51 protein-coding genes and 1 pseudogene (1 of these 52 only partly in view) are annotated in these 57157 nt (G+C 69.9%); 38 read left to right on the forward strand and 14 right to left on the reverse strand.

Translation table 11 applies throughout. The features are described from left to right. Positions 1-139: 139 nt before the first annotated feature. Positions 140-718 (forward strand): hypothetical protein, encoded by a 579-nt coding sequence (locus tag AQJ46_RS25520; RefSeq protein ID WP_057614328.1) that lies wholly within the window; start codon positions 140-142, stop codon positions 716-718. 57 nt (positions 719-775) lie between these two features. Here AQJ46_RS25520 and AQJ46_RS25525 read toward each other — a convergent pair whose 3' ends face one another. After that, the gene (locus AQJ46_RS25525) at positions 776-1081 is read right to left on the reverse strand and encodes a ferredoxin (protein WP_057614327.1); all 306 of its coding nucleotides are present in this window, start codon (positions 1079-1081) and stop codon (positions 776-778) included. A gap of 244 nt (positions 1082-1325) precedes the next feature. Here AQJ46_RS25525 and arc point away from each other — a divergent pair, with 244 nt between their 5' ends. The 6 genes from arc to prcA all read left to right on the forward strand — a co-directional run bounded on the left by arc (position 1326) and on the right by prcA (position 7491). Further along, positions 1326-3092, forward strand: a complete 1767-nt coding sequence (arc, locus tag AQJ46_RS25530; RefSeq protein WP_057614326.1) for a proteasome ATPase — start codon at positions 1326-1328, stop codon at positions 3090-3092. 245 nt (positions 3093-3337) lie between these two features. After that, positions 3338-4849: a depupylase/deamidase Dop gene (gene dop / locus AQJ46_RS25535; protein ID WP_349239197.1), complete on the forward strand. Its 1512-nt coding sequence runs from the start codon at positions 3338-3340 to the stop codon at positions 4847-4849. A gap of 155 nt (positions 4850-5004) precedes the next feature. Next, positions 5005-5223: a ubiquitin-like protein Pup gene (locus tag AQJ46_RS25540; protein WP_007380863.1), complete on the forward strand. Its 219-nt coding sequence runs from the start codon at positions 5005-5007 to the stop codon at positions 5221-5223. 49 nt (positions 5224-5272) lie between these two features. Continuing rightward, positions 5273-5878 (forward strand): endonuclease VII domain-containing protein, encoded by a 606-nt coding sequence (locus tag AQJ46_RS52440; protein WP_079072426.1) that lies wholly within the window; start codon positions 5273-5275, stop codon positions 5876-5878. Further along, on the forward strand, positions 5830-6675 hold the full coding sequence (gene prcB, locus AQJ46_RS25545) for a proteasome subunit beta (protein WP_059207841.1): 846 nt from the start codon (positions 5830-5832) through the stop codon (positions 6673-6675). The genes AQJ46_RS52440 and prcB overlap by 49 nt, the downstream gene beginning before the upstream one ends. Before the next feature lie 60 nt (positions 6676-6735). After that, a complete protein-coding gene (prcA, locus tag AQJ46_RS25550; RefSeq protein WP_059207842.1) occupies positions 6736-7491 on the forward strand; it encodes a proteasome subunit alpha in 756 nt (251 codons plus the stop codon). Between the two features lie 73 nt (positions 7492-7564). Here the strand turns inward: prcA and AQJ46_RS25555 are convergent, their stop codons facing one another. Continuing rightward, complete coding sequence (locus AQJ46_RS25555; protein WP_059207843.1) at positions 7565-8581, reverse strand: LacI family DNA-binding transcriptional regulator; 1017 nt, start codon at positions 8579-8581, stop codon at positions 7565-7567. An 88-nt stretch (positions 8582-8669) separates the two neighbouring features. Here AQJ46_RS25555 and AQJ46_RS25560 point away from each other — a divergent pair, with 88 nt between their 5' ends. The 12 genes and pseudogenes from AQJ46_RS25560 to AQJ46_RS25615 all read left to right on the forward strand — a co-directional run bounded on the left by AQJ46_RS25560 (position 8670) and on the right by AQJ46_RS25615 (position 20958). Beyond that, positions 8670-9929, forward strand: a complete 1260-nt coding sequence (locus AQJ46_RS25560) for an MFS transporter (protein WP_059207844.1) — start codon at positions 8670-8672, stop codon at positions 9927-9929. A gap of 9 nt (positions 9930-9938) precedes the next feature. Then, positions 9939-11300 carry a Pup--protein ligase gene (gene pafA / locus AQJ46_RS25565; RefSeq protein ID WP_059207845.1) on the forward strand — a complete coding sequence of 454 codons (1362 nt, stop codon included), beginning with the start codon at positions 9939-9941 and terminating at the stop codon, positions 11298-11300. Positions 11301-11427: 127 nt separating this feature from the next. Beyond that, entirely contained in the window at positions 11428-12432 is a 1005-nt protein-coding gene (locus tag AQJ46_RS25570) for an FKBP-type peptidyl-prolyl cis-trans isomerase (RefSeq protein ID WP_059207846.1), read from the forward strand. A gap of 88 nt (positions 12433-12520) precedes the next feature. Next, positions 12521-12892 (forward strand): FKBP-type peptidyl-prolyl cis-trans isomerase, encoded by a 372-nt coding sequence (locus AQJ46_RS25575; protein WP_020117713.1) that lies wholly within the window; start codon positions 12521-12523, stop codon positions 12890-12892. 176 nt (positions 12893-13068) lie between these two features. After that, positions 13069-14022, forward strand: coding sequence for a helix-turn-helix transcriptional regulator (locus tag AQJ46_RS25580; RefSeq protein WP_057614318.1), 954 nt, complete (start codon positions 13069-13071; stop codon positions 14020-14022). A gap of 18 nt (positions 14023-14040) precedes the next feature. Then, positions 14041-15078, forward strand: coding sequence for a helix-turn-helix transcriptional regulator (locus AQJ46_RS25585; protein ID WP_057614317.1), 1038 nt, complete (start codon positions 14041-14043; stop codon positions 15076-15078). Next, positions 15075-15365 carry a hypothetical protein gene (locus AQJ46_RS25590; RefSeq protein ID WP_176742418.1) on the forward strand — a complete coding sequence of 97 codons (291 nt, stop codon included), beginning with the start codon at positions 15075-15077 and terminating at the stop codon, positions 15363-15365. The genes AQJ46_RS25585 and AQJ46_RS25590 overlap by 4 nt, the downstream gene beginning before the upstream one ends. A 10-nt stretch (positions 15366-15375) precedes the next feature. After that, on the forward strand, positions 15376-15570 hold the full coding sequence (locus tag AQJ46_RS25595) for a hypothetical protein (protein WP_057614316.1): 195 nt from the start codon (positions 15376-15378) through the stop codon (positions 15568-15570). A 258-nt stretch (positions 15571-15828) separates the two neighbouring features. Further along, positions 15829-16116: a Sec-independent protein translocase subunit TatA gene (gene tatA, locus AQJ46_RS25600; protein ID WP_057614315.1), complete on the forward strand. Its 288-nt coding sequence runs from the start codon at positions 15829-15831 to the stop codon at positions 16114-16116. 48 nt (positions 16117-16164) lie between these two features. Further along, on the forward strand, positions 16165-17115 hold the full coding sequence (gene tatC, locus AQJ46_RS25605) for a twin-arginine translocase subunit TatC (RefSeq protein ID WP_167368226.1): 951 nt from the start codon (positions 16165-16167) through the stop codon (positions 17113-17115). Between the two features lie 30 nt (positions 17116-17145). Further along, positions 17146-18035 (forward strand): annotated as a pseudogene (locus tag AQJ46_RS25610) (diacylglycerol kinase). A 58-nt stretch (positions 18036-18093) separates the two neighbouring features. Then, positions 18094-20958 (forward strand): DEAD/DEAH box helicase, encoded by a 2865-nt coding sequence (locus AQJ46_RS25615; protein ID WP_059207848.1) that lies wholly within the window; start codon positions 18094-18096, stop codon positions 20956-20958. A 13-nt stretch (positions 20959-20971) separates the two neighbouring features. On the opposite strand, the gene atzF is transcribed toward AQJ46_RS25615, so the two are convergent. From atzF to AQJ46_RS25635, 4 genes are all read right to left on the reverse strand, one after another. Further along, complete coding sequence (gene atzF, locus AQJ46_RS25620) at positions 20972-22618, reverse strand: allophanate hydrolase (RefSeq protein ID WP_059207849.1); 1647 nt, start codon at positions 22616-22618, stop codon at positions 20972-20974. A 61-nt stretch (positions 22619-22679) separates the two neighbouring features. After that, positions 22680-26216: a 5-oxoprolinase/urea amidolyase family protein gene (locus AQJ46_RS25625; RefSeq protein WP_059207850.1), complete on the reverse strand. Its 3537-nt coding sequence runs from the start codon at positions 26214-26216 to the stop codon at positions 22680-22682. Beyond that, entirely contained in the window at positions 26213-26851 is a 639-nt protein-coding gene (locus AQJ46_RS25630) for an urea amidolyase associated protein UAAP2 (RefSeq protein ID WP_059207851.1), read from the reverse strand. The genes AQJ46_RS25625 and AQJ46_RS25630 overlap by 4 nt, the downstream gene beginning before the upstream one ends. Then, complete coding sequence (locus AQJ46_RS25635; protein ID WP_059207852.1) at positions 26848-27672, reverse strand: urea amidolyase associated protein UAAP1; 825 nt, start codon at positions 27670-27672, stop codon at positions 26848-26850. Before AQJ46_RS25635 ends, AQJ46_RS25630 begins: the two co-directional genes overlap by 4 nt. Before the next feature lie 398 nt (positions 27673-28070). Between AQJ46_RS25635 and AQJ46_RS25640 the strand changes: the two genes are divergently transcribed. From AQJ46_RS25640 to AQJ46_RS25665, 6 genes are all read left to right on the forward strand, one after another. After that, positions 28071-28712, forward strand: coding sequence for a TetR/AcrR family transcriptional regulator (locus AQJ46_RS25640; RefSeq protein ID WP_057614307.1), 642 nt, complete (start codon positions 28071-28073; stop codon positions 28710-28712). A gap of 273 nt (positions 28713-28985) precedes the next feature. Beyond that, on the forward strand, positions 28986-30575 hold the full coding sequence (locus AQJ46_RS25645; protein WP_208616985.1) for an ATP-binding protein: 1590 nt from the start codon (positions 28986-28988) through the stop codon (positions 30573-30575). After that, positions 30572-30979 carry a roadblock/LC7 domain-containing protein gene (locus tag AQJ46_RS25650; RefSeq protein ID WP_057614305.1) on the forward strand — a complete coding sequence of 136 codons (408 nt, stop codon included), beginning with the start codon at positions 30572-30574 and terminating at the stop codon, positions 30977-30979. Before AQJ46_RS25645 ends, AQJ46_RS25650 begins: the two co-directional genes overlap by 4 nt. Further along, a complete protein-coding gene (locus AQJ46_RS25655) occupies positions 30976-31398 on the forward strand; it encodes a DUF742 domain-containing protein (protein WP_057614304.1) in 423 nt (140 codons plus the stop codon). The genes AQJ46_RS25650 and AQJ46_RS25655 overlap by 4 nt, the downstream gene beginning before the upstream one ends. Beyond that, the gene (locus tag AQJ46_RS25660; RefSeq protein ID WP_059207854.1) at positions 31379-31999 is read left to right on the forward strand and encodes a GTP-binding protein; all 621 of its coding nucleotides are present in this window, start codon (positions 31379-31381) and stop codon (positions 31997-31999) included. The genes AQJ46_RS25655 and AQJ46_RS25660 overlap by 20 nt, the downstream gene beginning before the upstream one ends. 170 nt (positions 32000-32169) lie before the next feature. After that, positions 32170-33615 carry a cytochrome P450 gene (locus AQJ46_RS25665; RefSeq protein WP_404828485.1) on the forward strand — a complete coding sequence of 482 codons (1446 nt, stop codon included), beginning with the start codon at positions 32170-32172 and terminating at the stop codon, positions 33613-33615. Between the two features lie 17 nt (positions 33616-33632). Here AQJ46_RS25665 and AQJ46_RS25670 read toward each other — a convergent pair whose 3' ends face one another. Together AQJ46_RS25670 and AQJ46_RS25675 are read right to left on the reverse strand one after the other, a co-directional pair. Next, a complete protein-coding gene (locus AQJ46_RS25670; RefSeq protein WP_079072434.1) occupies positions 33633-34577 on the reverse strand; it encodes an RluA family pseudouridine synthase in 945 nt (314 codons plus the stop codon). Between the two features lie 117 nt (positions 34578-34694). After that, positions 34695-35720 carry a terpene synthase family protein gene (locus AQJ46_RS25675; protein WP_159064048.1) on the reverse strand — a complete coding sequence of 342 codons (1026 nt, stop codon included), beginning with the start codon at positions 35718-35720 and terminating at the stop codon, positions 34695-34697. Between the two features lie 1300 nt (positions 35721-37020). On the opposite strand from AQJ46_RS25675, the gene AQJ46_RS25680 reads away from it, so the two are divergent. After that, positions 37021-37602: a GNAT family N-acetyltransferase gene (locus tag AQJ46_RS25680; protein WP_059207858.1), complete on the forward strand. Its 582-nt coding sequence runs from the start codon at positions 37021-37023 to the stop codon at positions 37600-37602. 51 nt (positions 37603-37653) lie between these two features. Here AQJ46_RS25680 and AQJ46_RS25685 read toward each other — a convergent pair whose 3' ends face one another. Beyond that, positions 37654-39180, reverse strand: coding sequence for an amino acid permease (locus tag AQJ46_RS25685; RefSeq protein ID WP_057614298.1), 1527 nt, complete (start codon positions 39178-39180; stop codon positions 37654-37656). Between the two features lie 257 nt (positions 39181-39437). Here AQJ46_RS25685 and AQJ46_RS25690 point away from each other — a divergent pair, with 257 nt between their 5' ends. From AQJ46_RS25690 to AQJ46_RS25700, 3 genes are all read left to right on the forward strand, one after another. After that, complete coding sequence (locus AQJ46_RS25690) at positions 39438-40028, forward strand: PadR family transcriptional regulator (RefSeq protein ID WP_059207859.1); 591 nt, start codon at positions 39438-39440, stop codon at positions 40026-40028. Positions 40029-40214: 186 nt separating this feature from the next. Then, positions 40215-41204 carry an ATP-binding cassette domain-containing protein gene (locus AQJ46_RS25695; protein ID WP_059207860.1) on the forward strand — a complete coding sequence of 330 codons (990 nt, stop codon included), beginning with the start codon at positions 40215-40217 and terminating at the stop codon, positions 41202-41204. After that, the gene (locus tag AQJ46_RS25700) at positions 41201-41977 is read left to right on the forward strand and encodes an ABC transporter permease (protein ID WP_059207861.1); all 777 of its coding nucleotides are present in this window, start codon (positions 41201-41203) and stop codon (positions 41975-41977) included. Before AQJ46_RS25695 ends, AQJ46_RS25700 begins: the two co-directional genes overlap by 4 nt. A 116-nt stretch (positions 41978-42093) precedes the next feature. Here the strand turns inward: AQJ46_RS25700 and AQJ46_RS25705 are convergent, their stop codons facing one another. Together AQJ46_RS25705 and AQJ46_RS25710 are read right to left on the reverse strand one after the other, a co-directional pair. Continuing rightward, positions 42094-42939 (reverse strand): siderophore-interacting protein, encoded by an 846-nt coding sequence (locus tag AQJ46_RS25705; RefSeq protein ID WP_059207862.1) that lies wholly within the window; start codon positions 42937-42939, stop codon positions 42094-42096. A 93-nt stretch (positions 42940-43032) separates the two neighbouring features. Further along, a complete protein-coding gene (locus AQJ46_RS25710) occupies positions 43033-43962 on the reverse strand; it encodes a 5'-3' exonuclease (RefSeq protein WP_225887403.1) in 930 nt (309 codons plus the stop codon). 193 nt (positions 43963-44155) lie between these two features. On the opposite strand from AQJ46_RS25710, the gene AQJ46_RS25715 reads away from it, so the two are divergent. From AQJ46_RS25715 to AQJ46_RS25730, 4 genes are all read left to right on the forward strand, one after another. After that, the gene (locus AQJ46_RS25715; RefSeq protein ID WP_057614293.1) at positions 44156-45205 is read left to right on the forward strand and encodes a quaternary amine ABC transporter ATP-binding protein; all 1050 of its coding nucleotides are present in this window, start codon (positions 44156-44158) and stop codon (positions 45203-45205) included. Next, entirely contained in the window at positions 45198-47804 is a 2607-nt protein-coding gene (locus AQJ46_RS25720) for an ABC transporter permease/substrate binding protein (RefSeq protein WP_059207863.1), read from the forward strand. The genes AQJ46_RS25715 and AQJ46_RS25720 overlap by 8 nt, the downstream gene beginning before the upstream one ends. 294 nt (positions 47805-48098) lie before the next feature. After that, a complete protein-coding gene (locus AQJ46_RS25725; protein WP_059207864.1) occupies positions 48099-48668 on the forward strand; it encodes a helix-turn-helix domain-containing protein in 570 nt (189 codons plus the stop codon). After that, positions 48665-49381 carry a helical backbone metal receptor gene (locus AQJ46_RS25730; RefSeq protein ID WP_059207865.1) on the forward strand — a complete coding sequence of 239 codons (717 nt, stop codon included), beginning with the start codon at positions 48665-48667 and terminating at the stop codon, positions 49379-49381. Before AQJ46_RS25725 ends, AQJ46_RS25730 begins: the two co-directional genes overlap by 4 nt. Here AQJ46_RS25730 and AQJ46_RS25735 read toward each other — a convergent pair. Continuing rightward, on the reverse strand, positions 49293-50417 hold the full coding sequence (locus AQJ46_RS25735) for a TDT family transporter (RefSeq protein ID WP_059207866.1): 1125 nt from the start codon (positions 50415-50417) through the stop codon (positions 49293-49295). The two genes, AQJ46_RS25730 and AQJ46_RS25735, sit on opposite strands and share 89 nt — an antisense overlap. A 70-nt stretch (positions 50418-50487) precedes the next feature. Here AQJ46_RS25735 and AQJ46_RS25740 point away from each other — a divergent pair, with 70 nt between their 5' ends. Together AQJ46_RS25740 and AQJ46_RS25745 are read left to right on the forward strand one after the other, a co-directional pair. Beyond that, positions 50488-51414: a LysR family transcriptional regulator gene (locus AQJ46_RS25740; protein WP_059207867.1), complete on the forward strand. Its 927-nt coding sequence runs from the start codon at positions 50488-50490 to the stop codon at positions 51412-51414. Between the two features lie 66 nt (positions 51415-51480). Further along, positions 51481-52443 carry an aminoglycoside phosphotransferase family protein gene (locus tag AQJ46_RS25745; protein ID WP_059207868.1) on the forward strand — a complete coding sequence of 321 codons (963 nt, stop codon included), beginning with the start codon at positions 51481-51483 and terminating at the stop codon, positions 52441-52443. Here the strand turns inward: AQJ46_RS25745 and AQJ46_RS25750 are convergent. Together AQJ46_RS25750 and AQJ46_RS25755 are read right to left on the reverse strand one after the other, a co-directional pair. Then, positions 52430-53119: a gamma-glutamyl-gamma-aminobutyrate hydrolase family protein gene (locus tag AQJ46_RS25750; protein ID WP_059207869.1), complete on the reverse strand. Its 690-nt coding sequence runs from the start codon at positions 53117-53119 to the stop codon at positions 52430-52432. The two genes, AQJ46_RS25745 and AQJ46_RS25750, sit on opposite strands and share 14 nt — an antisense overlap. 67 nt (positions 53120-53186) lie before the next feature. Continuing rightward, positions 53187-53924 (reverse strand): FadR/GntR family transcriptional regulator, encoded by a 738-nt coding sequence (locus AQJ46_RS25755; protein ID WP_057614285.1) that lies wholly within the window; start codon positions 53922-53924, stop codon positions 53187-53189. Positions 53925-54019: 95 nt separating this feature from the next. Here AQJ46_RS25755 and AQJ46_RS25760 point away from each other — a divergent pair, with 95 nt between their 5' ends. The 3 genes in view from AQJ46_RS25760 to AQJ46_RS25770 are tightly spaced (at most 11 nt apart) and all read left to right on the forward strand, a layout consistent with a single transcriptional unit that may run on beyond the window. Continuing rightward, positions 54020-55378, forward strand: coding sequence for a glutamine synthetase family protein (locus tag AQJ46_RS25760; RefSeq protein ID WP_059207870.1), 1359 nt, complete (start codon positions 54020-54022; stop codon positions 55376-55378). An 11-nt stretch (positions 55379-55389) separates the two neighbouring features. Then, positions 55390-56772 carry an aldehyde dehydrogenase family protein gene (locus AQJ46_RS25765; RefSeq protein ID WP_059207871.1) on the forward strand — a complete coding sequence of 461 codons (1383 nt, stop codon included), beginning with the start codon at positions 55390-55392 and terminating at the stop codon, positions 56770-56772. Further along, positions 56769-57157, forward strand: the beginning of a protein-coding gene (locus AQJ46_RS25770; RefSeq protein WP_059207872.1) for a 3-oxoacyl-ACP reductase. Its footprint extends 394 nt past the window's final position; 389 of the gene's 783 nt are visible here — the first part of the coding sequence; the start codon lies at positions 56769-56771; its stop codon lies beyond the right edge, outside the window. Before AQJ46_RS25765 ends, AQJ46_RS25770 begins: the two co-directional genes overlap by 4 nt.

The following is a 57157-nucleotide window of genomic DNA, read 5'->3' on the forward strand; positions in this document are numbered from 1 at the left end:
TCCGTGTTGAGGGAGCGACGGAAACCGCCGTACGACAACCCGGACAAGTACCCACCCCGCCGTTTCCCCCTCCTGTGACGTGTGGCACCATGCTGGCCACCCCACCCCCACCGGCACGCCCTCACAGGAGACGCTCCTAGTGCAGCAATCCGCCGTCCCGGAACTGGCACACACGCACACCCGCCCGATCCACTGGGTCGCCACCGCCACCGCCGTGGCGGGCGTCGTGGCCTTCTCCTCGGTCCTGCAGCCCAACGCCGCGACGGCGGCCCAGGCGGCCGGCCCCAAGGCCAGAAGCGCCCCCGTGGTCACGACCGCGCCCGATCCCGCGGACGTCCACTTCCCGATCGAATGCGGACCCGTCAAGGCGAAGATCCAGAAACAGGTCTCCGGAGACCTCGACGGCGACGGACGGCCGGAAACAGTCGTCGTGGTGCACTGCGACGCCCCCATGGGCACCCCGCCCGACGCCGTCTACGTCATCACACGCGCGAAGGGCACCGGTGAACCCCGTGTCGTCGCCACCCTGCTGAGCCCGAAGACCCGCAACACCGTCACCGACTTCACGGTGAGCGACGGCACCGTCCTCGCGACCCTGCTCGGCTACTCCACCTCCGACGTACCCAGTTGCTGCCCGGACGTGACGGACAAGGCGAAGTGGCAGTGGAAGGACGGCGCGTTCGTCCGCTCGACCCCCGCGGGCACGCACACCGTCTGACCGAAGCGATCACATCTGTGAGAAATCAGACAGTGGTCACACGCGGCGGCCTTCCGGTCACTCTGCGTCCGGTCCGTAGATCTCGACCCTGTCCGAAACTCGACGTACATGGATGCAGTCACCAGGACACTCCTTCGCGGAGTCGACCACATCGTTGAGAAGCGGCAGCGGTACGGGCGTTGTGGCGCCCCTGTCCTGCAGGAGCTCGTCGTCCGAGCCCTTCACATAGGCCAGACCGTCGATGTCCAGCTCGAACACCTCGGGCGCGTACTGGGCACAGATGCCGTCACCGGTACAGAGATCCTGGTCGATCCAGACCTCCAGAGTCTCGCCGTCGGCCCTGACCTCCTGCTGCACTCTCATCTCTCCTGCCGTTTATGCGTCGAGCCGAACGGGAATCCGGCCAGCTCTGACGGGTGTTGAACACTTCGACCCTACCTTCGGCAGCTTTCCAATCATGTTCGGTGGGTATTCCCCTGGCGTGAGGGAGAGCGCAAGGGTGAAGATCGGACACACCTCGACAGTCTTTGTGATCTAGGGGTTTCAATCGACACCCACCCAGGTAGGGTCTGGAAGCGTCCAGCTCCCCTTGGAGGAGGTGAGGACCGTGGCAGCCCACGACGACGACATGAACCGCGGCATCCGCCCGGGACGAGGGTCCGACGACCCGTCCGGGCAGATTGCCTACCTTGAGCAGGAGATCGCCGTCCTGCGACGCAAGCTCGCCGACTCTCCGCGACACACGAGGATTCTCGAAGAGCGGATCGTCGAGCTGCAGACCAACCTGGCCGGCGTGTCCGCCCAGAACGAGCGACTCGCCAACACGCTCCGTGAGGCCCGCGACCAGATCGTGGCCCTCAAGGAGGAGGTCGACCGGCTCGCACAGCCCCCGGCAGGCTTCGGAGTCTTCCTCGAAGCGAACGAGGACGGCACCGCCGACATCTTCACCGGCGGCCGCAAACTGCGGGTGAACGTCAGCCCCAGCGTCGAACTCGAAGAGCTCCGGCGCGGCCAGGAAGTGATGCTCAACGAAGCTCTCAACGTGGTCGAGGCCATGGAGTACGAGAGCGTCGGCGACATCGTCACCCTCAAGGAGATCCTCGAGGACGGCGAGCGCGCCCTGGTGCAGGGGCACACGGACGAGGAGCGGGTGGTGCGGCTCGCCGAACCGCTGCTCGACGTGACCATCCGCCCCGGAGACGCCCTGCTCCTCGAACCACGCTCCGGCTACGTCTACGAGGTCGTGCCCAAGAGCGAGGTCGAGGAACTCGTCCTCGAAGAAGTCCCCGACATCGGCTACGAGCAGATCGGCGGACTCGGCGGCCAGATCGAGGCCATCCGAGACGCCGTCGAGCTGCCGTACCTCTACCCGGACCTGTTCAAGGAGCACGAACTGCGCCCGCCCAAGGGCGTCCTGCTCTACGGACCCCCCGGATGCGGCAAGACGCTCATCGCCAAGGCCGTCGCCAACTCGCTGGCCAAGAAGGTCGCCGAGGTCACCGGCCAGGCCACCGGCAAGAGCTTCTTCCTCAACATCAAGGGCCCCGAGCTCCTCAACAAGTACGTCGGCGAGACCGAGCGGCAGATCCGCCTCGTCTTCCAGCGTGCGAGGGAGAAGGCCAGCGAGGGCACACCCGTCATCGTCTTCTTCGACGAGATGGAATCCCTCTTCCGCACCCGCGGCTCCGGTGTCAGCTCGGACGTGGAGAACACCATCGTCCCCCAGCTGCTCGCCGAGATCGACGGCGTGGAAGGCCTGCAGAACGTGGTCGTGATCGGCGCCTCCAACCGTGAGGACATGATCGACCCCGCCATCCTGCGCCCCGGCCGCCTGGACGTGAAGATCAAGATCGAGCGTCCCGACGCCGAGGCCGCCAAGGACATCTTCGCCAAGTACCTCACCGAGCGCCTCCCGCTGCACTCCGACGACGTCGGCGAGCACGGCGGCAGCAAGGCCACCACCGTCCAGAGCATGATCCAGACGGCTGTGGAACACATGTACGCGGAATCCGAGGAGAACCGCTTCCTGGAGGTCACCTACGCCAACGGCGACAAGGAAGTCCTCTACTTCAAGGACTTCAACTCCGGCGCCATGATCGAGAACATCGTGGGCCGCGCCAAGAAGATGGCGATCAAGGACTTCCTCGATCACAACGCCAAGGGTCTCCGCGTCTCCCACCTCCTCCAGGCCTGCGTGGACGAGTTCAAGGAGAACGAGGACCTGCCCAACACCACCAACCCCGACGACTGGGCACGCATCTCCGGCAAGAAGGGCGAGCGGATCGTCTACATCCGTACGCTCATCACCGGAAAGCAGGGCGCCGACACCGGGCGCTCCATCGACACGGTGGCGAACACCGGGCAGTACCTGTAAAGACAGGGCGGCTGCGGGTGCCCTCACCGGGGTACCCGCAGCCGACTGTTTTTCAGGCAACTAACCGGACCAAAGGCGAGCAAGGCAATGACGCAAATGATCTCCCCACCAGCGCAGAGCCGTTCTAGGCTCTTCGGTACCGCCGAGTCGCGCAGTGCGGGGACGGGCACCGCACACGCACCGGAGCGCCAGCGGTACTTGAGCGGCGCCCCCGACCGAGGGCGCCGCCGGGCAAGGAGGGCCGCATGACCGTACGGCGAGTAATGGGCATCGAGACGGAGTACGGGATCTCCGTCCCCGGCCACCCCAACGCCAATGCCATGCTCACCTCGTCCCAGATCGTCAACGCCTACGCGGCGGCGATGCACCGGGCCCGCCGGGCCCGCTGGGACTTCGAGGAGGAGAATCCGCTGCGGGACGCACGGGGCTTCGACCTCGCCCGCGAGGCCGCCGACTCCAGCCAGCTCACCGACGAGGACATCGGCCTGGCCAACGTCATCCTCACCAACGGCGCACGGCTCTACGTCGACCACGCACACCCCGAATACAGCAGCCCCGAGGTCACCAACCCACGCGACGCCGTCCTGTGGGACAAGGCCGGCGAACGCATCATGGCCGAGGCCGCAGAACGGGCCGCCCAGCTCCCCGGCGCCCAGCCCATCCACCTCTACAAGAACAACACCGACAACAAGGGCGCCTCCTACGGCACGCACGAGAACTACCTGATGAAGCGGGAAACCCCCTTCTCGGACATCGTGCGCCACCTCACGCCCTTCTTCGTCTCCCGCCAGGTCTTCGCAGGCGCCGGCCGCGTCGGCATCGGCCAGGACGGACACGAACACGGCTTCCAGCTCAGCCAGCGCGCCGACTACTTCGAGGTCGAGGTCGGCCTGGAGACCACCCTCAAGCGCCCGATCATCAACACCCGCGACGAGCCCCACGCCGACGCCGAGAAGTACCGCCGCCTCCACGTGATCATCGGCGACGCGAACCTCTCGGAGATCTCGACCTATCTGAAGCTCGGCACCACGGCCCTCGTCCTGTCGATGATCGAGGACGGCTTCATCGCGGTCGACCTCGCGGTCGACCAGCCGGTACGGACCCTGCACCAGGTGTCGCACGACCCCACCCTCCAGCGCCTGGTCACCCTCCGCAGCGGCCGCACACTCACCGCGGTCCAGCTCCAGATGGAGTACTACGAGCTCTCCCGCAAGTACGTCGAAGAGCGCTACGGCGTCGACGCGGACGACCAGACCAAGGACATCCTGGCCCGCTGGGAGGACACCCTCAACCGCCTCGAGAACAACCCCATGAGCCTCGCCGGCGAGCTCGACTGGGTCGCCAAGCGCGAACTCATGGAGGGCTACCGGCGCCGCGACGACCTCGACTGGGACGCCGCGAAGCTGCACCTCCTGGACCTCCAGTACGCCGACGTGCGCGCCGACAAGGGCCTCTACAACCGCCTCGCGGCCCGCGGCCGCATCAAGCGGCTGCTGGACGAGAACGAGGTCGAGCGAGCCCGCACCAAGCCCCCGGAGGACACCCGCGCGTACTTCCGCGGCCGCTGCCTGGAGCAGTACGCCGACGACGTCGCCGCGGCCTCCTGGGACTCGGTGATCTTCGACCTCCCGGGCCGGGACTCGCTCCAACGGGTCCCAACCCTCGAACCGCTTCGCGGAACGCGAAATCACGTCAAGGAGCTCCTGGACCGCTGTCGCACGGCAGAAGACCTGGTCAAGGTGCTGTCGGGCGGCTGAGCGGGTCCTCGGGCCGGGCAGTCCGACAGGGTGGAAAGCCCGGCCAGAGGGAATCATCGAGATGGCCCCCGTACGTTGTAAGAACTGCGGGGCCGATGTCAGACCCTGCTTGTAGGGTCTGATCAAGAACGTCGAACCGAGCGGGGTGAGGGGTTATGGCGACCAAGGACACCGGCGGCGGACAGCAGAAGGCCACGCGCAACACCGAGGAGGTCGAGGAGCAGACTGCGGAGACGCAGGGTTCCGAGGACCTCAAGGAGCGCCAGGAGAAGCTCAGCGACGACGTGGACTCCGTCCTGGACGAGATCGACGACGTACTCGAGGAAAATGCCGAGGATTTCGTGCGCTCCTTCGTGCAAAAAGGTGGAGAGTAGGGGCTGATAGGTCACTTTGCCTTCGAAGTGAAGGTTGCGGGGGAATTAAGTGGCTGAAGAGCTCGACGCCAAAGAATGCAGGAAGTGCGGGCGGGATCTACCTCTTGTGGCCTTTGCGCGTGACAAGAATCGGCGTGACGGCCTCCAGGTGCACTGCCGGGAGTGCGTGGCGGAGTGCAGCGCCGCGCACTACCGGCGGCGCCGGGAGGTCATGGGTGAGCCGGTCCGGGAGCATGTTGACGTCCCGGACGGGCACAAGCTCTGCCGCACGTGCGGAGAGATCAGGCCGTGGAGCGAATGGCATCGCAACGCGACGGCCTCGGACGGGTTGTCGACGCGCTGCAAGGCGTGCCGCGCCGCTCAGGGTCGGCGAGATCATTTGAAGCGTCAGTACGGTCTCACCGAAGCCGAGCGTGACAAGTTGATCGCCTCTCAAGGGGGCGTCTGCTGCATATGTTTGGCGGCTGTGCCCGAGCATGTGGATCACTGCCACAAGACGGGTAGGGTCCGAGGCGTACTGTGCTTCAGCTGCAATGCCGCACTGGGGCAGTTCAAGGATCGGCCCGATGCCATAAGGCGGGCTGCTGCTTATGTGGAAGGAATCGCGTGGAAGCCAACACTCGTAGCACCGGGCGTCTACCAGCTGCCTTCCTGACGCCTGGGTCGTCGTCCTTCATGGACTTCCTGTCCGAGCACCAGCCGGAGATGCTGCCGGGCAACCGGCAGCTGCCGCCCATGCAGGGTGTGATCGAGGCGCCGCACGGCACCACGATCGTGGCGGTCACCTTCCCCGGTGGTGTGGTGCTCGCCGGTGACCGTCGCGCCACGATGGGCAATGTCATCGCTCAGCGGGACATCGAGAAGGTGTTCCCCGCGGATGAGTACTCGGCCGTCGGGATCGCCGGCACCGCCGGTCTCGCGGTCGAGATGGTGAAGCTGTTCCAGTTGGAGCTGGAGCACTTCGAGAAGGTCGAGGGCGCCCAGCTGTCGCTGGAGGGCAAGGCGAACCGGCTGTCCACCATGATCCGTTCCAACCTCGGCATGGCGATGCAGGGGCTGGCCGTGGTGCCGCTGTTCGCGGGGTACGACGTGGACCGCGGCAGGGGGCGGATCTTCTCCTACGACGTCACCGGCGGCCGTTCCGAGGAGCACCACTTCGCCGCCACCGGTTCCGGCTCGATCTTCGCGCGCGGCGCCATGAAGAAGTTCTTCCACGACGGTCTGAGTGAGGCCGAGGCCACGATGCTCGTGGTGCAGGCCCTGTACGACGCGGCCGACGACGACTCGGCGACCGGTGGTCCCGATGTCGCCCGCCGGATCTACCCGATCGTCACCGTGATCACCGAGGACGGCTTCCGCCGGCTCACCGACGACGAGTCCTCCGAGATCGCCCGTTCGATTCTCGAGCGGCGGCTGGAGCAGCCCGACGGCCCGCGGGCCGCGTTGCTCTAGGCGCCACCCGTCTTGTTCAAGGTGATCGCAGTGACTTCCACAGAAAGGGACGGATAACCGGTGTCGACGCCGTTCTATGTCTCCCCCCAGCAGGCGATGGCCGACCGGGCCGAGTACGCCCGCAAGGGCATCGCCCGTGGTCGCAGCCTGGTCGTGCTGCAGTATGCCGACGGCATCGTGTTCGTCGGCGAGAATCCGTCCCGCGCGCTGCACAAGTTCAGCGAGATCTACGACCGGATCGGCTTCGCGGCCGCCGGCAAGTACAACGAGTACGAGAACCTGCGGATCGGCGGCGTCCGGTATGCCGACCTGCGGGGTTACACCTATGACCGTGACGATGTGACCGCCCGTGGTCTCGCCAACGTGTACGCCCAGACGCTGGGCACGATCTTCTCCTCGGCCGGTGAGAAGCCGTACGAGGTGGAGCTGGTCGTGGCCGAGGTCGGTGAGACGCCGGACGGCGACCAGATCTACCGGCTGCCGCACGACGGTTCCATCGTGGACGAGCACGGCTCGGTCGCGGTGGGCGGCAACGCCGAGACGATCAGCAGTTATCTGGACCAGCGTCACCAGGACGGTATGAGCCTGGCGGAGGCGCTGAAGCTGGCTGTGCAGGCGTTGTCCCGTGACACGAACGGCAGTGAGCGGGAGATCCCCGCGGAGCGGCTGGAGGTCGCGGTGCTGGACCGGACGCGTCCGCAGCAGCGCAAGTTCAAGCGCATCGTGGGGCGTCAGCTGGGTCGGTTGCTGGAGGCCGGCGGTGCGTCCACCGAGGCGGAGAGCGCGGACGAGGCGGAGGGTTCCGAGGACGAGTAGTCCCGGGCGTCCTGCCCGACCGTCACCACCCCTTCTGTGCCCCGGCCGATCACCAGGCCGGGGCACCGGGCGTTCAGGGGGTGCTGGGCGGGGCCGTGGAGCCTCGTACGACCAACTCGACGGGGATGTCCCCCGCCTGCGGTGTGCGGCCTTCCAGGACGGCCAGGAGGGCTTCCATGCCGCGTTCGCCGAACAGCTCGGCGTCCAGTCGTACGGTCGTCAGCTCAGGGTCGATGGCGGTGGCGAGGCCGAGGTCGTCCAGGCCGGTGACGGAGATGTCGTCGGGGATGCGCAGGCCGAGTCGTCGTACGGCCTTGTAGGCGCCGGCGGCGAGTTTGTCGTCGTCGCAGACGAGGGCGGTGGGCCGGGGGCCCGGGGTGGCGAGGGCGGCTTCTGTGGCGGTCAGGGCGCCGTCGATCGAGATGGGTGCGTGGGCGGTGCGGACGGAGGTGCCGGGGACCGCGTGGAGCTGTGCGGCGAGTTCGCGCGCGCGGACCTCGAAGGTCCAGGAGGGTACGTCGGCCGCGAGGTGCAGGAAGCGGCGGTGGCCGAGGTCCAGGAGGTGGGCGGCGACCTGGCGGATGCCGTCGGCGATGTCGAGGTTGACGGTGGCGGCGCCGAGGCTGCCCGAGGGGTCGCTGTCGAGCATGACGAGGGGGAGCTGGTCGCCGCGGATGGCGGTGAGGGCGTCGGCAGCCATGGAGGAGGCGATGACTCCGTCCAGGGCGGCCTGTGCGGAGGCGAAGGGGTCGCGGGCGGGGCCGATGCCCTCGGGGGAGGGGTACAGGACGACGCCGAAGCCGTGGTCGGCGGCCACGCGTGCGGCGCCGGTGTAGACGCCGGCGAAGAACTCCGTGGTCAGGGCGGGGACGACGAGCAGGACGGTGCGCGTGTGGCCGAGGCGGAGGTTGCGGGCGGCCAGATTGGGCCGGTAGCCGAGGTCGCGGGCGGCTTCCCGGACCCGTTCGGCGGTGGTTTCGGAGACCCGGCCGCGCCACTTGTCGCCCAGCACGAGCGAGACGGCCGCCTGGGACACTCCGGCTGCCTGTGCGACGTCACGGCTGGTCGGGCGCGTACTGCTGCGTGCCACCGCGGGTTCGCTCCTTCGTCTGGACGTCCGAACAGCGCACATGGTACGTATGGGAGTCGAGGTTATACGTATGACTTGGAGGCGGGACATGGCCGCGGGATACCTGGAGATCCTCAGGGCGAGGCACGCGGCGCGCCTGCTGACGGGAACGCTGGTGGGCCGGCTGCCGAACGCCACCGCGGCGATCGCCATCGTGCTGTTCGTCCGGGCGCAGGGCGGCACCTACAGCCTCGCCGGAGGTCTCGCGGCCGTGTACGGCGTGGCCAACGCCGTGGGGCAGCCGGTGCTCGGGCGGCTCGTCGACCTGCACGGCCAGCCCCGTGTCCAGCTCCCCTCCGCCGTGCTGTCGGCCCTCGCGATGGCTGTCTTCGCCTTCAACGGCACCGACCCGCTCCCGCTCGCCTACGCGGCCGTGGCCGCCGCCGGGCTCTTCACGCCGCCCCTGGAGGGCGGCCTGCGGGCCCTGTGGCCGAGCGTGCTGCGCAGGGAGGACCAGGTGCACACGGCGTACGCCATGGACGCGGTGGCGCAGGAAGTCATGTTCGCCGTGGGGCCCTTGCTGGTGACATTGTGCGCGTCGCTGTGGTCGGCTCAGGCGGCACTGCTGGTGCTGAACGTCATCGGGGTGCTGGGGGCTCTCTCGGTCGTGGTGTCGCCGCCCTCGCGCGCGTGGCGCTCCGCACCGCGCGAGGCGCACTGGCTCGGCGCGCTGCGCTCGCCCGGACTCCTGGCGATGCTGGGCGCGTTCCTGTTCGTCGGCATCGCGCTCGGGTCCATCACGGTCGCCTCCGTGCCGTACGCGGACGAGCACGGCGGGGACGCGGTGTACGGCTGGCTGATGGCCGGGATCGGTCTGGGCGCCCTCGTGGGCGGTCTGGCGTACGGCGCGCGGCAGTGGGCCGGTGAGCCCGCGCGGCGACTTCAGGTCCTGGTGGGCTTCCTGGCGGTGTGTTACCTGCCGCTGACACTGATGCCGGGCGCGGTTGCCATGACGCTGCTGACGGTGCTCGCCGGAGTGTTCCTGGCGCCCGTCATCGCGTGCGCCTTCGTCCTCGTCGACCGGCACGCGCCGGCCGGGACGGTCACCGAGGCTTTCTCCTGGCTTGTGACGACGTTCACCGTGGGCGCGTCGGTCGGAACGGGGCTCGCGGGCCCGGTCGTCGAGCGCGGCGGCGCCCTGTGGGGCTTCGCCGTGCCGGGTGCCGCCGGGGGCGTGTCGCTGCTGGTTCTGCTGGTCACGGGAGGCGTCCTCACAGCTCCCGCGGGGCGGGCGGTGGTTGCGTCTTCATCGGAAAATGATCCAAACCGTGCTGCCGAACCCCGTTTCAGCTCGGGGGATCGGGCGTAATGTTCACTCATGGACCGCCGCATTTTCGGGCTGGAGAACGAGTACGGCGTCACGTGTACGTTCAGGGGACAGCGACGCCTGTCTCCCGACGAGGTGGCGCGGTACCTCTTCCGCCGTGTCGTGTCATGGGGCCGCAGCAGCAATGTCTTTCTGCGAAACGGCGCCCGCCTCTATCTCGATGTCGGGTCACATCCGGAATACGCGACACCCGAATGTGACAACGTGACCGAACTGGTCACGCACGACAAAGCGGGCGAGCGCATTCTCGAAGGACTCCTGGTGGACGCCGAACGACGCCTGCACGAGGAAGGAATCGCGGGCGACGTCTACCTCTTCAAGAACAACACGGACTCGGCCGGCAACTCCTATGGCTGCCACGAGAACTATCTCGTCGCACGCCACGGGGAGTTCTCCCGGCTCGCGGACATCCTCATTCCCTTCCTTGTCACTCGCCAGCTGCTGTGCGGCGCGGGCAAGGTCCTGCAGACCCCGCGGGGCGCCGTGTACTGCGTCAGCCAGCGGGCCGAGCACATCTGGGAGGGCGTCTCCTCGGCGACGACCCGTTCCCGGCCGATCATCAACACCCGCGACGAACCGCACGCCGACGCCGAGCGCTACCGCCGCCTGCACGTCATCGTGGGCGACTCGAACATGTCCGAGACGACCATGCTGCTGAAGGTCGGCGCGACCGACCTGGTGCTGCGCATGATCGAGGCGGGCACCGTGATGCGCGACCTGACCCTGGAGAACCCGATCCGGGCGATCCGCGAGGTCAGCCACGACATCACCGGCCGGCGCAAGGTGCGTCTGGCCAGTGGCCGGGAGGCCTCCGCCCTCGAGGTGCAGCGCGAGTACTACGAGAAGGCCGTCGACTTCTGTGAGCGCCGGGGCATCCGTACCGGCACCGTCGAGCAGGTCCTCGAGCTGTGGGGCCGCACGCTGGACGCGATCGAGGCCGAGGACCTCGACCGGATCGGCACCGAGATCGACTGGGTCATGAAGTACAAGCTCATCGAGCGGTACCGGGCCAAGCACAACATGACCATGTCCAACCCGCGGGTCGCGCAGATAGACCTCGCGTATCACGACATCCACCGCCGTCGTGGCCTCTACTACCTTCTGGAGAGGAAGGGCCAAGCCGCCCGTATCTGCAACGACTTGAAGATCTTCGAGGGCAAGTCGGTTCCGCCGCAGACCACTCGGGCGCGGCTGCGCGGTGACTTCATTCGCAGGGCCCAGGAACAGCGTCGGGACTTCACCGTCGACTGGGTGCACCTCAAGCTCAACGACCAGGCGCAGCGCACGGTGTTGTGCAAGGACCCGTTCCGTTCGGTCGACGACCGGGTCGAGAAACTGATCGCCGGTATGTGATCGTCGCGTTCCGCATCAGTGTCGGAACGCAACACGGGCGCCGTACGTTTCACGTACGGCGCCCTTCTCACGCCGTAGAGTTGCGCGCACGCCATCAACAAGATCGACCGATTACGAGGCCCCCACCGTGCGCCGACGCTCACTCCTCATCGCCGTTCCCGCAGGACTGGCCACACTCGCCGCCTGCGGTGACGACAAGTCCGACTCGAGCAAGGCGAGCGACAGCGCGTCACCCTCGGCGTCGTCCTCGGCCTCGCAGGCGCCGCCGCCGAAGATCGTCGACGGTCCGCTGCCGGCGATCACGGCGGGCACGAAGTTCGGTGAGAAGCCGACGGTCGCCAAGGGCAGTGGCGATCCGTCGAAGGATCTCGCGGTCAAGACGGTCATCGCGGGCGGCGGCACCACCATCGCCGAGGGCGACTACGTCCAGGCCCACTACCTCGGCCAGATCTGGAGCACGGCCAAGGTCTTCGACAACTCCTACGACCGTAAGACGGCGCTGGTCATCCAGCTCGCGCAGAACAGCATCATCGACGGCTGGCGGTACGCCCTGACGGGCAAGAAGGCCGGCAGCCGGGTCCAGTTCTCCATCCCGCCCACCTGGGGGTACGGCAAGGAGGGCAACGCGCAGGCGGGTATCAAGGGCACCGACACGCTGGTGTTCGTCGTCGACGTCCAGGACACGTTCAACGCGAAGAGCTCCGCCAAGGGCAAGGACGTCGCGCAGAGCGACGCGGACCTGCCCAAGGTCGGCACCAACACCGACGGCAAGGCCCCCTCCATCGAGATCCCCAAGGCGGACGCGCCCACCAAGCTGGTGTCGGAGTACGTCATCGAGGGCGACGGCGACAAGGTGGCGGCCGACAGCACCCTGCTCGTGCAGTACAAGGGCGTGGTGTGGGACACCGGCAAGGAGTTCGACTCGACGTACAGCCGCAAGCAGTTGGCGTCGTTCTCGCTCCAGCAGGTCGTGAAGGGCTGGGCGCAGGGCCTGACCGGCAAGAAGGTCGGCAGCCGGGTGCTGATCTCCATTCCGCCGAAGCTGGGCTACGGCGACAACCCGCCGGCCGGCAGCGGTATCGAGAAGGACTCCACGCTGGTCTTCACCGTGGACATCCTGGCGAAGATGTGACGCACGGGGGACATGCGCGAGGGTCCCGGCCGCGGGGATGTAAGACTGGTCCCTGTTGCCTTTCCGTGAACCAGCAGGAGCGAGTGACGTGAGCATCGACAAGCCCGAGATCGACTTCCCGGGCGGCGAGCCCCCGGCGGACCTGGAGATCAAGGACATCTGGGAGGGCGACGGCGAGGTTGCGCAGGCCGGCCAGACCGTCACCGTCCACTACGTGGGCGTGGCCTTCAGCACCGGCGAGGAGTTCGACGCCAGCTGGAACCGTGGTCAGCCGTTCCGCTTCCCGCTGGGCGGCGGCCGGGTCATCAAGGGCTGGGACCAGGGCGTGCAGGGCATGAAGGTCGGCGGCCGCCGCCAGCTGACCATCCCCGCCCACCTCGCCTACGGCAACCAGAGCCCGACCCCGGCGATCAAGCCCGGTGAGACCCTGATCTTCGTGGTCGACCTGCTCGGCGTCTGATCGTCGTACCGGAGTCATAAGGGATCGCGTCGCGGTCGGATCGTCGTACGACTTCCGACCGGACCTGATCAACCGGGGTCCATGCCTGTCCGGGCATGGGCCCTCGGCTTTTGCCTTGCTCCTTCGGGGCGGTACGGTCATCGTCCGTAAGCACCATAGGGAGGCGAAGGGCGTCGATGGCCATTGCCAAGGCCGAGCGGCTGATGAATCTGGCGCTGTGTCTGCTCGGGACGCGACGGCCGCTCAGCAAGCGTGAGCTTCGGGAGTCCATCGAGGCCTACCTGGAAGCGAATTCCGACGACTCCTTCAACCGGATGTTCGAGCGCGACAAGGACGATCTGCGTGAACTCGGGCTCGTGATCGAGACCGTTGAGAACCTGGACGGCGAAGTCGGCTACCTCGCCCGCCGCGACAGCAACCGGCTGCCGCCCGTCACCCTCGACGCAGAGGAGGCCGCCGCCCTGGGGCTGGCCGCCAAGGTGTGGCAGCAGGCCCGGCTCGCCGGCGCGGCCAGCGGTGCCCTGCAGAAACTGCGCGCGGCGGGGCTGCCCGAGGACTTCGACCCGTACGAGGCGCACGGCGCCCTGGAGCCGCGCATCCCGGTGCACGAGGCCTCCTTCGAGCCGCTGATGCTCGCCTGCCGGGACCGCCGCCCGGTCGTCTTCGACTACCGCAAGGCCACCGCCGCCCGCCCCGAGCCCCGCCATGTCGAACCATGGGCGCTGGAGTGCTGGCGCGGCCACTGGTACCTGGCCGGATTCGACCGCGACCGGGGTGCCGAGCGGGTCTTCCGGCTCTCCCGGATCACCGGCAAGGTGCGCTCACGCGGCACGCGCTACACGGCCCCGGTCCCCGACGTCGTGACCGTCCGTGAGACCGTCGCGAGCTGGGCGGGGGAGACCGCCGACCGCAGCGCGCGGATCCGGCTGCGCACGGACGCCGGATACCCCTTGCGGGCGAAGGCCACCTCGGTGCGGGAACTGGGCGACGGCTGGGACGAGTTGGAGATTCCGTACGGCCATGGCCTGGACGCCTGGCTGGTGGAGTTCGGCCCGGACGTGGTGGTCCTGGAGCCCGCCGAGTTGCGGGCCGACGTGGTGGACCGGCTGCGTGCCGTGGCCAAGGGCTGAGGGGGAGCGGAAGAGATCATGGCAGGCAAACCGGTCAGGCCGGCGAACGCCATCGACCAGACCCGGCGGATGCTCTCCCTGGTGACCTATCTCAGGGAGCGCCCCGGCGCCCGGGTCGAGGACGTCGCCCGCGCCTTCGGGATCACCGAGGACGAGCTGGTCTCCGACCTCGATGTGCTGCCCATGTGCGGCACCAGCTTCCGCGGCGGAGATCTGCTCGACATCGACACCGACGGGGAGCGGATCTGGTGGCACAACCCCGATGACGTGGCCGAGCCGCTCAGGCTCGCCGCCGACGAGGCGACCGCGCTGCTGGTGGCCGCCCGCGCGGTGTCCACGCTGCCCGGCCTCAGGGAGAGCGACCGGCAGGCGCTGCTGCGGGCGACCGCCAAGGTGGAGACCGCGGCCGGTGAGACGGCCGGTGCCAGCGCGCGGCTGTCGGTGACCTTCGAGTCCGAAGGCGGGGTCTTCGCGGACGTCGACCGGGCCATCTCCGAGCGCCGGCGCCTGTGGATCCGCTACTACTCGCCCGCCCGCGACGAGCTCACCGAGCGCGAGATCGACCCGATCCGCCTGGTCAGCGTCGGCCACACCTACGTCGAGGCCTGGTGCCGCCGCTCCGAGGCGCGGCGCACCTTCCGGCTCGACCGGGTCGCCGAGATCAAGATCCTGGACGAGCCGTCCGCGCCGCCCGAGGTCGAGCTCAGGGACCTGTCCGAGGGGCTCGTGCAGCCCGCGGCAGAGGACCCCGAGGTGGTCGTCGAGGTGGGCCCCGGCGGGCGCTGGGTCGCCGAGTACTACCCGCACGACAGTGCGGATGAGCTTTCCGACGGCGGACTGCGTATTACCCTGCGCACCCCCGACCCGGCATCACTGCGTCGGCTGGCGCTCAGGCTCGGCCGCGACGGCCGTATCGTCTCGCCGCGCGACCTCGCCGACAGCGCCCGCGAGGCCGCCCGCGAGGCGCTGGCGGCCTACGACGGGGTCGAGGCGCAGGACACCGCGGGGCCGCGGGTGCACGACGGTCGGTACGACAGGCAGGAGCAGGGGCTTTGAGCGAGTCGGCGACGTCCGGTGCGGGCATGACGGTGGCTGCCGCCTTCGCGGGGATGAGAAGCGCGGCTCCGGTGACCTTCAAGGCGAGCTGCCCGGACTGCCGGGAGCGGTTCGAGCTGGCCGCCGCCGCCCTGCGTCTCGCCATCGGCGCGACCAGCCGCGCCACGTTCTACTCCTTCACCTGCCCCGAGTGCGGCGCGGCCGTCCGCAAGCCCGCCGGCGAGCGGATCGTGGAACTGCTGACCGGCGGCGGGGTCCGGACACTGCGGCTGCACTCCACCCTCTAGGCTCGGTGCCATGTTCTGGCCGATGTTCGCGGTAGCCGTGGGTTTCGTGGGTCTCGCTGTCCTGGGTGTGCTCGCCGTCCGGGTCTTTGTGGAGGCGCAGCGTCTGGGGCGCCAGGTCACGGACTCCGCGCGGCGTATCAGCCGGGCCGCGGAGGACCTGGAGCGGGCGGCGGTGAGCACGGCCCGTTCTGTGGACTCACTGTGAGTACGGCTGAGAGTTGGGTGTGAGTCGAGCGGCGCATGCGGTTTGGGCCACTTCGCCCTGTCACCTTGGCCGGGTCGGCAGGTACGCTGCTGGTCGCGGTCCGGATAACGAGGCTCGGCCGCGAACCGGGAGTACGCACAGGGATTGCCAGGCGTTCACCCCTGAGCGTTACGATCGCTGTCAGCACGACTGATCGGACACATGTCCGACCGGTCGGACAGCACCCCACAAGCCGCCTCGGTGAGAAGGTAAAGACTTATGTTCGGAAGGCTCGGCGCCCCCGAGATCATTCTCATCCTCGTCGTCATCATCCTGCTGTTCGGCGCGAAGAAGCTTCCCGACATGGCGCGCTCGCTCGGCAAGTCCGCTCGCATCCTCAAGAGCGAGGCCAAGGCGATGAAGGACGAGGGCAGCAGCACGGCCACTCCGGCCGGTCCGCCCAACACCGACGAGCAGACCCCTGCTCAGCGCACCATCCAGGCCGCGCCCGGCGACGTGACGAGCTCGCGCCCGGTCACCGAGCCGACGGACACGACCAAGCGCTGACGCGGGGCCGGTGACCTCCGGCCCGCCCGCACGAGATGGGAACGTGGGTTGCTGAAGTCTGCCCGCAGAGAAGAGAGGGATCCCGAGGGGCGGATGCCTCTCGCGGATCACCTTCGTGAGCTCCGCAACCGGCTCGCGAAGGCGATGCTGGCCATCGTCATCGTCACGGTGGTGGCCGCCTTCTTCTACAACGACATCATCAACTTGATCACCAAGCCGATCCTCGACTCGGTCGGCTGTGACAAGTCCTTCGCGGAACTGGCCAAGTCGACACAGTCGACCAAGCCGTGCGCCGAGATCACGATCAACGGTCTGCTCGCGCCCTTCACGCTGGCCCTGAAGGTGTCGCTGATGGCCGGCGTCGTCGCGGCCTCGCCGGTCTGGCTCTACCAGCTGTGGGCCTTCGTCGCACCCGGCTTGCACCGGCACGAGAAGAAGTACGCCTACGCGTTCGTCGGCACGGGCGCCCCGCTCTTCATCGTCGGCGCCTACTTCGCCTACTCGGTCCTGCCGACCACGGCGAAGGTACTGATCGGCTTCACCCCGGGCGGCACCTCCAACCTGCTGCCGTTGGACGATCTGCTCGACCTCGTCCTGCGCATGGTGCTGGTCTTCGGCCTCTCCTTCGAGCTGCCCCTGCTGCTGGTCTTCCTCAACCTCACCGGGTTGATCACCGGCAAGCGGATGCTCGGCTGGTGGCGCGGCATGATCATGGCCATCACCGTGTTCGCGGCCGTGGCCACACCGAGCACCGACCCGCTGACGATGCTGGCGCTCGCCGCGCCGATCTGGGTGCTGTACTTCGCCGCGACCGCCTTCTCCCTGCTGAACGACCGGCGCAGGCGCCGTCGCGAGGCCGAGGGCCCCGACGACGACGAGGCGTCCGACCTGGATCTCACCCCCGAGGACATCGGCGAGGTCGAGACCGTCTCCGCGAGCCGGGCGCTGCCCGAGCAGTCGGGTGCGGACCGGGTCAACGGTTATGACGACGTGACCTGACGAGGGGAAGCGGCTCGTAAGGTCACTTCCGTGACCAGCGAGATCACCCTCTTCGTCAACCCCACCGCGGGCCGCGGCCGGGGCGCCCACGCGGCGCAGCCGGCCGCTTCCGCTTTGCGGGCGGCCGGATTCGCCGTAAGGACCGTGCTCGGCGAGGACGCCGCCGACGCCCTCGCACGCGCGCGTGCCGCCGTGGACGAGGGCACGGGGCCCTCGTCGCCGTCGGTGGTGACGGAATGGCGAACCTCGCCCTCCAGGCCGTGGCCGGCACCCGTACCCCGTTCGGTCTGGTCGCCGTCGGTACCGGCAACGACTTCGCCCGCACCCTGGGCCTGCCGGTGCGCGATCCCGCCGCCGCGGGCCGGCTGATCGCCGACGCCCTCAAGGAGGGCCGGGTCCACGACACCGACCTGGGCCGGGTCGGTGACCACTGGTTCGCCACCGTCCTCGCCTCCGGCTTCGACTCCCGGGTCAACGACCGCGGCAACCGCATGAGATGGCCGGCGGGCCGCCTCAAGTACGACCTCGCGATGCTCGCCGAACTGGCCGCCTTCCGGCCCGTCCCGTACCGGATCACCCTCGACGACGGCCGGGTTCGCGAGGTCGAGGCGACCCTGGTGGCCGTCGGCAACGGGTCGTCGTACGGCGGTGGCATGCGGATCTGCCCCGGCGCGGACCTCACCGACGGGCTCTTCGACATCACCGTGGTCGGGGACTGCAGCCGTACGACCCTGCTGCGGGTGTTCCCGAGCGTGTACCGGGGCACTCATGTCGACCACCCCAAGGTGACCGTGCTGAGGGCCGCCCGGGTCGAGATCGCCGCCGAGGACGTCACGGGCTACGCGGACGGCGAGCCGCTCGGGCCGCTGCCGCTGAGCGCGCGCTGTGTCCGCGGGGCGGTGTCCGTGGTGGGCCCGTGAACTGCGGAGGGCCCGTGAACTGCGTGAAGGGCAGGTTTCGCAGACTCCGATCCGGATAATGATCGTCCTGTTGTCAGTGCCGCCGGGTACGCTCGAAAGCACGATGACAGAGGACCTCTCACCGGCCGAGCGGTACGCGGCAGCCCGCCTGCGGGCAGCCGAGCAGGCCACCGCGCTCGCGGGCTTCCGCGAGATGTACGACTTCGGTCTCGACCCCTTCCAGATCGAGGCCTGTCAGGCTCTCGAGGCGGGCAAGGGCGTGCTGGTCGCCGCTCCCACCGGCTCCGGCAAGACGATCGTCGGCGAGTTCGCCGTCCACCTCGCCCTCCAGCAGGGCAAGAAGTGCTTCTACACCACACCCATCAAGGCACTGTCCAACCAGAAGTACGCGGACCTGAGCCGCCGTTACGGCGCCGACAAGGTCGGCCTGCTCACCGGCGACAACAGCGTCAACTCCGACGCCCCCGTGGTCGTGATGACCACCGAGGTGCTGCGGAACATGCTGTACGCGGGCTCGCAGACCCTCCTCGGCCTCGGATACGTGGTCATGGACGAGGTGCACTACCTCTCCGACCGCTTCCGGGGCGCCGTATGGGAAGAGGTGATCATCCATCTCCCCGAGTCGGTGACCCTGGTGTCGCTGTCGGCGACCGTGTCCAACGCCGAGGAGTTCGGCGACTGGCTCGACACCGTCCGCGGTGACACCCAGGTGATCGTCTCCGAGCACCGGCCCGTGCCACTGTTCCAGCACGTGCTCGCCGGGCGCCGGATGTACGACCTGTTCGAGGAGGGCGAGGGCAGCAAGAAGGCCGTCAACCCCGACCTCGCAAGGCTGGCCCGCATGGAGGCCCAGCGGCCGTCGTACCAGGACCGCAGACGCGGCCGGGCGATGCGCGAGGCCGACCGGGAGCGCGAGCGGCGGCAGCGGTCGAAGGTGTGGACGCCGAGCCGGCCCGAGGTCATCGAGCGGCTGGACGCCGAGGGACTGCTGCCCGCCATCACGTTCATCTTCAGCCGAGCGGCCTGCGAGGCGGCCGTACAGCAGTGCCTGTACGCCGGACTGCGGCTCAACGACGACGAGGCACGCGGGAAGGTGCGCGCCCTCGTCGAGGAGCGCACGGCGTCCATCCCGACCGAGGACCTCCATGTCCTCGGGTACTACGAGTGGCTCGAGGGCCTGGAGCGCGGCATCGCGGCCCACCACGCGGGCATGCTGCCGACCTTCAAGGAGGTCGTCGAGGAACTCTTCGTGCGCGGCCTGGTCAAGGCCGTGTTCGCGACCGAGACGCTCGCGCTGGGCATCAACATGCCCGCGCGCTCGGTGGTGCTGGAGAAGCTCGTCAAGTGGAACGGCGAGCAGCACGCCGACATCACTCCCGGCGAGTACACCCAGTTGACGGGCCGTGCCGGGCGGCGCGGCATCGACATCGAGGGTCACGCGGTGGTGCTGTGGCAGCGCGGAAGCAGCCCGGAGCACCTGGCGGGACTGGCCGGCACGCGCACCTACCCACTGCGCTCCAGCTTCAAGCCGTCGTACAACATGGCGGTCAACCTCGTCGAGCAGTTCGGCCGGCACCGCTCGCGGGAGCTGCTCGAGACGTCGTTCGCGCAGTTCCAGGCCGACAAGTCGGTCGTCGGGATCTCGCGCCAGGTGCAGCGCAACGAGGAGGGCCTGGACGGCTACAAGGCCTCCATGACCTGCCACCTCGGCGACTTCGAGGAGTACGCGCAGCTGCGCCGCGAGCTCAAGGACCGCGAGACCGAACTGGCCCGGCAGGGAGTCGCCCAGCGGCGGGCCGAGGCCGCCGTGGCGCTGGAGAAGCTCAAGCCGGGCGACGTCATCCATGTGCCCACGGGCAAGTACGCCGGTCTCGCACTGGTGCTGGACCCTGGCCTGCCCGCCGGGAGGTCCAACGGCCACCGGGGCTTCGAGCACCACGACGGCCCGCGGCCGCTGGTGCTGACCGCTGAGCGGCAGGTCAAGCGGCTCGCGTCGATGGACTTCCCGGTGCCGGTCGAGGCGTTGGAGCGGATGCGGATCCCGAAGTCCTTCAACCCGCGCTCGCCGCAGTCCCGTCGGGACCTGGCCTCCGCGCTGCGCACCAAGGCGGGGCACATTCCGCCGGAGCGGGCCCGTAAGCAGCGTTCCCAGGCGGCCGACGACCGTGAGATCGCGCGGCTGCGGACGGCGATCCGGGCGCATCCCTGCCATGGGTGCAACGACCGTGAGGACCACGCCCGTTGGGCCGAGCGGTATCACCGGCTGCTGCGGGACACCTCACAGCTGGAGCGGCGCATCGAGGGGCGTACGAACACGATCGCCCGCACCTTCGACCGGATCGTGGCACTGCTGACCGAGCTGGACTATCTGCGGGCCGACGAGGTCACCGAGCACGGCAAGCGGCTGGCCCGGTTGTACGGCGAGCTCGATCTCCTGGCCAGTGAGTGCCTGCGGGAAGGGGTCTGGGAGGGGCTTGCCCCTGCCGAACTGGCCGCCTGCGTCTCGGCGTTGGTGTACGAGTCCCGGGTCGGCGACGACGCCATGGCGCCCAAGGTGCCGTCCGGCAAGGCCAAGGCGGCGCTCGGTGAGATGGTGCGGATCTGGGGACGGCTCGACGCCCTCGAGGAGGACTTCCGGATCAGCCAGACCGAGGGGGTCGGGCAGCGGGAGCCGGATCTCGGGTTCGCCTGGTCCGCGTACATGTGGGCCAGTGGGAAGGGGCTCGACGAGGTGCTGCGGGAGGCGGAGATGCCTGCCGGAGACTTCGTGCGGTGGTGCAAGCAGGTGATCGATGTGCTGGGGCAGATCTCGGCTGCGGCTCCGGTGTCGGGGGGTGTCGGGTCCTCCTCCGTCGCGAAGAACGCGCGGAAGGCTGTGGATCTGTTGCTGCGGGGGGTTGTGGCCTACTCGTCGGTGGGGTGACGGATCGGTCGGCCTACTCGGCGTTCAGATAGGACCGCCAGCCTCCGAATGACGTGATGTCCTCGGCGTCCGTGAGAGCGGACGGCTCGCAGAGGAAGCCGGGGACATCAGTGCCGTCGGCCAGTCGCACGCTGCCCAGGGCCATGGGGCGGGGGAGCGTGGAGAGGAGCCGGCCGAGGCCCGCCGCGGGCATCTTCCAGACCTCCGTCTCGATCTCTGCGCCGCCCTCGCCCACGTGGACCAGGCCCGGCTTCGGTGGGGTCGTTCGCAGGGCGTGCAGGCGGTAGACCGGCGCCGTGGTGGTCGTACGGTCCAGACGGGCGCCCAGCGCGAGGAGTTGGGGGTTCAGCGGCTGGCCCGTCAGGTGCGCCCCGACCACCGCGAGCCGGGTCTCGGGCTGGAGCAGGCTCGCGATCCTCGCCAACCGCTCATCGGTGTACGCCGGGCCGATCAGCATCACGCCGAACGGGAGGCCGTTCACTTCTCCCGCCGGGACGGCGGCCGCGGCCAGGTCGAAGAGGTTCGTGGAGTTGGTGAAGCGGCCCAGGCGGGCGTTGGCCCCCAGCGGATCGGCGGCCACCTCGGCGAGGGTGGGGTGGCCGGGGGTGGTGGGCAGGAGGAGGGCGTCCGCGTCGGCCAGTTCGGCCAGCGCGTGCGAGCGGAGCGCGGCCAGGCGGTCCATGTCGGCGTAGAGCTGGTGGGCCGGGAGGTCGCGGGCCCGGGTGATGATGCCGGCGACCGTGGGGTCCAGGGAGTCGTCGCCTGCTGCTGTCGCCTTGTCGACAAAGGCTCCCACTGCTGTGTAGCGCTCGGCCACGAAGGCGCCCTCGTAGAGCATCGCCGCAGCATCGGTGAAGGGCGACAGATCGAGCTCGAGGAGTGTCGCGCCCGCCGCCGCGAGCTGCGCCACCGCTGCCTCGTATGCCTGAGCCCAGCCCTTGTCCAGTTCGCCGAGCTGCTCGCGCGCGGGAACAGCGATCCGCCAGGGGCCGGGGCGGCGTCCGGGCAGAGTCGGGGCCGTGCCGGTCGCCATGTGGGACAAGGCCTGCTCGGCCTCCGGCAGGGTGCGGGCGAACACCGTCACACAGTCGATCGAGGCGCAGGCCGGGACGACTCCGGCCGTGGGGACCAGACCGCGGGTGGGTTTGAGGCCGACGATGCCGTTGAAGGCGGCCGGGACCCGGCCCGAGCCCGCCGTGTCGGTACCGAGGGCGAAGTCGACGATGCCCAGGGCCACCGCGACGGCCGAGCCGGAGCTGGAGCCGCCGCTCACCCTGGCCGGGTCGTACGCGTTGCGGACCGCGCCGTGCGGGGAACGGGTGCCGACCAGGCCCGTCGCGAACTGGTCCAGGTTCGTGGTGCCGAGCACGATCGCGCCCGCCGCGCGGAGACCGGCCACGACCGGGGCATCGGCCTCCGGATGGTAGGCGTACGACGGACAGCCCGCCGTGGTGGGCAGCCCGGCCACGTCGATGTTGCCCTTGGCCGCGAACAGACGTCCCGCGAGGGGGAGCCGTTCGCCCTTCGCGAGCCGTTCGTCGATCGTCCGGGCCTCCCGCTCGACCTCTTCCCGGGGGCGCAGGTCGATCCAGATCTCGGGGCGGTCGACGGCCTCGATGCGGTCGTAGGCGGCACGGACCCGGGTGACGGTGGTGGACATGGCTCGCTCCTCTTTCACTGTGCGGCCGGGTTTCACTGTGCGGACGGGGCCAGGACGAGTTTCATCGTGCGGGTGGGGCCAGGACGAGCAGTGCCGTCCCCGCCTCCACCTGGTCGCCGGGCCTGGCCAGGATCTCCGCGACCACGCCGTCCGTCGGCGCGTGCACCCTGGACTCCATCTTCATCGCCTCCAGGGCGAGGAGCGGCTGGCCGGCGGCCACCTCGTCGCCCGGCTCGACGTTCAACTGCCATACGGAAGCCGCGAACTCGGCCTCGATGAGGCGTCCGCCCGGGGGGACCGCCACCTCGGCAGTGGGGGCGGCCGGTGCGGACGTCTCCGCTGCCCGCGCGAACTCGCCCGCCGCCTCCCAGGCATCCCGCTCCGCGGAGAAGGCCGCCTGCTGGTGTGACCTGAACTCCGCTATGGACTCGGCGTTTTCGGCGAGGAAGGACTGGTACGCGGCGAGCGAGAAGGTGCCCTCCTCGATCCGGGGAACGAAGCGGCCGGAGGTGATGTCGGCGCGCAGCTCCAGGAGTTCGTCCGCGTCCACCGGATACCACCTGATGCGGTCGAAGAAGCGCAGCAGCCAGGGCGAGCCCGGCTCGAACGCGCCGCGCTGCTGCCAGGGCGACCACACCTGCGTCGTACGGCCCACGAACTGGTAGCCGCCGGGGCCCTCCATGCCGTAGATGCAGAGATACGCTCCGCCGATGCCGACCGAGTTCTCGGCCGTCCAGGTGCGCGCCGGGTTGTACTTCGTGGTCACCAGGCGGTGGCGCGGGTCGAGCGGGGTGGCCACCGGGGCGCCCAGGTAGACGTCGCCCAGGCCCAGGACGAGGTACTCCGCGTCGAAGACGGTGCGGTAGACGTCGTCCACCGACTCCAGGCCGTTGACGCGGCGGATGAACTCGATGTTCCAGGGGCACCAGGGCGCGTCGTCCCGCACGCCCGCCATGTAGCGGGCGATCGCCTCGCGGGTGGCGGGATCGTCCCAGGAAAGGGGGAGGTGGACCGTACGGGAGCGGACGACCAGCTCGTCGGACGGGGGCAGGGATGCGGTGATCTCCCGTACGAGGGCGAGGAGTTGCTGCTGGGGGAGGCGGCCGGGGTCCGTCTGGATCTGGAGGGAGCGGATGCCGGGGGTGAGGTCGGTGATGCCGTCGAGGCCCTGCTCGGCCACCGCGTCCATCAGCGCGTGGACACGCATGCGCAGCGCCAGGTCCAGCTGCATGGGGCCGAACTCGACCAGCAGGTTGTCGTCGCCGCTGCGGCGATACGTCACATCACCGTCGCGGGCGAGGACACCGCCGTCCACGATCGCCGGCCGGGGCTCGCCCGAGGCGTCCACCGGCATGAAGCGCACCGTGTCGCCAGGGCGCAGCTGACCCAGCTTCCAGCGCTCGGTGCTGATGACGGTCGCCGGACACACGAACCCGCCGAGGGAGGGCCCGTCCGGGCCCAGCAGCACCGGCATGTCGCCCGTGTAGTCGACCGCGCCGACCGAGTAGGGGGTGTCGTGGATGTTGGAGGGGTGCAGGCCGGCCTCGCCGCCGTCGCTGCGGGCCCAGCGGGGCTTGGGGCCGACCAGGCGGACACCGGTGCGGGCCGAGTTGAAGTGGACCTTCCAGTCGGCGGCGTAGAAGTCGCGGATGTCGTCCTCGGTGAAGAACTCCGGGGCGGCGTGCGGGCCTTCCACGGCGCCGATGTGCCAGGTGGAGGTGTAGGAGGGACGGTCCTCGACCGGTGTTCCTTCGGGCTGAGCCTCTGCGAGCAGCGCCACCTCGGCCTCGTGGCCTCCGTGAAGTACGTCACCGGTCCGCAGGGCCCGGCCGCCGTGTCCGCCGAAGCGGCCCAGAGTGAAGGTGCTCGCGCTGCCGAGGAAGGCAGGGACGTCGAGGCCGCCCGCGAAGAGGACGTACGTGCGCAGACCGTGTTCGGCGGGTGTGCCTACCTCCAGGACGCCGCCCGCGGGCACGGTCACCGGCTCCCACTGGGCGACCGGTGTGCCGTCGACGGCGACCGGGGCGGGGGCGCCCGTCACACAGACGGTCGTGGCATCGGTGAACCTCAACGACGGGCCCTGCAAGGTGCATTCGAGGCCGGGCGCACTTTCCGGGTTGCCCAGCGCCGTGTTGCCGAGCCGGAAGGAACGGTCGTCCATCGGGCCGCACGGGGGTACGCCGACCTGCCAGTAGCCGGTACGGCCCGGCCAGTCCTGCACGGTGGTGAGGGTGCCGGCGGCCACGACCTCGATGCGCGGGGTCGGGTCCTGAACCTCGGAGAGCGTTGCCGTCGAGTGGGTCGCCCTGGCGAGGCGGGGGTCCGCGAGTGCCGCCCGGACCAGGCCCAGGTTGGTCTCGATGCCGTCGACGCGGGTGCGTTCCAGGGCTTCGTCCAGCCGTCGGAGGGCGTGGGCGCGGTCGGGGCCGTACGCGATGATCTTCGCGAGCATCGGGTCGTACGACGTCGTCACCTCGGTGCCCGTCTCCACCCAGCCGTCGACCCGGACGCCCGTGGGGAACTCGACCCGCGTCAACAGCCCGGCGCTGGGCCGGTGTTCACGCGAGGGGTCCTCGGCGTAGATGCGTGCCTCGACGGCGTGGCCGTGCGGCCGGTCCGGCTCGCGTACGACGTCCCGCTCGCCGCGGGCCAGACGGAGCATCCAGGCGACCAGGTCGACGCCGTAGATCTCCTCGGTGACCGGATGCTCCACCTGGAGGCGGGTGTTGACCTCCAGGAAGTAGGCCTCTTCGCGGGCGGCGTCGTAGACGAACTCGACGGTTCCCGCCGAGCGGTAGCCGACCGCGGCGCACAACTCACGTGCGCTGTCCGCGAGTTGTGCGCGGACGTGGGAGGGGAGACCCGGCGCCGGAGCCTCCTCCAGGACTTTCTGGTTGCGGCGCTGGAGGGAGCAGTCGCGGTCGCCGAAGGTGACGACCCTGCCCTCGCCGTCGCCGAAGACCTGCACCTCGACATGGCGGGCGTGCTCCACGAGCCGTTCCAGGAAGACGCCGGCGGAGGAGAAGGAGGCGGCGGCGACGCGCTGCACCCGGTCCCAGGCGTCGGTCAGTTCGTCGGCGGAGTGGCAGGCCGACATGCCGATGCCGCCGCCACCGCCGGTGGCCTTGAGCATCACGGGATAGCCGATGGCCGCCGCGGATTCGAGGGCCTCCTCAAGAGAGGGCAGCAGCCCGGTGCCCGGTGCCAGCGGTACCCCGGCCGACTCCGCCGCCGCCCGTGCCGTGTGCTTCGCGCCGAAGAGCTCCAACTGCTCGGGCGTCGGACCCACGAACACGATGCCCGCGTCCTCGCAGCGGCGGGCGAAGGCGGCGTCCTCGGACAGGAAGCCGTAACCGGGATGGATCGCGCCCGCGCCCGAGTCCTTGGCCGCCTTCAGTACCAGGTCGGTGTCGAGGTACGACTCCTTCGCGGGTGCGGGGCCCAGGCGTACGGCCTGGTCGGCGAGCCGGACGTGAGGTGCGGACCGGTCGGCGTCGGAGTACACCGCGACCGTCCGCAGGCCCAGCTCACGGGCCGTGCGGATGATCCGGACCGCTATCTCGCCCCGGTTGGCGACGAGGAGGGTGTCGAAGGTCATTCTGCTGCCCCGATCGTCGTCTCAGCGGCCCCGGTCGTCTTCTCGGCGGACCCGATCGTCATCTCCACGGGCGTCGGGTCGAAGCCGTTGCAGGGGTTGTTGATCTGGGGGCAGTTGGAGACCAGGACGAGGACGTCGCGCTCGGCGCGCAGGGTGAGCGAGAGGCCGGGGGCGGAGATGCCGTCGACGATGCCGAGGGTGCCGTCCTTCTCGACCGGCACGTTCATGTACCAGTTGATGTTGGAGACGAGGTCGCGTTTGCCGAGACCGTGCTTCGCGCCCTCGGCGAGGAAGTTGTCCACGCAGGCGTGCTGCGACCAGGTGTGATGGCCGTAGCGCAGCGTGTTCGACTCCTTGGAGCAGGCGCCGCCGACGGTGTCGTGGCGGCCCACGTCGTCGGCGGTGACCGTCATCAGGGGGGTGTGCTCGTTGGACATCAGCACACTGCCCGTGGTGAGGAAGATGCCGCCCTGCGCCTGGATGGTGTCGGGGGCGCTGTAGCGGACCGCCGTGTCATGGGCGTCGTAGACGAGGAAGTCGACGGCCTGGTTGCCGTGCAGGTCGGTGATGGTGAGCGTCTCGCCCGCGCGGATGACGCGGGACCAGGCGGCGCGGGCCGGAACCACGGTCTTCATGCGCGTCCCTTCGAGGCCAGGAATTCGGTGGTGTTGAGGAAGGCGCGGCGGCCTTCGGGGGTGGCGTCCCAGAGGGGGGCGCCGGCGCGGGTGGGTTCGGCGCGCCAGGCGAGGACTTCCAGGGGGGTGCTGACGTAGTCGGGCCGTGGGTCGGCGGGGTGCGGGACGTTGGCGATCAGTACCGTCACGTCCTGTTCGGCGCGAAGAGTGACGCTGCCGCCGGGGCCCGCCGAGCCGGTGAAGTCGAGGGTGCCGTCCTCGCGGATCCGGACGCCCTGGAAGAAGGAAAGGGACGGGGGGAGGTCGCGGGGTGCGAGGCCGTTCTTCGCGGCTGCCAGCTTGAAGAGCTCACGGCCGGCGGGGGAGGGGCTCTGGGGGGTGCCGTCGCCGTAGCGCCCGGTGTTGCTCGCCAGGGTGGAGGTGCCGCACAGGGCGTCGTGGCGGCCGGAGGTGTCGGTGACGACGCTCGCGAGGACGCGGCCCTGGTCTGACAGGAGCAGTTGGCCCTCGCCGAGGTAGGCGTTCCACTGGACCTTGACCGTGTCGGCGACGTTCAGACGCTCCCAGGGGCGGCCCTCCGCGTACAGGAGGACGTGGGCGCAGGCGTCTCCCTGCGGGTCGGTGAGGCGCACTTCGGTGCCGCGGGCGAGGACACGGTGGGTGTAGTTGCCGCCCGCGACGGTCTCCGCCCACACCAGGTGACCCGCCTCGCAGGGCGGGTCCGGCCAGTCGCCGGCCGGGACGACGGGCATGGTCTCGGCACGGGTGCCGTCCTGGGCGCGGGCGTGGTCTCGGGCTCCGTACGTGGTCTGCGTGGCCATGGCGGGACCTCCGGCTCCGGGGTTATTTCTGTCGCTCGACAGAAATTAGGTGCGGTGCGGGTCGGAGGGATTGCTCGGGCGTTGCCAGGGGGTTACCGGGGGCTCACAGGGGTGTGGTCGGGTGCGGGACGGCTGTTGTCTGGGGATCAGGGGGTCCCCGCGCTCTTGGGGAGGTTGGAGCGTGCCGGGGCGTCGGCGGCTGACCGGCGTCGGTGGATCCACGGGGATCCCCGCTCCTGGAGAGTTGGAGCGTGTCGGGGTGTTCGGCGTGAGGTCGGTGCCTGTAGACCACGGGAGACCCCCGCGCCCCTGGGGGAGCGTGCCGGGACGGCGGTGGCCCGCCGACGTCTGTGGATCACCCGCAGATCCCCGCGCCCCCGTGTGCGAGGATCGAACGCATGGGTACGACAGGCGGTGCGGCGGAGTCCGGGCGACGGGTCGGTAGGCCGCGGGCCGCTCGGCGGCCGGACAGTGGGCTGGCGCCGCGTGACGAACTCCTCGTCGCCGCAGCCGAGTTGTTCACCTCCCTGGGTTACGCCGCCACCAGCACCCGGGCGGTCGCCGAGCGTGCGGGCATGCGGCAGGCGTCCATGTACCACTACGTCTCCGGCAAGGAGGAGCTCCTCGCCGAGCTCCTGGAGTCCACCGTCACGCCCTCGTTGGCGTACGCCCGCGAGCTGCTCGCCGACGACACGGTCCCGGCCGAGCACCGGCTGTGGGAGCTGTGCCGCGCGGACACCGAGGTGCTGTGCGACGGGCCGCACAATCTCGGCGGCCTCTACCTGCTGCCCGAGGTGCGCGCCGAGCGGTTCGCCGGTTTCCATGCCGTGCGCGCCGAACTCAAGGACGCCTACCGGCAGTTGCTCGCCGCCACACCGGCGGGCGGTGCCCTCGCCAAGAGCGAGCTCGATCTGCGCACGGACCTGTTGTTCGGCCTGATCGAGAGCGTGATCCTCATCCACCGCTCCGACCCCGAGCGCCCCGTCTCGGCCTTCGCGGAGGCCACCGCGGACGCGGCCCTGCGCATCGCCGGGATCTGAGTACGGCGCCGGACCGGAGTCCGATCTTCACCCGTCACGGTGAGTGAGTCTCGTACGGCCGTACGTGCTAACTGGACGTGTTCGAATGGTGTCAGAGCGTGTAAATGGGCCGAGGGTACTCCAGTCGCAATGCCCGTTTCAGGTGCTTGCTGAATATGACACGGCGATGATCCGGTCGGACTAAGCTCGCCCGCAGCGCACCGAGTTGATGTGTATTCGTGCGCTTGTTCCCTATATGTGCGACTCCCCGTCGATACGTCTCAGAGGGCCCACATGGTGAGTGTTCAATCCCCCCCAGGACGCCGTGAACTGCCGTATGCGCGCGTGCTGTTGCTCCCCGCCATAGTCATGGCCGCGGCGACCGGGGCCGCCGTCGCGGCAGTGCAGCAGCCCGCCCGGGCCGCTGTCGGCTGGTGCGGTGCCATCGCCACGCTGCTGGTGATCGCGGTGGCGGCCGAAGCCGTCCGGCGCGGTCGTGAACTGCGGGACCAGCGTCTCGAGCACGTCCGTCACACCGCGGATCTGAAGCGGCGCATCGCCGACCAGGACCAGGAGCTGACCCGGTTCGCCAAGGAGATCGCGCCCACCGCACTGGACTGGCTACGCCGCGGAAGTTCCCCCGGAGAGGTGATTCGCCAACTCGGCGACGTCGACCCCGCGTGGGCGGACCTCCCCGAGGCGCAGATCCGCCTGCTCAAGACGGTGCTCAACATCGTCGACACCGAGGAGATCATGCGTGACGCCGCGCAGCGCTCCTTCGTGAACATCGCGCGTCGCGTCCAGGCCATCGTCCACCAACAGGCCAACGAGCTGCGGGAGATGGAGGAGGACCACGGCCGCAACCCCGAGGTCTTCGACGACCTCCTGCGCATCGACCACGGCACCGCGCTGATCGGCCGTCTCGCCGACTCCATCTCCGTCCTCGGCGGCGGCCGCCCCGGACGGCAGTGGCCCGAGCCCGTCGCGCTGTACAGCGTGCTGCGCGGCGCCATGTCCCGGATCCTGGAGTACCGGCGCATCGACCTGTCCTCGATCGCCAAGGTCAACGTCAAGGGCACCGCCGTCGAGCCGGTCATCCACGCCGCGGCCGAACTCCTCGACAACGCCACGCGGTACTCCCCGCCGCAGAGCAAGGTGCACGTCACCGCCACCGAGGTGCAGACCGGCGTCTGCATCGAGATCGAGGACGCCGGCGTCAGCCTCAGCGAGGAGGCCCGCCTGAGGGCCGAGGGCATGCTGGAGCGGGCCAAGGCCGGTGTGGACCTCCAGGATCTGGGTGAGTCGCCGCGTCTCGGCCTCGCCGTCGTGGGCCGGCTCTGCCAGGCGTACGACATGCAGGTCTCCCTGCGCGCCTCCGCGTACGGCGGCGTGCGCGCCATCCTCGTCGTGCCCAGCGACATGCTCACCGACGAGCCCGGCGTCGGACTCGCCCACGGCATCGGCGCCACCGCCGTGCCCAAGGCCGAACTGGGCGCCCTGCCCGGCCCCAAGCGCACGATCAAGAAGCGCCGCCCCACCAGCCCCAAGTTCACGACACCGGTCTCCATGGAGGACGACGTCCCGGAGGTCACCGAGTGGACGGCCAACGGGCTGCCGCAGCGCCGGAGCCGGGTCAAGACCTCGCTCACCCAGCGCTACGCCGAGCAGGCCGAGATCGAACGGGCCGAGCGGGAAGGCCGCCCGACGATCTGGTCGACGGCTCAGCGCGAGCCGGAGCCGGAGCAGAAGCCGGACGACACCCCGCCCGGCCTGTGGGTCCAGGCGTTCATGGACGGCCTCAAGCGGCCCACCTCTTCCACAGTCACCCAGCCGACCGACGAACCGGCCCGTACCGAGGCCGAAGACGAGGGGAACCTCAAGTGATCCAGCAGCGAGGCAACTTCGACTGGATGCTCCAGGACCTCGCCAAAGGCGTACCGGGCATCCAGATGATCGTGGTGCTCTCCGCCGACGGCCTGCGCATCGCGCGGCACGGCGGAGACCCGGACACCGCCGACCGCGTCGCGGCCGCCTGCGCGGGCCTGCAGAGCCTGGCGGGCGCCGTCGCCCATGAGATCCCCGGCAGCGACGGCAAGATGAAGATGGTCCTCATCGAGATCCACGGTGGCTACTTCTATCTGATGGCCGCCGGCCCCAACGCCTACCTCGCGGTGCTCTCCGACATCATCACCGAACCCGGTCACATGAGCGCCCGCATGAGCGACCTGGTTGTCCGCATCGGCGCGCACCTCACCAGTCCGCCCCGGCGCAACGGGCAGACCGTATGACTCCTCCACAACGCCGACGGCGATTCCCCAAGGCCAGTCCGGAACCGGCGCCGCAACCCCCGCAGGAGGGCCGGCATCCACCCGAGGGACCGAAGAAGAACCCCGAGCGGCTGTACGTCATCACCGGCCCCGACGGAGCCGAGCGCTCGGAACTCGACCTGGTCACCTTAATCGTGGCGCACGCCGACCCGCCGCCCTCCGCCACGCCTGAGCAGGCGGCGCTGCTCAGGCTCTGCACGGCCCCCCTGTCCGTGGCCGAGCTGTCCGCCTATCTCAGCCTGCCGTTCAGCGTGGTGACCGTCCTGCTCACCGAGCTGCTGACGGCCGAACTGGTGACGGCCCGCGCCCCGGTCATCCGACAGGCGCTGGCCGACCGTTCCCTCCTCGAAGCGGTGATGCATGGACTTCAAAGGCTCTGACACCATCCCCGGTCCGCGAACAGAGGACCACCTTCCCCAGACCGCCGACGCAGCGGTGAAGATCGTCATCGTGGGCGGCTTCGGCGTGGGCAAGACGACCATGGTCGGCTCGGTCAGCGAGATCAAACCGCTGACCACCGAGGAGACCATGACCCAGGCCGGCATCGGGGTCGACGACAACTACGGCTCCGAGACCAAGACGGCCACCACCGTGGCCATGGACTTCGGCCGCATCAGCATCACCGACCAGCTGGTCCTCTACCTCTTCGGCACCCCGGGCCAGGAGCGCTTCTGGTTCCTGTGGAACGGCCTGTTCGAAGGCGCACTCGGCGCGGTGGTCCTGGTGGACACCCGACGCCTCGAAGTCAGCTTCGACGTCATGGACCGCCTGGAGGAGCGCGGCGTGCCCTTCGTCGTCGCCGTCAACACCTTCCCCGACGGCCCCCGCCACCCGCTCGACGACCTCCGCACCGCGCTCGACCTCAGCGAGGACATCCCCATCGTCGAGTGCGACGCGCGCCGGCGGGCGTCCAGCCGGGACGTGCTGATGACGTTGTTGCGGTTCCTTCACTCGCTGGCTTTGGAGAAGGCTCCTGTGTGAGGCGTGGCGCGGCAGTGCCGTACCGCCGCCCCCCTCTCCCACGCTCCCGGCTTCGCTCGAACCCCTCGGACCGGGGCAGCCCATCACTTCCTGTACACCAGATCGATCTCAGCTTCGGAGCGACCATCGTGACGCCTGAATCCCTTTCCCCGACCGGTACGGACGACCCCATGGCCGCCCCTCCCCCCGGCTGCCCCGCACACGGCATCGGCGTCGGCGGACTGCGTCGGCTGTACGGCCCTGGGGCGGAGGACCTGGAGGCCGTGTACGAGGAGCTCCGCGCCGAGCACGGAACCGTGGCTCCTGCGCTGCTTCACGATGATGTGCCGATCTGGGTGGTGCTCGGTCACTCCGAGAACCTGCACATGGTGCGCAACCCCTCGCAGTTCTGCCGAAACACCCGATTGTGGTCAGCCCTGCAGGACGGCACGGTCAAGCCCGATCACCCGCTCATGCCGCACTTCGCCTGGCAACCCATCTGCAGTCACGCCGAGGGCGACGAGCATCTGCGGTTGCGCGGTGCGGTCACCGGTGCCATGTCGACCATCGATCACCGGGGCATCCGCCGTTACATCAACCGTGCGACCCAGCAACTCGTCAACGAGTTCTGCCGACAGGGTAGGGCGGACCTGGTCGGCCAGTTCGCCGAGCACCTGCCGATGGTGGTGATGTGCGAGATCCTCGGTATGCCCGAGGAGTACAACGACCAGATCGTGCAGGCCGCTCGTGACATGCCCAAGGGCAGCGAGACCGCAATCGCCAGTAACGCCTACCTCATGGACGTACTGATGCGGCTCACCGCCCGCCGCCGGGCCGACCCCAGGGACGACTTCACCAGCCACCTGATCAACCACCCGGCGAGTCTCACCGACGACGAGGTGGGCCAGCACCTCCGCATCATCCTGGTCGCAGCCTACGAGGCAACCGCCAACCTCATCGCCAACGTGATGCGTGTGGTGCTGACCGACCCGCGGTTCCGCGCCCAACTCAACGGCGGCCAGATGACGGTGCCCCAAGCGGTCGAGCAGTCCCTGTGGGACGAGCCGCCGTTCAGCACTGTCCTTCCCTACATCGCCAAGCAGGACGCGGAGCTGGGTGGCCAGCGCATTCGTAAGGGTGACGCCCTCATCCTCGGCATCGCGCCGGGCAACGTGGACCCACGGGTCCGGCCCGACCCCAAGGCCCACATGCAGGGCAACCGCTCCCACCTGGCCTTCGGTGGTGGTGCGCATGAGTGCCCGGGTCAGGACATCGGCCGTGTCATCGCCGAGGTCGGCGTCGACGCACTGCTGACCCGCCTGCCTGACGTCCAACTCGCCTGCGACGAGGACGAGCTGGGCTGGTGGGCGTCCATCTCGAACCGGCACTTGGTGGAACTGCCGGTGAAGTTCGAGGCCAAGCCCCAGCAGGACGTCATGGCGCGGCCCGCGCACCCGTTGGCGTTGCAGCGTTCCAGTAACTGGCTGGTCAGCACTCCCCAGTCGAAGGCGGCGCCTATGGAAGCCGCCTCGCCGACCACCGCTCCGACGCCGGCCACCGCTCCGACGCCGACCCCCGAACCTGTCGGCCGGACTGGTGTGTTCCGGCGCTTCCTGAGCTGGTGGCGCGGCGAGTGAGCCGACAGGTCCTGGGCCTATGCGGCCGCCCACTCCTCGTAGGACGACCACGCCTGCAGCACGCGAGGGCTGACGAACCGGTGCTCGCGTCCCGTGACCGGGTCGGTGAACTCCAGCACCCGTGACAGCAGTTGGAGCGGACACCGGAAGTCGCCGGACGCGATGCGGTCGGTGACCACCGGATAGAGGGGGTCGCCGAGGATCGGCACGCCCAGAGCGCTCATGTGCACCCGCAACTGATGCGTCTGCCCGGTACTCGGCGTCAGCCGGTACCGGGCGCGCTCGCCCCGGTGCTCCAGCAACTCGACCCGGCTGATGGCGTTGGGCTCGCCCTCGATCTCCTGGGCCGCCAGTACTCCGCGTTCCTTGACGATCCGGCTGCGCACGGTGCGCGGCAGGGCCAGCGCCGGGTCGTACGGGGCCACTGCCTCGTACTCCTTCGCCACCCGTCTGTCCCGGAACAGCGACTGATAGGCGCCGCGCTCCTCGGGCCGCACGGTGAACATCACCAGGCCGGCCGTCAGCCGGTCCAGCCGGTGCGCGGCGCCCAGCGTGGGGATGCCCAGCTGCCGGCGCAGCCGCGCCAGGGCCGTCTCGGCGACATGGCTGCCGCGCGGGGTGGTGGCCAGGAAGTGCGGTTTGTCGGCCACCACTACGTGTTCGTCCTGGTAAATGACGTCGATCGGGAAGGGGACCCGCTCCTCGTCGGGCAGTTCCCGGTGGAACCACACGAACATCCCCGGCACGTACGCCATGTCGCGGGTCACCGGACGCCCGGCGGCATCCACGATCCGCCCTGCCTCCAGGAGCTCGTCGATCACCTCGGCCCCGGCCGCGAGCCGCGCCACGAGATGATCCCGCACGGTCGCCCAGGCATCACCGATCGGCAACCGCACCCGCACCGGATCGACCCCGTCGCGCTGCGGCAGGGGAGAGGGCGGGGGCGGAGTACGGCGTCTCATCAGGGCCAAGCCTACGAGGGGCTGGTGCCGAGCATGCCTCAACAGTGCCGATCCGTACGTGTCTGACGGGTGCTGCTTCGAAGGTCGCCTGTGAACCCCGATCGGGGCAACGGGAAGTTATCGAGACACCGTTGTGAGGTTTGCGGGGTGGAGCTGGCCGGTCATATTCGGGCTCAGGGCGCTGGCCGTACGTGGGGAATAACGGCCATTGCTGCGGCTCCAGTCGTAGCTGCCGCGTATCCATGTGAGCAAGGCGGCCGCATAACGTTGGACCTTCTCGGACTCCGAACTCGTGAGCCCGAGCCGGGCGCAGAACCGGGGGACCAGTTTCATCTGCTCAAAGAGCTGACTGACTGTCTTCTGGACGAGGATGATGGCCATTCTGATAGCTTCCGACCGGGAGCAATTGCGTTGCCGCATGAGGCAGTTCACCAGGTTGGGATCGCCTCGTGCGTCGTCGTTCTCGAGGGACATCACCTCGTTGATGAGTTTGACGGCATCGACAGCTGCTCGTCGCATCGACTCCAGATGACTACTGTGCCAAATGATCTGTGGAATCTCGAAGTGCCCCACCCTTTCGGCCAGGTCGAGCGAGGGAATCAGTCCCAAGGTGCGGTGCCCGACCCTCATCCTGGTGGCAAAGTCGTCAGGGATCCATGTGCGACGATCGACTTCCTCGGTGAGGTTTCCTGTCAGGTAATCCATCCAATTGTGAGCGGCCCGTTGCTGCCATTCCTCGGACATCCCCATCCTGGCTCGACGCCAGATGTCCGCGAAGGCGCTCACCAAAGGCGCATCGTGGTTGGTTTCCCGCTGCGAGGGGTGGGCGATGAGCGTGATGAGCTGCTGGCACACGTCGACGGCTGCTTCGGCTTTGCACCCTTCGGGCACATCAAACAGATCATCGAAAAGGAAGAACCAGCCCATAGTGTCAAAGGCCAGGTCGAGGTCATCACCCTCGGTGTCCGGGTAGCTGTAGGCGGCCAAGTCCGCTACCGCCGAGAATATGTAGCGATGAGCGGCCCTGTGTCCCAACACTAGTTTCTGCTGACGCATCCACTCCAGATTGCGTTCCCTGGCGGCTGCCAAACCGGCGTTCAGCCGGGGAGGAATAGGCAATTTGATGGTTATGTTCTGGGGCATTATTCTCTCCCAGTTTCTGCCTCGGCATGCTTATCGGCACAGACGATGGGGTGGTCGTCGATGCCTGGTGCCTACGGGCGTCGCTGCCTGAGGGTTCTTGTCCAGAGACCAACCGAATTGATGGAGCCGGCGAGCCGGACGAGGCGAAGCACCTTGGGCGAGTCAAGTAGGGGACCCCGCGACCTCCGGCGCCCTCAGGGGGGCCGCCACGGTCCTGAGGGCCCCTCCTCCCGGTCAATCTCGCTGCTGGATTGACGATGGTCGGCAGATGGCGCCTCTGCTCGGGCGGACCCGGGCGTGAGCCCACCGTGGTCCTGGCCGGGATCGGCCACCGGGCGGACCCGCCGGCCAGGGGTACGCGCACCACCCGAGGCGTGTGCTCGATCGAGGGGGCGGACCGAGGTGACTGGGCACGAGCAGAGCCTTTCATGACGCCCTCCGGGTAGCGGAGTCGAAGTTCATGAACTATGCGTGGTGCTCCAGACGCTGCGATTTCGGCGTCGCTCACTCGTGCATGACCCGGGCCCGCCGGCCGAATTGGTCGAGCGGGGCCCCGTCGACCGCATGCCGGGCAGTTCGCTGGCGTGACCTTCGAGGCGACCGCGCGACGGCGCAGACGGTCCGTGGCCACCACCCCCACGACAGCGTTGTCGCAGGCGAGGTCGTGGATCATCCCTACCTTCCAGTGCCGCCGTGGGTTTCGTCAACGGTGCGGGGCGAGTTGGCGCTGGTGTGAGGCACCGTGGGGGGCCGCTGCGCGGGGCGGTTCGGGTGGCAGTCGGTTCGCTGTTCTCGGTGACATTCCGGACAGCCCGGTCGGCAGGAAGGGGGCCGATGCCCCGAGTTGATTCGCACTAGCGTACGGCCGTGTCGACCGCATCGGTGCGTTGCGCGGAGCACGTGCCCGAGCCGCACCGCCGGCCATCGCAGGCATCCGGCCACCCTCCTCACGGGCCGGGGTGCGACACCGCTCATGCCGGCAATTCACCTGACAGCCCACCACTTCGCACCATGCGACGATTTCCGGCCGTGGGAAAGGGGGCGCAGCCCCGGCGCACGGAGCGGATCCCCTGGCCGCCGGATGCACGGCCGCGCATTCCGGCCTGTCGGTGCGCCGCGGGTACCACCGTCGTTTGCGGCAGTTGGGAAGCAAGTTCGTCCGGGGGCGGGCCGTCCGGCTCGGGGCGTCCAGGACGGGACAACGGTTCGGGGCGAGGGTGGGACGGCGGGGCGCGTCCCATCGTCGTCAAGGGTAAAAAATCGCTGGGGCGGATTTCGTGCGGTTGGCAGGATGCGGCTCATGCCGTTCCTCACCCACTCGGTCCTCGCACCGGGCACCCTCTCCAGCACCGCCCAACCCACCCTCCCCACCGGCGACGGCCTGCTCCTGCGCCCCTGGCTGGCCGAGGACGCGCCCGCGGTCCACGCCGTGTTCCAGGACCCGGTGATGCGGCAGTGGCACGCCCGTGCCGCCGACTCCGTGGACGAGGTCGGCGGCTGGATCGAGGAGTGGCGGGAGGCCTGGGCCCAGGAGAAGACCGCTCAGTGGGCCGTGGTGGACGCGGACACCGAGCTGCTGCTCGGCCGGGTGGCGCTGCGAGAGATCAATCTCCACGACGGGCAGGCCGAGATGGCGTACTGGACGACCGCGGAGGCGCGTGGGCGGGGTGTGGCGGCGCGTGCCACGGTCGTCCTGTCTCGCTGGGCCCTCGACGACATCGGGTTCCACCGTCTCGAGCTCCTGCACGCCGTCCGTAATGAGGCCTCGTGTCGCGTCGCGACCAAGACGGGCTTCGTTCTGGAAGGGACCAAGCGCAGTGCGGTTCTGCATCCGGACGGTTGGCATGACATGCATCTGCATGCGCGTGTCCGGGGGGACTGAGAGGGTGTGCCGAGGGGGACCAATGAAGGTCCACCAAGGGGGTGAGGCCTCCTATCCCCTCGGCGTGCGCCCGCGAACCGCCCGCCATGCGACGCCCACTGCCAGTGTCGCGGCCAGGAACAGCACCGTGAACCACTGGAAGTACCAGTGCCCGCCCGCCGGGTCGTACACCTCTGCCCGGGGCCAGGCCAGGTTGACGGTCATCAGGAGGCCGTAGAGGAGGGCCAGGGCGTTGACCGGGATGCCCCAGCGGCCCAGGGAGAACAGACGGGCGCCCGTCTCGTCCGTGCCCTCCGACGTGAATTCCCCTCGCACGCGCCGGATCAGCAGCGGGCCCGTGACCATCGCGTACGCCAGGTAGAGCATCACGATGCAGGTGGTGCCGATCGCCAGGAACGCCTCGGGGGAAGCGAAGTTGAGCAGGAGCAGCGCGGCGGCCAGGATGCCGACGACCAGAGCGGGGACGGTGGGCATGCCCGTGCGGGGGTTCACCCGCGCGAGGCGGCCCGCGAACGGCAGTTGGCCGTCGCGGGCCATGGAGAAGAGCATGCGGCAGGCCGCTGTCTGGATGGCGAGGGTGGCCACCGCGATCGCGACCACCACGTCGGCCAGCAGGGCCTTGCCGACACCGTCGCCCAGGCTGCTCGTGAGGACGTAGCTGAGGCCGTCGACCGACAGGTGCCCGTCGGTGAGGCTGGGGGCCGCAAGGAGGCCGCCCAGGACGAGCAGGCCGCCGAGCACGCCGGCCGCGCCGAGCGCTGTGAGGATCGTGCGGGGCGCGGTGCGGCGCGGGGCATGTGTCTCCTCGCTCATCTCGCCCGCGCTGTCGAAGCCGATCATCACGTACGCCGCCGCGAACGAGCCCACCAGCAGTGCCCCGAACAGGCCGCTCTGCGCGGCGCCCGTGGTGTGGAAGGTGATGCTCGGCGTGCGCTCGGAGTGGGTCAGCAGGAGCACGATGATCAGGACCGCACCGATGATCTCGGCGGTGACGCCGACCCGGTTGATCAGGGACATCACACGGTTGTCGAGAATGTTCACGACGGTCGTCAGGACCAGCAGGATCACGCCGAGGAGCGCCGCGTTGGCCGCCCCGTCCGCCGAGGTCGGCGCCGGGTCGGTGCCGACCAGCTGGAAGCCGGACCAGATCGCCGGGAGCACCATCTGCAGGGCGAGTGCCGCCGCTGCGACCACGACGACCTGCCCGATCACCATGATCCAGCCGGCGAACCAGCCGAAGGCCGGGGTGGAGAGGCGGGACGACCACTGGTAGATCGCGCCGGACAGCGGGTAGCGCGCCGCCAGTTCCGCGAAACAGGCCGCCACCAGCAGCTGCCCGACCAGCACCACCGGCCAGGCCCAGAAGAAGACGGGGCCGCCGAACGCGTACCCGAAGGCGAAGAACTGGAAGACGGTCGTCAGGACCGAGATGAAGGAGAACCCGGCCGCGAAGGACGCGTACCGGCCCAGGCTCCGGTGCAGTTCCTGGTGGTAGCCGAAATCGGTGAGGGAGCGGTCGTCGGGGGCGGGGGAGTGCGGGGGATCGGGACGGACGTCGGAGGGGCTGGCTGTCGTCACGGCGGCACCTGCCTTCGGCGGCATGAGGGCGGAGAGCGGAACAGCGGTGCGGGAGCTGAATTCCTGTCGGGTGACAGAAATTAAGGAGGCGCTGTTTCGGGTGCGTGACGCAGGCGTGTCGAAGCAGGTCCCAAGTCCTCACGTCCCTTGCGCGGGCCCTCTATACGCGATACATCGTGTCTATTGACTGCCCTTGCGAGTCGCGATATGTTCGCTCACGGATATTCGGGTACGAGGTTCGGATGTGAGGTGGAGTCATGGGGCGTCGCAAGCTCCGCAACCCCCTGGCGCTCGCCGTGCTGGCGACGCTGTGGCAGAAGCCGATGCATCCCTACGAGATCGCCCAGACGCTGCGCCGGCAGGGCAAGGACGCCAGCACGAAGATCAACTACGGCTCGCTCTACACCGTCGTCCAGAGCCTCGAGAAACACGGCTTCGTCGAGGTCACTGACGTGGAGCGGCAGGGCAACCGGCCCGAGCGGACCGTCTACGGCATCACCGCGTCCGGGCGCCAGGAGACGACCGAGTGGATGTCGGACCTGATCGCCTTCCCGGCCAAGGAGTACCCGATCTTCGAGACCGCGCTCTCGCTGCTCGGCGTGCTGCACCCCGACGAGGTGGTGCCGCTGCTGAAGGAACGGCTCGACGCCCTGGAGGTGCAGATCGCGAGCGGCCGAGGCGCTCTGGAGAAGCTGTACGAGACGCTGCCCCGGCTCTTCCTCGTGGAGAACGAGTACCAGCTCCACATGGTCGAGGCGGAGGCGGCGTGGGTCCGCGGCTTCCTCGACGAACTCAGAAAGGGCACGCTGCCCGGCATCGAGGAGTGGAAGGCGTTCCACGCACCATGACCTGACGAGAACAGGCCCCGGCACGGCTGTTGCAGCAGCCCGCCGGGGCCTCGAACCCCGAACTGAATCCGCCCTGAGGCACATCCAGGCGATCGAGGTGCGGCATGCCCAGGATAGCCCGGTGCTCCTCACGCGGATCAGTTGTCATCCCTTCACCGGATCCGCTCACCCAGGAGGACACCTGCCATGAACACCCGTGCGCCCGCGATCGAGGCGCGTCAACTGATCAAGACCTACGGCGGTGAGGTCACCGCCCTCGACGGCATCGACGTGGTCGTCGAGCGGGGCAGCGTCTTCGGCCTGCTCGGCCCGAACGGCGCCGGCAAGTCCACCACCGTCAAGATCCTCACCACCCTGGCCCGCCCCGACTCCGGCTCGGCCACCGTCGCGGGCCACGACGTGCTGCGCCACCCGGACCGGGTCCGCCGGGCCATCGGCGTGGTCGCCCAGGGCTCCGGCGCCGACCCGGTCGCCACCGGCCACGAGAACCTCCGGCTCCAGGGCAGGCTTTACGGCCTGCGGGGCGCCGCGCTCGAACGCCGGGTGGAGGAGCTCCTCGACCGTTTCACGCTCACCGACGCCGCCCGGCGCCCGGTCAAGGGCTACTCCGGTGGCATGCGACGCCGGCTCGACGTCGCCCTGGGTCTGGTGCACCGCCCCGAGGTGCTCTTCCTCGACGAGCCGACCACCGGACTCGACCCCGAGGCCCGCAGCGCGATGTGGGACGAGATCGGCCGGCTCGCCGGTGAGGAGGGGCTGACGATCCTGCTCACCACGCACTACCTCGAAGAGGCGGACCGGCTCGCCGAGCGCGTCGCGGTCGTCGACCGGGGCCGGATCGTCGTCGAGGGCACTCCGGATGCGCTGAAGGGCGAACTGCGCGGTGACGCGGTGCACTTGGAGCTGAGCGAGCCGCTCGGCGACGCGGGCCGCACCCTGCTGACCGGCGCCCTGCGCGGGGTGCCGGGCGTGCACGAGGTGCTGGCCGACGGGCACCGCGTCAGCGTCCGCGCCGACGACGGGGCCGCCGCGGTACCCGCCCTGCTCGCCGCCCTGGAGCGGGCCGGGGTCAGGGTCGCCACCGCGACCGTCGCGCGTCCCTCACTCGACGACGTCTATCTGCGCTACGCGGGCCGCCGTTACTCGCAGGCCGAAGACCTGGTGGGTGCCCGATGAGCATGGCCGTCTCCCAGACCTGGTACATGACGCAGCGTCAACTCATGGTGTTCGTACGGCAGCCCGCGTACGCGATCATCACCCTGGTCCAGCCGGTGATCTGGCTGTTCCTGTTCGGCAGCCTCTTCAGGAAGGTCGTCGAGCTCGGCGGTTTCGGCACCACGTCCTACCTGGACTATCTGGTCCCCGGTGTGGTGGTGATGAGCGCGCTCGGCTCCAACATGTGGGCAGGGATGACCACCCTGGACGAGATCCAGCGCGGCACCCTCAACCGCTTCCTGACCACTCCGGTCAGCCGGGCCGCGCTGATGAACGGCAACGTCGTCAACAACGGCCTGGTCACCGCCTTCCAGTCGGTGGTCATCGTGCTGCTCGGGCTGCTGGGCGGCGCCGACTACCCGGGCGGAATCGCCGGGATCGCCGTCCTGGTCCTCGCCTCGGTCCTGCTGGGCACCGTCTTCGGGGCGCTGTCCAACGCGCTCGGCATGCTGGTGCGGGAACGGGAGTCGATCATCGGGATCAACACCTTCCTGCTGCTCCCGCTCACCTTCCTGTCCAGCGCCTTCATGGCGCCCTCGCAGATGCCCTCCTGGATGCGGCACATCGCTGACTTCAACCCGTTGAACTGGGCGATGGTGGCGGGACGTTCGGCCCTGTCCGCGGACCCGGACTGGGGCGTGGTGCTGGGCCGCGGGGGAGCGCTGCTCGGGCTGGCGGTCGTGGCGGTGTGGCTGTCGATCCGCACGTTCCGGTCGTACCAGCGGTCGGTGTGAACGCGTGAAAGGGGCGGCACCTTCGAAGGTGCCGCCCCTTTCACGGCCGAGCCCGAGCGGCCGTATGCCCAAGCGGGACTGCGCCGAAGCGGCCGTAAGCCGAAGCAGCCGTACGACTAAGCGGCCGGCGCCGCCCCCTCCTGCTCCGCCTCGATGCGCGCGTTCCAGTCCCGCTTGGAGGCCTGCCAGCCGTCCTCGTTGTGGCCCAGGCGCCAGTAGCCGGAGATCGACAGGTCCTCGCGCGGGACGCCGCGCTCGACGCGGAGCAGATGGCGCAGCTGCTTCACGAAGTGCGCCTCGCCGTGCACGAACGCGCACAGCCGCCCCTCGGGGAACTCCAGCGCGCGCACGGCCTCGACCAGCGACTCCCCGACCGGGCGGGAGCCGCGGTGCAGCCACACGACCTCCACGTCGGAGTCGATCTTCTGCTCCTCCTCGGGCCCGGAGACCTCGATGAAGGCGTGCGCCCGGGCGCCGTCGGGCAGCGACTCCAGGGAACGGGCGATCGCGGGCAGCGCGCTCTCGTCACCGACGAGGAGATGCCAGTCGGCGTCCGCGTCGGGGGCGTAGGCGCCACCCGGGCCCATGAAGCGCACGGTCTCGCCGGGCTGGACGCGCACCGCCCAGGGGCCGGCGAGGCCCTCGTCGCCGTGGATCACGAAGTCCAGGGTGAGCTCGCGGTGTTCGGCGTCCCAGTGGCGCACGGTGTAGGTGCGGGTCACGGGCCACTGCTCGCGCGGGAACTCCTCGCGGATCCGCTGCATGTCGAAGGGCTCGGGATAGGTCGCGCCCTCGGCCGGAAAAAGGATCTTGACGTAGTGGTCGGTGCAGGTCTCCGCCGTGAACTCGGCGAGTCCGTCGCCGCCGAGCACCACGCGCTGCATGTGCGGGGTGAGGCGTTCGGTGCGAATGACCTGCGCGGAGTGAGGTTTCCGCGGCTTGCGTCCCGGTCCTTCTGCCATGGCGGCCTCCCAGTTCCCTCTGCTTAGGCTTACCTAAGTTAGCATCAACCCCCCTGGTGATGGCATGCCACTCATGGAAAGCGCGGGCAATATTTATGCGCTGAGCGTCGCCAACAGCCGGTGCAGTGATCCACCCAGCCCCCATCGGTCTGCCAGTTTCTCCAGTGCCGCGTGATCGCGCGGCGTGCGCGGAACCGCGGTCTCCACCTGCGGCAGCGGGACGTCACCGGCCACCAGCACCACCTTCGGTGCCACGGCGACGTACGGCCGCGACTCGTCGAGCCGCTTGCGCTGCGACGGTGTGAGCTTCGCCTTCGGGTCGTCGACCGCGGCCATGATGCCGGCCAGGTCGCCGAACTCGGCGAGCAGTTTGGCAGCCGTCTTCTCGCCGATACCGGGGACGCCCGGCAGGCCGTCGCTCGGGTCGCCGCGCAGTGTCGCCAGGTCCGCGTACCCGCGGCCGTCGACGCCATACTTCTCGCGCAGCCAGGCCTCGTCGGTCAGCTGGAGCGTGCCGACGCCCTTGAGGGGATACAGCACCCGCACCCCGCGCTCGTCGTCCACCAGCTGGTACAGGTCGCGGTCGCCGGTGACGATGTCGACCGGGCCCGTCGCCCGCGCGGTGAACGTGCCGATCACGTCGTCCGCCTCATAACCGGCCACGCCCACGCGCGCGATGCCGAGCGCGTCCAGGACGGCCTCGATGACGGGCACCTGCGGCGACAGCGTGTCCGGCACCTCCTCCTCGTCCGGGCCGCTCTCGCGCTCCTCGGCGACGCGGTGCGCCTTGTAGGAGGGGATGAGGTCGACCCGCCACTGGGGACGCCAGTCCGCGTCCATGCAGGCCACCAGCAGGTCGGGCCGGTGGTCCTTGACCAGGCGGTCGATGAATTCGAGGATGCCGCGCACGGCGTTCACCGGCGTGCCGTCCGGTGCCTTCACCGACTCCGGCACGCCGAAGTAGGCACGGAAGTAGAGAGAGGCGGTGTCGAGGAGCATCAGTCGTCCGGTCACGCTTCGCATCATGCCGTACGGCACCGACACCGGCCGTCGTCCCTTGGCTGGTCCGGCGGTGTGAGCGTCCTGTGAACTGGGCCACCAGTGCGTTTGGCCGAAAGGCGTCGGGGCAGGCGCCGCCTCGGAGCGAGGCAGGTTGCACCTTCAACTGTCGCGGCCCTTCGTCTCCCCCCAGTGGTCGAAGAGACGAGAGGCACGCGTGTCATCAAGGCTTGAGGCAGAGCAGCTGTACAAGGTGTTCGGAAGACGGCCGGGCGAGGCCGTCGAGCGGCTCCGCGAGGGCGCCGACCGGGAGGGACTGCGCGCCGAGGGCACCACCGCCGCGGTGATCGACGCCTCCTTCACCGTGGAACCGGGCCAGATCTTCGTCGTCATGGGTCTGTCCGGCTCCGGCAAGTCCACGCTGCTGCGTATGCTCAACGGCCTCCTGGAGCCGACCGCGGGCCATGTCCGCTTCGACGGCCAGGACCTCACCGCGCTCAGCGACCGCGAACTGCGCGCCGTACGCGCGAAGAAGATCAGCATGGTCTTCCAGCACTTCGCGCTCTTCCCGCACCGCAGCGTCCTGGAGAACGCCGCCTACGGCCTCGCCGTCCAGGGCGTCGCCAAGGCCGAGCGCATCGAGCGGGCCACCGAGGCCCTGGAGCTGTGCGGCCTCAAGGGCTGGGAGAAGTCCTGGCCCGACGAGCTGTCCGGCGGCATGCAGCAGCGCGTGGGCCTGGCCCGCGCCCTCGCCACCGACGCCGACCTGCTCCTCATGGACGAGTCCTTCAGCGCGCTCGACCCGCTGATCCGCCGGGACATGCAGGACCAGCTCCTGCAGCTCCAGCAGACCCTGAAGAAGACGATCGTCTTCATCACCCACGACCTCAACGAGGCCATGCGCCTGGGCGACCGGATCGCCGTCATGCGCGACGGCCGGATCGTCCAGATCGGCAGCGCGGAAGACATCCTCGTGCGGCCCGCCGACGACTACGTCGCCTCCTTCACCAAGGACGTCGACCGCTCCCGCGTGCTGACCGCGTCCGCCGTCATGGACACGGACGTGCGCGGCGACGAGGCCGACTGCGGCTGCGCGAGCGACTGCGAGACCGCGACGCCCGACACGCCGTTCACCGAGCTCTGCGCGATGAGCGCCCGGTCGACGCATCCGGTGGCCGTCCTCGACGAGCACCGCAAACTCGTCGGCGTGGTCCCGCAGCAGCGACTGCTCGGCTTCCTCGGCGACGCGGAGGTGGCCCATGCCTAGAATCCCGCTCGGCGACTGGGTCAACGACACCGTCGACTGGCTGCTCGACCACGTGTCCTGGCTCTTCGACTTCCTCAAGACCGTCTTCACCGGCACCTACGACGGTATCGACGCCGTCCTCCAGGCGCCGCAGCCCCTCCTGCTCGCGGGCATCTTCGCCGTGATCGCCTTCTGGCTGCGCGGCACCCTGGCCGGCCTCCTCACCTTCGCGGGATTCGCCTTCATCGACTCCCTCGAACTGTGGGAGGACGCGATGACGACCCTCTCGCTGGTCCTCGTCGCCACGATCATCGCGCTGGTGATAGCCGTCCCCGTGGGCATCTGGGCGGCCCGCTCGAACCGGGTCAGCGGACTCGTCCGTCCCGTCCTGGACTTCATGCAGACGCTGCCCGCGATGATCTACCTCATCCCGGCGATCCTGTTCTTCGGCACCGGCGCCTCCGCGGGCATCGTCGCCACCCTGATCTTCGCGCTCGCCCCCGGTGTCCGGATGACCGAGCTCGGCATCCGCCAGGTCGACAAGGAGCTCGTGGAGGCCGCCGAGGCGTTCGGCACCAGCCCCCGCGACACCCTCCTGCGCGTCCAGCTGCCGCTCGCGCTGCCCACCGTCATGGCGGGCGTCAACCAGGTCATCATGCTCGGCCTGTCGATGGCCGCGATCGCCGGCATGGTCGGCACCGGCGGTCTCGGCGGCGACGTCAACGAGGCCATCGGCCAGCTCAACGTGGGCCTCGGCTCCGAGGCCGGTGTCGCCATCGTGATCCTCGCGATCTACCTCGACCGCATGACCAGCGCGCTCGGCACCCAGGTCTCCCCGCTGGGCCGCCGCGCCGCCGCCAAGGCACGCACCACCCAGGGGCTCAGGATCTGGTCCTACCGCCCCCGTCCGCAGATCGCCGTGATCGGCGTCGTCGTCCTCGCCCTCGTCGCGGGCGGCATGGGGATCTTCGGCGGCACCTCGGGCGAGGCCACGGCCGTCGCCGGCAGCAAGGACGTCGGCCAGGGCAAGAAGATCAGCATCGGCTACGTCCCCTGGGACGACGGCGTCGCCTCCACCTTCCTCTGGAAGGAGATCCTGGAGGAACGCGGCTACCAGGTGGACGCCAAGCAGTTCGACGCCGGGCCGCTCTACACCTCCCTCGCCTCCGGAAACGCCGACTTCATGACCGGTGCCTGGCTGCCGACGACCCACGAGCAGTACTGGAAGAAGTACGGCGACAAGCTCGACGACCTCGGGGCCTGGTACGACAAGACCTCTCTCGAGCTGAGCGTGCCGTCGTACATGAAGGACATCAACTCCCTGGCCGACCTCAAGGGCAAGGCCTCGCAGTTCGGCGGGAACATCACCGGCATCGAGTCGAGCGCCGGTGAGATGGCCCTGCTGAAGAGCAAGGTCCTGAAGGCGTACGGCCTCGACAAGGAGTACAAGGTCGTCGACAGCTCCACACCCGCCATGCTGGCCGAGCTCAAGCGGGCGTACGCGCAGAAGGACCCGATCGTCGTCACGCTCTGGTCGCCGCACTGGGCGTACAACGACTACGACCTGAAGAAGCTCAAGGATCCCAAGGGCGCCTGGGGCTCGGGCGACGGCATCCACACGGTGGCCCGCAAGGGCTTCGCCGAGGAGAACCCGGTCGTCGGACAGTGGCTGAAGGGCTTCAAGCTGGACGAGAAGCAGCTCACCGGCCTGGAGGCCGAGATCAACAAGGCGGGCAAGGGCAAGCAGCAGGACGCCGTGCGCACCTGGCTGAAGCAGCACCCCGGCCTGGTCGACAAGCTGGCCCCCGTCCAGAAGGCGGCGGCGGAGACCAAGCGCCCGGTGAACGTGGCCTGGTTCCCCTGGGACGAGGACATCGCCGTCACCTATCTCTGGAAGAACGTCCTCGAAAAGCGCGGCTACCGGCTCAACCTCAAGCAGATGGACGTCGGCCCGGTCTACACGGGCCTCGCCTCCGGGGACCTGGACCTCAACTTCGACGCCTGGCTGCCGTACGCCCAGAAGAACTACTGGGACAAGAGCAAGGACAGACTCGCCGACCTCGGCACCTGGTACGAGCCGACCTCGCTGGAGGTCGCGGTGCCGTCGTACGTCAAGGGTGTGAAGTCCTACGAGGACCTGAAGGGCAAGGCCTCCCAGTTCGACGGGAAGATCATCGGCATCGAGCCGGGCACCGGCGAGATGAACCTCCTCAAGAACAAGGTCCTGCCCGGCTACGGCCTCGACAAGGAGTACGACGTCGTCGACGGCTCCACGCCCGCGATGCTGGCCGAGCTCAAGCGCGCCTACGCCAAGAAGCAGCCCGTCGCCGTCGTCCTGTGGTCCCCGCACTGGGCCTACAGCCAGTACGGCCTCACCAAGCTGAAGGACGACAAGAAGCTCTTCGGCGAGGGCAACACGATCCGCACCATCGCCAACGAGAAGTTCCCCTCGCAGTATCCGCAGCTCACCAAGTGGATCAAGGGCTTCCATATGAGCGAGAAGGAGCTCGGTACCCTGGAGAGTGAGATCAACAGCTACGGCCAGGGTCACGAGGAGCAGGCGGTCGCCGCCTGGCTGAAGGAGCATCCGGAGATGGTCGGGCGGATGACACCGTCATAACCGCTCCGGGAGCACGGTAAGGATCCAGCCAACCACATAGAGCTACGTCATCGCCTGAACTTCGCCGCTGACAAGGGGACTTGAGTAGCGGGCGACGGGTGAGGGCCCGGCTTCCGGCCCCCTGGTGATCCACCGGGGGGCCGTTCGGCTGGCGTGAAGTGTGAGGTACGGTCGCACGCCGTGTGACATCGATGTGACGGCCGCATGAAACGGTTTGCCGAACATGCGTAGGGTGCAGACAACTCATCAGGGGACGTGTCACAGGACCGACGAGCGGAGGAGGGAGCCGGAGCCATGGGCGACCACAAAGAACAGCCCCTTCGGGTCGGCGCGGCCGTGCGCCGCCGGCGCCGCGCGCTGGAGCTCACCCTCGCCGTCGTGGCCGAGCGCAGCGGCCTCTCGGTCCCCTTCCTGAGCCAGATCGAGAACGAACGCGCCCGCCCCAGCCGCAGCTCCCTGGAGAAGGTCGCCGACGCCCTGCGCACCACGGCCGTCGAACTCCTCGCCGCCGCCGACCCGGCGTGCAGCGTCGACGTCGTGCACGCCGACGGCCCGGAGCCGGACTTCGCACCCCGGATGCGTTCCCTGGTGCGCGGTCACCACCAGATGCACGCCCAGGAGTTCACCGGCGATCATGACGCGGGCCGTGAATTCCAGTACCGCAACGACCAGTTGATGTACGTCGCCGACGGCGCCGTGGATGTCGAGGCGGAGGGGCGCGCCTACCGGCTGGGCCGCGGCGACACCCTCTACCTCACCGGCGGGGTGCGGCACCGCTGGCGGGCGACCGTGGCCGACACCCGCGTGGTCGTCGTCGCCGTGGCCGAACACATCGAGGCCGTCCGGGACCGGCCCCGGCAGTGAGAGTCGTCTCCCTGGTCCCCTCGCTGACCGAGGCGATCGCCCGCTCGGCACCGGGCGCCCTGGTCGGCGCCACCGACTGGTGCACCCATCCGGCGGACCTCGAGGTCACCCGCGTCGGCGGCACCAAGAACCCGAAGCTCGACCGGATCACCGCCCTCGCCCCCGACCTGGTGATCGCGAACGAGGAGGAGAACCGGGAGCCCGATCTGGCCGCCCTGCGGGAGGCGGGCCTGGAGGTCCTGGTCACCGAGGTCCGGGACGTCCCGCAGGCCTTCCGGGAGCTGGCCCGGGTGATCGAGGCGTGCGGCGTCGTACGGCCGCGCTGGCTGGACGAGGCCGAGGAGTCCTGGTCCGCGCTCGCGCCCCCGGCGCACCGCAGGACCGCCGTCGTACCGATCTGGCGGCGGCCGTGGATGGTGCTGGGCCGGGACACGTTCGCGGGCGATGTCCTGTCCCGGCTGGGCGTGGACCACGTGTACGCCGGCCACGAGGACCGCTATCCACGGGTCCCGCTGGAGGAGCTGCGGGCGGCGGCACCGGACGTGGTCGTCCTCCCCGACGAGCCGTACCGCTTCACCCCCGAGGACGGCCCGGAGGCCTTCCCCGGCCTGCCCTGCGCACTCGTCAGCGGACGGCACCTGACGTGGTACGGACCCTCACTGGCAGAGGCGCCACGGGCGCTGGGCGAGGCCCTGCGAGCAGCGCGCCGCTGACGACCCCGCGCGCGGTGTGCAGGGCGGCGGTGGCCCAGGCGCCGACGAGAGCGATGAAGAGACCGGTGGCGAGCCAGTCGTAGACGACGAGTCCCGTGTGCCGGGCCAGCGCCTCGGCCCCCGTGACACAGGTGCCGACCGGGAAGGTGAAGGCCCACCAGGTCATCGCGAACCGCATCCCCTGCCGGCGCGCACGGACGACGTGCGCGGTGGCGAGCCCCAGCCACAGCAGCGCGAACCCCATGACGGGAACGCCGTACAGCACCGCGAGGACGCCGAAGCCCTGGCTGTAGGGGGCCGCCACGACACCGGGGGCCACGTCCGCGAACTTGCCGACGGCGGTGGTGGACTGGCCGAGCGGGCCGAGGACCAGGAAGAGGGTCGGGGTGAGGGCGAGGGGGAGCGGCCCGCCGGTGACGACCCGGGCGAAGACGAGCGGCAGCATGGCCAGGGTCGCGAGGAGGCTGAGCCCGAACATCGCGAAGCAGGCGAGGAGCAGGGTCTCGCGCGGCTGACCGGCCGGGAGATGCGGCACGAGGAGCGGCCCGAGCGCGGCGGACACCATGGGCGCGACGAGGGGGAGCAGCCACACGGGTGTGGCCTGCCGCGGGTCGGCCTTCTGCCGTACGGCCATGAGGTACGGCACGGTGATCGCGGCGGCCAGCCCCACGGCCGTACCCGCGGTGAACAGCACGGCGTCGAGGACGACCGCGGCCGTCGTGCCGATCCAGTACCGGCCGGCGGTGAGGGCACCGCCCCCGACGGCCAGCAGGGCCATGGCGAGGCAGCCGTAGAAGGGCGCCATGGCGGGGTCGAGGAGGTGGGCGCGGGCCTGGTCGCCGTGGTGGCGCCAGTGCAGGGCGCGGGCGCAGAGAAGGGTGAGCAGCAGGGCGAGGGACAGGAGCCAGACGGCCGCGCAGATCGTGCGCAGGCCGGGGAGGTGCACGGGAAGCGCGGCGCCGGCGGTGGCGACGATCGCGGTGCCCATGACGGAGGCGTACCAGTTCGGCCCGAGGTGACGGACGGCGGTGACCATGCCTCCACGGTGTCGTTCGGGACGGGCCGCTACCAGGGAGTATGGCTCTATGAGGGCATAAGCTGTCTTTATGAGCGGTGTGGATCAGCAAGGGGCGGCGGTGGGCGGCGGGCTGGCCCACCGGGTACCGGATCTCGGGGCGCTGGAGCTGCTGCTGGCCGTGGCGCGGCTCGGGAGCCTCGGCGGGGCGGCGCGGGAGGTCGGCATCACCCAGCCGGCGGCGAGCAGCCGGATCCGCTCGATGGAACGGCAGCTGGGAGTGGCCCTGGTCGACCGCTCGCCCCGCGGCTCCCGGCTCACGGACGCGGGGGCGCTGGTGACGGACTGGGCGCGGCGGATCGTGGCGGCGGCGGAGGCGTTCGACGCGGGGGCGCAGGCGCTGCGGGTCCGGCGCGACTCCCGGCTGCGGGTGGCGGCGAGCATGACGATCGCGGAGTATCTGCTGCCGGGGTGGCTGCTGGCGCTGCGCGCGGGGCGGCCGGACACGGCGGTGTCCCTGCACGCGGGGAACTCGGCGACGGTGGCGGAGCGGTTGCTGTCGGACGAGGCGGACCTGGGCTTCGTGGAGGGGCTGACGGTCCCGGCCGGCCTCGACTCGGTGGTGATAGCCCACGACCACCTCATCGTGGTAACTGCCCCGGGACATGCGTGGGCCCGCCGCCGACGCCCGCTGGCCTCCACCGAACTGGCGGCGACACCGCTGATCCTCCGCGAGAAGGGCTCGGGCACCCGGCAGGTGCTGGACGCGGCCCTGGGCGGCCTGGCCCGCCCGCTGATCGAACTCTCCTCCACCACGGCGGTGAAGGCGGCGGTGGTGAGCGGGGCGGGTCCGGCGGTCCTGAGCGAGCTCGCGGTGGGGGAGGAGCTGGCGATGCGCCGCCTGGTGCGGGTGCCGGTGGAGGGAGTGTCGCTGGCGCGGGACCTGCGGGCGGTGTGGCCGACGGGGCACCGACCGGTGGGCCCGGCGAGGGACCTGCTCTCGCTGACGCGGGCGTAGGACGGTTCCTCACGGGGGCGAAAAACCCTTGGCGAGCCGGCCCGGCGGGCCCGCACCATGAACCGCATGACCGTCACCGCCCCGCCCGCCACCGGCGTCCGCACCCCCTGGGAGGACCTCCCCGAGGCCCTGCGCGACGCCGTCGCGGACGTGCTCGGCGGACGGGTCACCCACGCCACCACCCAACCCGGCGGATTCTCCCCGGGCGCCGCCACCCGCGTCCGCTCCGCCGCCGGCCACCGGGCCTTCGTCAAGGCCGTCAGCGGCGACACCAACCCCGACAGCCCGAAACTGCACCGCGCCGAGGCACGGAACGCCGCCGCGCTCCCGGTCACGGTCCCGGCGCCCTGCCTGCTCGGCACCTACGACGACGGCACCTGGGTGGCCCTCGTGTACGAGGACGTCCCCGGCCGCCAGCCCCACATCCCGTGGCAGCAGGCCGAGTTGGCACGCGTCCTGGGCGCGGTGGCGGAACTGGGCCGCACCCTCACCCCGTCCCCGCTCGACGCCCCGCCCGCCGCCACGGCCCTCGCCCGCACCTTCGGCGGCTGGCAGCGACTCCTGGACGGTGAGCACGAGGGCCTCGCGGAACACCTCGGCCCCTGGACCGCCACGCATCTGCCCCGCCTCGCCGAACTCGCCGCCCCCTGGCCCGAGGCCGTCACCGGCGACACCCTCGCCCACGGGGACCTTCGGGCGGACAACATCCTGCTCACCGACGCCGGCCGTACCGTGTTCGTCGACTGGCCGCACGCCCTGCGTGCCACGGCCTGGTTCGACCTGCTGGTGATGCTGCCGTGCGTCCGCGCCCAGGGCGGCCCGGACCCGGAGGAGCTGTTCACGGCACATCCGCTGGCCGCGGGCGCCGACCCGGACGCCGTCACCACCGCCCTCGCGGCCGTGACCGGCTACTTCCTGTACCACTCCCTGCTGCCCGCGCCGCCCGGCATTCCCACCGTCCGGGCCTTCCAGCGGGCACAGGGCGACACGGCGCTGGCCTGGCTCCGGCGGCGGCTCACCGGGCGCTAGCGGCCGCCACCAGCCCCCGCATCACCCGCAGGTCCGTGCCCATCTCCGGATGCCACTGCACACCCAGCACCCAGGGCGGGCCGGGGAGTTCGACGGCCTCCACCGTGCCGTCCGACGCGTGCGCCGACGCCAGGAGGCCCTCCCCGAGGCGGTCCACCGCCTGGTGGTGAAAGGTCGGTACGGAGGTCTCCTCCGGGGCGAGGTCGCCGTACACCGTGCCCGGTACGGGCTTGACCGCGTGGTGGCCGAAGACTCCCGGCACCTCCGCGTGGCCGTCGATGTGCTGGACGAGCGTGCCGCCGAGAGCGACGTTCAGCAGTTGCATGCCGCGGCAGATGCCCAGGAGGGGGACGCCGGCCTCCAGTGCCGCTCTGATCAGGGCCAGCTCCCAGGTGTCCCGGGCGCGGGCGGGCGGGCCCGTGCGGGGGTCGGGGGCGGCGCCGTAATGGACCGGCTCGACGTCCGGGCCGCCCGCGACGACCAGACCGTCGAGGCGGGCCACCGTCGCGGCCGCGTGCTCCGGGGCGTCCGGCGGGAGCATCGCGGCGAGACCGCCCGCGCGTTGGACGAGTCGCGGATAGCCTGCCGGCAGCAGTGCCGCCTCCAGCTCCCAGACGCCCCAGCGCGCGCCGGCCTCGAGATACGTGCTGACACCGATCAGCGGTCGTACGGTCACACGGCCCTCCCAGGCTTGCAATGGCGCACGTGCATACCTTTGCGCCTGGCGGTGTCGAGAATCAAGGTCACGCCAGGAAACCGCGCAGCAGCGCCGCCGTCCCCCCGCAGTGCTCCCGCATCATCTCCCGCGCCCCGTCGGCGTCCCCGTCCAGCACCGCCTCCACCAGCGCCGCGTGCTGGCGCTGGGAGTGCTCCAGGTTGCGGACCAGGAGCGGGATGCAGTCCAGGAGGTCGTTCACCGAGGCCCGCACCGCCGCGTACTGGGCGGTCAGCGTGGGTGAGCCGCACAGTTCCGCCAGCGTGAGGTGCAGCAGCGTGTCCAGGCGCCGGTAGTCCGCCAGCGGAGCCTCCTGGGTGGCCGCCAGGGCCTCACGCAGCCGCTGTGCCTGCTGGTCCGTGAGGCCGTGCGTCGCGCACAGACCCGCCGCGCCCACCTCCAGGACCTCCCGGAAGCGCAGCACGTCCTCGATGTCCGCCTCGGCGATCCGGCGCCGCAGCTCCTCCTCGCCGACCGCGTCCTGCGCTCGGGGCAGGACGAAGGTGCCGCCGTACCGCCCGCGCCGCGACTCCACCAGCCCCTGGTCCTGGAGCACCTTCAGCACCTCGCGCAGCGTCACCCGGCTGATCCCGAGCCGCTCCGCGAGCTCCCGCTCGGCCGGCAGCCGCCCGCCCCCCGGTACCAGGCCGAGCCGCACGACCTGGAGGATCTGCTCCAGCGCCTCCTCGAAGCCGTTGCCCGCCCTGACCGGCCGCAGCACCGGCGTCAACCGGTCGTCCGGGCCGCCGTCAGCGTCCACCGACATATGGCCGAGCCCCCTTCCCAAGCAATGGTTCAGAGCAATACCTTATGGCTCCCGGCCCGGTCGGAAAAACGCGCAGCAGCCGAAGGAGTTCTCCCGTGGCAGACCGCACACCCCCGCTCGGCGTCGAGGAGCTGCATGCCCTCGTCGCGAGCGGTGAGATCGACACCGTCGTCCTGGCCTTCCCCGACATGCAGGGCCGACTCCAGGGCAAGCGGTTCGCCGCCCGCTTCTTCCTCGACGAGGTACTCCACCACGGCACCGAGGGCTGCAACTACCTCCTCGCCGTCGACACCGAGATGAACACTGTCGACGGCTACGCGATGTCGTCCTGGGACCGGGGCTACGGCGACTTCGCCATGCGCCCCGACCTGAGCACCCTGCGCCGCGTGCCGTGGAACGCCGGTACGGCCCTGCTGGTCGCCGATCTCGCCTGGGAGGACGGTTCCCCGGTCGTCGCCGCGCCCCGCCAGATCCTGCGCCGCCAGCTGGAGCGGCTCGCCGAACTCGGCTACACCGCCCAGGTCGGCACCGAGCTGGAGTTCATCGTCTTCAAGGACACCTACGAGCAGGCCTGGGACGCCAACTACCGGGGTCTGACCCCGGCGAACCAGTACAACATCGACTACTCGGTGCTGGGCACGGGCCGCATCGAGCCCCTGCTCCGCCGTATCCGCAACGAGATGGCGGCCGCCGGGCTCACCGTCGAGTCCGCCAAGGGCGAGTGCAACCCCGGCCAGCACGAGATCGCCTTCCGCTACGACGAGGCCGTCGTCACCTGCGACCAGCACGCCATCTACAAGACCGGTGCCAAGGAGATCGCCGCCCAGGAGGGCGTGTCGCTCACCTTCATGGCCAAGTACAACGAGCGCGAGGGCAACTCCTGCCACATCCACCTCTCGCTCGCCGACGCCGCCGGCAACAACGCGATGGCCGGCCCGGACGGCATGTCGGACGTGATGCGGTACTTCCTCGCGGGGCAGCTGGCGGCCCTCAGGGACTTCTCGCTCCTCTACGCCCCCAACATCAACTCCTACAAGCGGTTCCAGCCGGGCTCCTTCGCCCCCACGGCCGTGGCATGGGGTCACGACAACCGCACCTGCGCCCTGCGGGTCGTGGGCCACGGGCGCTCCCTGCGCTTCGAGAACCGGCTGCCCGGCGGGGACGTCAACCCGTACCTCGCGGTCGCCGGGCTGGTCGCGGCGGGGCTGTACGGCATCGAGCAGAAGCTGGAGCTGCCGGAGGCGTGTACCGGCAACGCCTACACCGCCGAGTACGCGCACGTCCCCACCACCCTGCGCGAGGCCGCCGAGCTCTGGGAGAACAGCCCCATTGCGAAGGCCGCCTTCGGCGACGAGGTCGTCGCGCACTACCGCAACATGGCCCGCGTCGAGCTCGAAGCCTTCGACGCGGCGGTCACCGACTGGGAGCTGCGCCGCTCCTTCGAACGTCTGTGAGAGGTACTTCGTTGTCCCCGACGTCTATCGAGCATGAGCTGACCGTTCTCAACCCGGCCACCGAGGAGGTCGTCGCCACCGTCCCCGCCGCCACCGCGGCCGACGTGGACGCGGCCGTCACCAGGGCCGCCAAGGCGCAGGCGAAGTGGGCCGCGCTCGCGCCCGCCGACCGGGCCCGGCTGCTGCGCCGGTTCGCCGACGCCGTCGACCAGCACGTCGAGGAACTGGCCCGGCTGGAGGTCCGCGAGGCCGGTCACCTCCTCGGCAACGCCCGCTGGGAGGCGGGCAACGTCCGTGATCTGCTGGCCTATTCGGCCGGGGGAGTGGAGCGGCTGAACGGCCGCCAGATCCCGGTCCCCGGCGGACTCGACGTCACGATCCTCGAACCGCTCGGTGTCGTCGGGGTCATCGCGCCCTGGAACTTCCCCATGCCCATCGCGGCCTGGGGTACGGCCCCCGCGCTCGCCGCCGGCAACGCCGTCGTCCTCAAGCCCGCCGAGACGACCCCGCTCACCGCCCTGCGGCTCGCCGAACTCGCCCTGGAGGCAGGCCTCCCGGACGGCCTGTTCCAGGTGCTGCCGGGCCACGGCCCGGTCGCCGGCACCGCGCTCGTCGAGCACCCCGGCGTCGCGAAGATCGTGTTCACCGGCTCCACCGGCACCGGCCGCGCCGTCATGGAGCGCTGCGCCCGCCAGGTCAAGCCGGTCACCCTCGAACTCGGCGGCAAGAGCCCCAACATCGTCTTCGCGGACGCGGACCTGCGCACGGCCGTCGACCCCTTCTCCTTCCTCGACAACTCCGGTCAGGACTGCTGCGCCCGCACCCGGATCCTGGTCCAGGAATCGGTCTACGACGAGGTCCGCGAACTGCTCGCCGACGCGGTGAAGGCCGTGGTCGTGGGCGACCCCGCCGACGAGAAGACCCAGATGGGCCCGCTGATCTCCCGCCGGCAGCTGGACCGGGTACGGGCACTGGTCCCCGCCGACGCCCCCGGCCTGCGCGGCAGCGCGCCCGACGGGCCCGGCTTCTGGTTCGCGCCGACCGTCCTCACCGGCGAGGCGCCCGACTCCGAGGCCGCCCGCGAGGAGATCTTCGGCCCGGTCGCCGTCCTGCTGCCCTTCACCGACGAGGAGGACGCGATCCGGCTCGCCAACGACACCCCGTACGGCCTCTCCGGTTCCCTCTGGACCCGCGACCTGGGCCGCGCCCTGCGCGTCTCCCGGGCGGTCAAGGCGGGCAACCTGTCCGTCAACTCCCACTCCAGCGTCCGCTACTGGACCCCCTTCGGCGGCTACAAGCAGTCCGGACTCGGCCGCGAGCTCGGCCCGGACGCCCTGACCGCCTTCACCGAAACCAAGAACGTCTTCATCAGCACGGAGGGTCCCGCACAGTGACCGATCAGATCGTGTGCCGTCGTCTCGTCGGCCGCACCGCCGTCATCACCGGAGCCGGCAGCGGCATCGGTCTCGCCACCGCCCGCCGGCTCGCCTCCGAGGGCGCCAGCGTCGTCTGCGCCGACGTCGACGAGACCCGCGGCAAGGCCGCCGCCGACGAGGTCGGCGGCCTCTTCGTCAAGGTCGACGTGACCGACCAGGAGCAGGTCGAGGCCCTGTTCAAGTCGGCGTACGACACCTACGGCAGCGTCGACATCGCCTTCAACAACGCGGGCATCTCCCCGCCCGACGACGACTCCATCCTGGAGACCGGTCTCGAGGCCTGGAAGCGCGTCCAGGAGGTCAACCTGACCTCCGTCTACCTGTGCTGCAAGGCGGCGATCCC

Source organism: Streptomyces canus (assembly GCF_001514145.1).
In the GTDB taxonomy this organism is placed as follows: Bacteria; Actinomycetota; Actinomycetes; order Streptomycetales; family Streptomycetaceae; genus Streptomyces; species Streptomyces canus.

Bases quoted from the DNA above. Each gene is read 5' to 3' on its own strand.
- AQJ46_RS25525 (WP_057614327.1), bottom strand. From the start codon at position 1,081: ATGAGAGTGCAGCAGGAGGTCAGGGCCGACGGCGAGACTCTGGAGGTC.
- dop (WP_349239197.1), top strand. From the start codon at position 3,338: ATGACCGTACGGCGAGTAATGGGCATCGAGACGGAGTACGGGATCTCC.
- AQJ46_RS25540 (WP_007380863.1), top strand. From the start codon at position 5,005: ATGGCGACCAAGGACACCGGCGGCGGACAGCAGAAGGCCACGCGCAAC.
- AQJ46_RS25560 (WP_059207844.1), top strand. From the start codon at position 8,670: ATGGCCGCGGGATACCTGGAGATCCTCAGGGCGAGGCACGCGGCGCGC.
- pafA (WP_059207845.1), top strand. From the start codon at position 9,939: ATGGACCGCCGCATTTTCGGGCTGGAGAACGAGTACGGCGTCACGTGT.
- AQJ46_RS25580 (WP_057614318.1), top strand. From the start codon at position 13,069: ATGGCCATTGCCAAGGCCGAGCGGCTGATGAATCTGGCGCTGTGTCTG.
- AQJ46_RS25585 (WP_057614317.1), top strand. From the start codon at position 14,041: ATGGCAGGCAAACCGGTCAGGCCGGCGAACGCCATCGACCAGACCCGG.
- AQJ46_RS25595 (WP_057614316.1), top strand. From the start codon at position 15,376: ATGTTCTGGCCGATGTTCGCGGTAGCCGTGGGTTTCGTGGGTCTCGCT.
- tatA (WP_057614315.1), top strand. From the start codon at position 15,829: ATGTTCGGAAGGCTCGGCGCCCCCGAGATCATTCTCATCCTCGTCGTC.
- AQJ46_RS25615 (WP_059207848.1), top strand. From the start codon at position 18,094: ATGATCGTCCTGTTGTCAGTGCCGCCGGGTACGCTCGAAAGCACGATG.
- atzF (WP_059207849.1), bottom strand. From the start codon at position 22,618: ATGTCCACCACCGTCACCCGGGTCCGTGCCGCCTACGACCGCATCGAG.
- AQJ46_RS25625 (WP_059207850.1), bottom strand. From the start codon at position 26,216: ATGACCTTCGACACCCTCCTCGTCGCCAACCGGGGCGAGATAGCGGTC.
- AQJ46_RS25630 (WP_059207851.1), bottom strand. From the start codon at position 26,851: ATGAAGACCGTGGTTCCGGCCCGCGCCGCCTGGTCCCGCGTCATCCGC.
- AQJ46_RS25635 (WP_059207852.1), bottom strand. From the start codon at position 27,672: ATGGCCACGCAGACCACGTACGGAGCCCGAGACCACGCCCGCGCCCAG.
- AQJ46_RS25640 (WP_057614307.1), top strand. From the start codon at position 28,071: ATGGGTACGACAGGCGGTGCGGCGGAGTCCGGGCGACGGGTCGGTAGG.
- AQJ46_RS25645 (WP_208616985.1), top strand. From the start codon at position 28,986: ATGGTGAGTGTTCAATCCCCCCCAGGACGCCGTGAACTGCCGTATGCG.
- AQJ46_RS25655 (WP_057614304.1), top strand. From the start codon at position 30,976: ATGACTCCTCCACAACGCCGACGGCGATTCCCCAAGGCCAGTCCGGAA.
- AQJ46_RS25660 (WP_059207854.1), top strand. From the start codon at position 31,379: ATGGACTTCAAAGGCTCTGACACCATCCCCGGTCCGCGAACAGAGGAC.
- AQJ46_RS25665 (WP_404828485.1), top strand. From the start codon at position 32,170: ATGGCCGCCCCTCCCCCCGGCTGCCCCGCACACGGCATCGGCGTCGGC.
- AQJ46_RS25670 (WP_079072434.1), bottom strand. From the start codon at position 34,577: ATGAGACGCCGTACTCCGCCCCCGCCCTCTCCCCTGCCGCAGCGCGAC.
- AQJ46_RS25675 (WP_159064048.1), bottom strand. From the start codon at position 35,720: ATGCCCCAGAACATAACCATCAAATTGCCTATTCCTCCCCGGCTGAAC.
- AQJ46_RS25680 (WP_059207858.1), top strand. From the start codon at position 37,021: ATGCCGTTCCTCACCCACTCGGTCCTCGCACCGGGCACCCTCTCCAGC.
- AQJ46_RS25690 (WP_059207859.1), top strand. From the start codon at position 39,438: ATGGGGCGTCGCAAGCTCCGCAACCCCCTGGCGCTCGCCGTGCTGGCG.
- AQJ46_RS25695 (WP_059207860.1), top strand. From the start codon at position 40,215: ATGAACACCCGTGCGCCCGCGATCGAGGCGCGTCAACTGATCAAGACC.
- AQJ46_RS25700 (WP_059207861.1), top strand. From the start codon at position 41,201: ATGAGCATGGCCGTCTCCCAGACCTGGTACATGACGCAGCGTCAACTC.
- AQJ46_RS25705 (WP_059207862.1), bottom strand. From the start codon at position 42,939: ATGGCAGAAGGACCGGGACGCAAGCCGCGGAAACCTCACTCCGCGCAG.
- AQJ46_RS25710 (WP_225887403.1), bottom strand. From the start codon at position 43,962: ATGCGAAGCGTGACCGGACGACTGATGCTCCTCGACACCGCCTCTCTC.
- AQJ46_RS25720 (WP_059207863.1), top strand. From the start codon at position 45,198: ATGCCTAGAATCCCGCTCGGCGACTGGGTCAACGACACCGTCGACTGG.
- AQJ46_RS25725 (WP_059207864.1), top strand. From the start codon at position 48,099: ATGGGCGACCACAAAGAACAGCCCCTTCGGGTCGGCGCGGCCGTGCGC.
- AQJ46_RS25735 (WP_059207866.1), bottom strand. From the start codon at position 50,417: ATGGTCACCGCCGTCCGTCACCTCGGGCCGAACTGGTACGCCTCCGTC.
- AQJ46_RS25740 (WP_059207867.1), top strand. From the start codon at position 50,488: ATGAGCGGTGTGGATCAGCAAGGGGCGGCGGTGGGCGGCGGGCTGGCC.
- AQJ46_RS25745 (WP_059207868.1), top strand. From the start codon at position 51,481: ATGACCGTCACCGCCCCGCCCGCCACCGGCGTCCGCACCCCCTGGGAG.
- AQJ46_RS25755 (WP_057614285.1), bottom strand. From the start codon at position 53,924: ATGTCGGTGGACGCTGACGGCGGCCCGGACGACCGGTTGACGCCGGTG.